The sequence below is a fragment of the Microbispora sp. ATCC PTA-5024 genome (assembly GCF_000511135.2).
Lineage (GTDB): Bacteria > Actinomycetota > Actinomycetes > Streptosporangiales > Streptosporangiaceae > Microbispora > Microbispora corallina.
In genome coordinates, this window is record NZ_KI866527.1 from 491068 (window position 1) to 535947 (window position 44880).

The 44880-nt window shown below is 71.9% G+C and carries 44 protein-coding genes and 1 riboswitch; of the genes, 17 read left to right on the forward strand and 27 right to left on the reverse strand.

Annotated features, from left to right (window positions below):
• A partial coding sequence (locus MPTA5024_RS44110; RefSeq protein WP_232326806.1) for a hypothetical protein occupies positions 1–364 on the reverse strand: 364 nt, incomplete at its 3' end.
• On the opposite strand from MPTA5024_RS44110, the gene MPTA5024_RS43065 reads away from it, so the two are divergent.
• Entirely contained in the window at positions 321–1184 is an 864-nt protein-coding gene (locus MPTA5024_RS43065) for an efflux RND transporter periplasmic adaptor subunit (RefSeq protein WP_051459118.1), read from the forward strand. The two genes, MPTA5024_RS44110 and MPTA5024_RS43065, sit on opposite strands and share 44 nt — an antisense overlap.
• A 98-nt stretch (positions 1185–1282) precedes the next feature.
• Here the strand turns inward: MPTA5024_RS43065 and MPTA5024_RS36745 are convergent, their stop codons facing one another.
• Genes MPTA5024_RS36745 through lhgO form a run of 3 tightly spaced genes read right to left on the reverse strand, consistent with a single transcriptional unit; the run spans position 1283 to position 4594 of the window.
• The gene (locus tag MPTA5024_RS36745) at positions 1283–2677 is read right to left on the reverse strand and encodes a HAMP domain-containing sensor histidine kinase (protein WP_036332719.1); all 1395 of its coding nucleotides are present in this window, start codon (positions 2675–2677) and stop codon (positions 1283–1285) included.
• Between the two features lie 3 nt (positions 2678–2680).
• Positions 2681–3391, reverse strand: coding sequence for a response regulator transcription factor (locus MPTA5024_RS36750; RefSeq protein WP_036332721.1), 711 nt, complete (start codon positions 3389–3391; stop codon positions 2681–2683).
• Between the two features lie 12 nt (positions 3392–3403).
• Entirely contained in the window at positions 3404–4594 is a 1191-nt protein-coding gene (gene lhgO, locus MPTA5024_RS36755; RefSeq protein WP_036332723.1) for an L-2-hydroxyglutarate oxidase, read from the reverse strand.
• A gap of 98 nt (positions 4595–4692) precedes the next feature.
• Here lhgO and MPTA5024_RS36760 point away from each other — a divergent pair, with 98 nt between their 5' ends.
• Both MPTA5024_RS36760 and MPTA5024_RS36765 read left to right on the forward strand, forming a co-directional pair.
• A complete protein-coding gene (locus MPTA5024_RS36760; protein WP_036332724.1) occupies positions 4693–5058 on the forward strand; it encodes a hypothetical protein in 366 nt (121 codons plus the stop codon).
• 52 nt (positions 5059–5110) lie between these two features.
• Positions 5111–5545, forward strand: a complete 435-nt coding sequence (locus MPTA5024_RS36765; RefSeq protein ID WP_036332726.1) for a CBS domain-containing protein — start codon at positions 5111–5113, stop codon at positions 5543–5545.
• A 105-nt stretch (positions 5546–5650) separates the two neighbouring features.
• Here the strand turns inward: MPTA5024_RS36765 and MPTA5024_RS36770 are convergent, their stop codons facing one another.
• Positions 5651–6694, reverse strand: a complete 1044-nt coding sequence (locus MPTA5024_RS36770) for a hypothetical protein (protein ID WP_084370285.1) — start codon at positions 6692–6694, stop codon at positions 5651–5653.
• Between the two features lie 151 nt (positions 6695–6845).
• Between MPTA5024_RS36770 and MPTA5024_RS36775 the strand changes: the two genes are divergently transcribed.
• Positions 6846–7814: an aldo/keto reductase gene (locus MPTA5024_RS36775; protein ID WP_036332728.1), complete on the forward strand. Its 969-nt coding sequence runs from the start codon at positions 6846–6848 to the stop codon at positions 7812–7814.
• Positions 7815–7923: 109 nt separating this feature from the next.
• Here the strand turns inward: MPTA5024_RS36775 and thpR are convergent, their stop codons facing one another.
• The 4 genes from thpR to MPTA5024_RS36795 all read right to left on the reverse strand — a co-directional run bounded on the left by thpR (position 7924) and on the right by MPTA5024_RS36795 (position 11655).
• The gene (gene thpR / locus MPTA5024_RS36780) at positions 7924–8481 is read right to left on the reverse strand and encodes an RNA 2',3'-cyclic phosphodiesterase (RefSeq protein WP_036332730.1); all 558 of its coding nucleotides are present in this window, start codon (positions 8479–8481) and stop codon (positions 7924–7926) included.
• Positions 8444–9697: an MFS transporter gene (locus MPTA5024_RS36785; RefSeq protein ID WP_051459119.1), complete on the reverse strand. Its 1254-nt coding sequence runs from the start codon at positions 9695–9697 to the stop codon at positions 8444–8446. The genes thpR and MPTA5024_RS36785 overlap by 38 nt, the downstream gene beginning before the upstream one ends.
• Positions 9698–9702: 5 nt before the next feature.
• Complete coding sequence (locus MPTA5024_RS36790; RefSeq protein WP_036332732.1) at positions 9703–10146, reverse strand: MarR family winged helix-turn-helix transcriptional regulator; 444 nt, start codon at positions 10144–10146, stop codon at positions 9703–9705.
• Positions 10147–10284: 138 nt separating this feature from the next.
• Complete coding sequence (locus tag MPTA5024_RS36795; RefSeq protein ID WP_198167637.1) at positions 10285–11655, reverse strand: NCS2 family permease; 1371 nt, start codon at positions 11653–11655, stop codon at positions 10285–10287.
• A gap of 220 nt (positions 11656–11875) precedes the next feature.
• Here MPTA5024_RS36795 and MPTA5024_RS36800 point away from each other — a divergent pair, with 220 nt between their 5' ends.
• Positions 11876–12088, forward strand: coding sequence for a DUF2530 domain-containing protein (locus MPTA5024_RS36800; RefSeq protein ID WP_036332736.1), 213 nt, complete (start codon positions 11876–11878; stop codon positions 12086–12088).
• Positions 12089–12128: 40 nt separating this feature from the next.
• Here the strand turns inward: MPTA5024_RS36800 and MPTA5024_RS36805 are convergent, their stop codons facing one another.
• On the reverse strand, positions 12129–15056 hold the full coding sequence (locus MPTA5024_RS36805) for a sacsin N-terminal ATP-binding-like domain-containing protein (RefSeq protein WP_036332738.1): 2928 nt from the start codon (positions 15054–15056) through the stop codon (positions 12129–12131).
• A 14-nt stretch (positions 15057–15070) separates the two neighbouring features.
• Positions 15071–15868, reverse strand: a complete 798-nt coding sequence (locus MPTA5024_RS36810; RefSeq protein ID WP_084370287.1) for a DUF3027 domain-containing protein — start codon at positions 15866–15868, stop codon at positions 15071–15073.
• 106 nt (positions 15869–15974) lie between these two features.
• Between MPTA5024_RS36810 and MPTA5024_RS36815 the strand changes: the two genes are divergently transcribed.
• Positions 15975–17237 (forward strand): MFS transporter, encoded by a 1263-nt coding sequence (locus tag MPTA5024_RS36815; protein WP_051459120.1) that lies wholly within the window; start codon positions 15975–15977, stop codon positions 17235–17237.
• Positions 17238–17264: 27 nt separating this feature from the next.
• Here MPTA5024_RS36815 and MPTA5024_RS36820 read toward each other — a convergent pair whose 3' ends face one another.
• Positions 17265–17663, reverse strand: a complete 399-nt coding sequence (locus MPTA5024_RS36820; RefSeq protein ID WP_036332740.1) for a cold-shock protein — start codon at positions 17661–17663, stop codon at positions 17265–17267.
• A gap of 184 nt (positions 17664–17847) precedes the next feature.
• On the opposite strand from MPTA5024_RS36820, the gene MPTA5024_RS36825 reads away from it, so the two are divergent.
• Positions 17848–20271 carry a helicase-associated domain-containing protein gene (locus tag MPTA5024_RS36825; RefSeq protein ID WP_332310672.1) on the forward strand — a complete coding sequence of 808 codons (2424 nt, stop codon included), beginning with the start codon at positions 17848–17850 and terminating at the stop codon, positions 20269–20271.
• A 76-nt stretch (positions 20272–20347) separates the two neighbouring features.
• On the forward strand, positions 20348–22003 hold the full coding sequence (locus MPTA5024_RS36830; RefSeq protein WP_036332744.1) for a DNA repair helicase XPB: 1656 nt from the start codon (positions 20348–20350) through the stop codon (positions 22001–22003).
• Between the two features lie 221 nt (positions 22004–22224).
• On the opposite strand, the gene MPTA5024_RS36835 is transcribed toward MPTA5024_RS36830, so the two are convergent.
• Entirely contained in the window at positions 22225–22530 is a 306-nt protein-coding gene (locus MPTA5024_RS36835) for a hypothetical protein (RefSeq protein ID WP_157099924.1), read from the reverse strand.
• Between the two features lie 115 nt (positions 22531–22645).
• On the opposite strand from MPTA5024_RS36835, the gene MPTA5024_RS36840 reads away from it, so the two are divergent.
• Together MPTA5024_RS36840 and MPTA5024_RS36845 are read left to right on the forward strand one after the other, a co-directional pair.
• Positions 22646–24631, forward strand: a complete 1986-nt coding sequence (locus MPTA5024_RS36840; RefSeq protein ID WP_036332748.1) for a HelD family protein — start codon at positions 22646–22648, stop codon at positions 24629–24631.
• A gap of 134 nt (positions 24632–24765) precedes the next feature.
• Entirely contained in the window at positions 24766–25719 is a 954-nt protein-coding gene (locus tag MPTA5024_RS36845; RefSeq protein WP_051459122.1) for a DUF4190 domain-containing protein, read from the forward strand.
• Positions 25720–25823: 104 nt separating this feature from the next.
• On the opposite strand, the gene groL is transcribed toward MPTA5024_RS36845, so the two are convergent.
• The 5 genes from groL to MPTA5024_RS36870 all read right to left on the reverse strand — a co-directional run bounded on the left by groL (position 25824) and on the right by MPTA5024_RS36870 (position 30574).
• Entirely contained in the window at positions 25824–27446 is a 1623-nt protein-coding gene (gene groL, locus MPTA5024_RS36850; protein ID WP_036332750.1) for a chaperonin GroEL, read from the reverse strand.
• 276 nt (positions 27447–27722) lie between these two features.
• Positions 27723–27923, reverse strand: a complete 201-nt coding sequence (locus MPTA5024_RS36855; RefSeq protein WP_030509192.1) for a cold-shock protein — start codon at positions 27921–27923, stop codon at positions 27723–27725.
• 257 nt (positions 27924–28180) lie between these two features.
• Positions 28181–28456 carry a MoaD/ThiS family protein gene (locus tag MPTA5024_RS36860; protein ID WP_036332754.1) on the reverse strand — a complete coding sequence of 92 codons (276 nt, stop codon included), beginning with the start codon at positions 28454–28456 and terminating at the stop codon, positions 28181–28183.
• A gap of 44 nt (positions 28457–28500) precedes the next feature.
• Entirely contained in the window at positions 28501–29751 is a 1251-nt protein-coding gene (gene thrC, locus MPTA5024_RS36865; protein ID WP_036332756.1) for a threonine synthase, read from the reverse strand.
• Between the two features lie 14 nt (positions 29752–29765).
• Positions 29766–29907, reverse strand: a riboswitch (SAM riboswitch).
• A gap of 115 nt (positions 29908–30022) precedes the next feature.
• Positions 30023–30574 (reverse strand): RNA polymerase sigma factor, encoded by a 552-nt coding sequence (locus MPTA5024_RS36870; protein ID WP_036332758.1) that lies wholly within the window; start codon positions 30572–30574, stop codon positions 30023–30025.
• A gap of 103 nt (positions 30575–30677) precedes the next feature.
• Between MPTA5024_RS36870 and MPTA5024_RS36875 the strand changes: the two genes are divergently transcribed.
• Both MPTA5024_RS36875 and MPTA5024_RS36880 read left to right on the forward strand, forming a co-directional pair.
• On the forward strand, positions 30678–32099 hold the full coding sequence (locus MPTA5024_RS36875) for an alpha,alpha-trehalose-phosphate synthase (UDP-forming) (protein ID WP_036332760.1): 1422 nt from the start codon (positions 30678–30680) through the stop codon (positions 32097–32099).
• A gap of 61 nt (positions 32100–32160) precedes the next feature.
• The gene (locus MPTA5024_RS36880) at positions 32161–33330 is read left to right on the forward strand and encodes an MFS transporter (protein ID WP_084370289.1); all 1170 of its coding nucleotides are present in this window, start codon (positions 32161–32163) and stop codon (positions 33328–33330) included.
• Here the strand turns inward: MPTA5024_RS36880 and MPTA5024_RS36885 are convergent.
• From MPTA5024_RS36885 to MPTA5024_RS36895, 3 genes are all read right to left on the reverse strand, one after another.
• Positions 33296–33895, reverse strand: a complete 600-nt coding sequence (locus tag MPTA5024_RS36885; protein WP_157099926.1) for a hypothetical protein — start codon at positions 33893–33895, stop codon at positions 33296–33298. The genes MPTA5024_RS36880 and MPTA5024_RS36885 overlap by 35 nt on opposite strands.
• A gap of 103 nt (positions 33896–33998) precedes the next feature.
• Positions 33999–34796 carry a trehalose-phosphatase gene (gene otsB, locus MPTA5024_RS36890; RefSeq protein ID WP_036332765.1) on the reverse strand — a complete coding sequence of 266 codons (798 nt, stop codon included), beginning with the start codon at positions 34794–34796 and terminating at the stop codon, positions 33999–34001.
• A gap of 4 nt (positions 34797–34800) precedes the next feature.
• Complete coding sequence (locus MPTA5024_RS36895) at positions 34801–35082, reverse strand: DUF3263 domain-containing protein (RefSeq protein ID WP_036332767.1); 282 nt, start codon at positions 35080–35082, stop codon at positions 34801–34803.
• A gap of 94 nt (positions 35083–35176) precedes the next feature.
• Between MPTA5024_RS36895 and MPTA5024_RS36900 the strand changes: the two genes are divergently transcribed.
• A complete protein-coding gene (locus MPTA5024_RS36900; protein ID WP_269750667.1) occupies positions 35177–35983 on the forward strand; it encodes an SAM hydrolase/SAM-dependent halogenase family protein in 807 nt (268 codons plus the stop codon).
• 25 nt (positions 35984–36008) lie between these two features.
• On the opposite strand, the gene MPTA5024_RS36905 is transcribed toward MPTA5024_RS36900, so the two are convergent.
• From MPTA5024_RS36905 to MPTA5024_RS36925, 5 genes are all read right to left on the reverse strand, one after another.
• Positions 36009–37025: an ABC transporter ATP-binding protein gene (locus MPTA5024_RS36905; protein WP_036332771.1), complete on the reverse strand. Its 1017-nt coding sequence runs from the start codon at positions 37023–37025 to the stop codon at positions 36009–36011.
• Complete coding sequence (locus tag MPTA5024_RS36910) at positions 37009–38040, reverse strand: ABC transporter ATP-binding protein (RefSeq protein WP_198167616.1); 1032 nt, start codon at positions 38038–38040, stop codon at positions 37009–37011. Before MPTA5024_RS36910 ends, MPTA5024_RS36905 begins: the two co-directional genes overlap by 17 nt.
• Before the next feature lie 13 nt (positions 38041–38053).
• Positions 38054–39001 (reverse strand): ABC transporter permease, encoded by a 948-nt coding sequence (locus MPTA5024_RS36915; RefSeq protein WP_036332773.1) that lies wholly within the window; start codon positions 38999–39001, stop codon positions 38054–38056.
• Positions 38994–39920, reverse strand: coding sequence for an ABC transporter permease (locus tag MPTA5024_RS36920; protein WP_036332775.1), 927 nt, complete (start codon positions 39918–39920; stop codon positions 38994–38996). The genes MPTA5024_RS36915 and MPTA5024_RS36920 overlap by 8 nt, the downstream gene beginning before the upstream one ends.
• A gap of 127 nt (positions 39921–40047) precedes the next feature.
• Positions 40048–41733 (reverse strand): peptide ABC transporter substrate-binding protein, encoded by a 1686-nt coding sequence (locus MPTA5024_RS36925; protein ID WP_036332777.1) that lies wholly within the window; start codon positions 41731–41733, stop codon positions 40048–40050.
• A 393-nt stretch (positions 41734–42126) separates the two neighbouring features.
• On the opposite strand from MPTA5024_RS36925, the gene MPTA5024_RS36930 reads away from it, so the two are divergent.
• The 4 genes from MPTA5024_RS36930 (at position 42127) to MPTA5024_RS43070 (ending at position 44618) form a co-directional block, all read left to right on the forward strand.
• On the forward strand, positions 42127–43032 hold the full coding sequence (locus MPTA5024_RS36930) for an ABC transporter permease (RefSeq protein WP_036332779.1): 906 nt from the start codon (positions 42127–42129) through the stop codon (positions 43030–43032).
• Positions 43025–43822 (forward strand): ABC transporter ATP-binding protein, encoded by a 798-nt coding sequence (locus MPTA5024_RS36935; protein WP_198167617.1) that lies wholly within the window; start codon positions 43025–43027, stop codon positions 43820–43822. Before MPTA5024_RS36930 ends, MPTA5024_RS36935 begins: the two co-directional genes overlap by 8 nt.
• A 23-nt stretch (positions 43823–43845) precedes the next feature.
• Positions 43846–44382, forward strand: coding sequence for a YbhB/YbcL family Raf kinase inhibitor-like protein (locus MPTA5024_RS36940; protein WP_036332781.1), 537 nt, complete (start codon positions 43846–43848; stop codon positions 44380–44382).
• Positions 44383–44444: 62 nt separating this feature from the next.
• On the forward strand, positions 44445–44618 hold the full coding sequence (locus tag MPTA5024_RS43070; protein WP_198167618.1) for a hypothetical protein: 174 nt from the start codon (positions 44445–44447) through the stop codon (positions 44616–44618).
• A gap of 77 nt (positions 44619–44695) precedes the next feature.
• Here the strand turns inward: MPTA5024_RS43070 and MPTA5024_RS36945 are convergent.
• On the reverse strand, positions 44696–44880 hold a 185-nt coding region (locus MPTA5024_RS36945), incomplete at its 5' end, for a hypothetical protein (RefSeq protein ID WP_036332783.1).

Below are 44880 nucleotides of genomic sequence, written 5' to 3' on the forward strand. Positions count from 1 at the left end.
CGCTCCCGGCGGCGACGCCGTCCGGGGCCGGCGCGACGACCGCGGCCCTCGCCGGTCCTCCGCTCACGACCGGAGGGACCTCGGCGAACGTGGCGCTCGTCGCGTACGCGACCACGGTGACCGGGACGACGCCCGCGACACCGCCCACGACGCCCCGGCCGACAGCCGAGCCGACACAGACGGCCACCCCCCGGCCGACCCCCCATCCGACCTCGTCCCCCAGCCCGGAGCCGCCCCCGGCTCCCGGCGGGTCGCACGGCCACGGGCACGGGCACGGCACGCCGCACCACCCGGCGTCCACCCCGACCGTCACGGTCAGCGTGTCGATCCCGCCGGCCGCTCCCACGCCCACCGCCTCCCCCACGCCGACCCCTCGCCCGTCGTCCACCGCCTGCGGCCCCCAGGGCTCACAGAACTCACAGGGTTCACAGGGTTCGCAGGGCCAGGGAGGGCGGGGCGGCGGAGCGGGCCAGGGCTTCGGCGGACGCGGCGGCCAGGGGGGCCAAGGGGGTCAGGGCGGCGGCCGGCAGCTCACGGAGGCGGAGGCCGAGGCGCAGGTCAGCAAGGCCACGACCGACCTGGGCGACGCGAAGGACGCGCTCGCGGGCGTGAAGATCAAGGCGCCCTCGGACGGCACCGTGCTGACCGTCGCGGGCACCGTCGGCACCCACTACACGTCCGGGACGTTCATCACCCTCGGAGACCTCTCCGACCTGGAGGTCCAGGCCATGTTCACCGAGTCGGACGTCGGCGTGCTCAAGCTGGGCCAGAAGGCCACGATCACGTTCGCCACCCAGCCGGGCCAGACGTACGCCGGCGAGGTCGCCCACATCGACCCGACGGCGACCACGAGCAGCCGGCTCGTCCGGTACGGCGTGACGATCAGCCTCGGCAACCGGCCGGCCCGGCTGCTCCTCGGACAGAGCGCGAGCGTCTCCGTGCTGACGGGCGAGGCGTCCGACGCGCTGTACGTGCCGGCGCAGGCGGTGCGGACGGCGGGCGACGGCACGACCACGGTGACCGTGCGCAGCGGCGGCGGTCAGGTCCGGCGGACGGTGAAGGTGGGCGTCCGCGGCGACCGGTACGTGGAGATCCTCAGCGGGCTCTCCGACGGCGACCAGGTCGTCCTCCCCGCGGACGCCGCCGGCGGCGGCTTCCCCCAGGAGGGCTTCCCGGGCGCCTGACGGCCCTCCCGCGGCAGGGCCCGCGCCGGACGGCCCTCCCGGGGACAGGACCCCGCGCTGCCCCTCCGGCGGGACGCGGCCGCCGGGAGGAGAGTGGCTCAGGGCAGGGCTTCGGGGCTGAGGGGGAGGACGACGCGGAAGGCCGCGCCCGCCCCCGGCTCGGACCGCACGCTCACCGTCCCGCCGTGGGCCCTTACGAGCGAGTCGACGATGGCGAGGCCCAGACCGGCGCCGCCCGAGGGGCGGGTCCGCGACGGGTCGGCGCGGTAGAACCGTTCGAACACCCGGGCGGCCTGCTCGGCCGTGAGCCCCGGCCCCTTGTCGGCGACCTCCAGGAAGGCCTTGTCCCCCTCACTGCCCACCCGTACGGTGACCGGGGTGCCCTCGGGGGTGTGGGTGGTGGCGTTGCTCATCAGGTTGCCGACCACCTGGCGCAGCCGCACCTCGTCGCCCGAGACGATCAGGGCGGTATCCCCCTCGATGGTGAGGGAGACGTCCCGGTCGGGGCGGAGCGTCCGGGCGTCGTGGACGGCGTCGGCCGCGAGGGCCAGCAGGTCCACGGGCTGCCGGGCCAGCGGGCGCTGCTGGTCGAGCCGCGCGAGCAGCAGCAGGTCCTCGACGAGCAGGCCCATGCGGGCGGCCTCGCTCTCGATGCGGGACATCAGCCGGGTGGTGTCCGCGTCCGGCACCTGCCGGTGGAACTCGGCGAACCCCCGGATCGACGTGAGCGGGGTCCGCAGCTCGTGCGAGGCGTCGGCGACGAACCGGCGCATCCTGGCCTCGGACTCCCGGGCGGCGGCCTCGGAGGCGGCCCGGGCCGCGAACGCCGCCTCGATCTGGGCGAGCATCCCGTTGAGCGACCGGGCGAGCCGCCCGACCTCCGTACGCGGGTCGCGGTCGGGGATGCGGCTGCCGAGATGCCCCTGGGCGATGGCCTCCGCGGTCGCCTCGATCTCCGCGAGCGGCCGCAGGCTCCGCCGTACGATCACGACGCCGACGACGGCGAGCCCGGCCATGACCAGGCCGCCGCCGAGCAGTTCGATGAGCGCGAGCCGGGTGGTGATCTCCCGGACCGAGGCCATGTCGACGGCGACGACCACCGAGCCGAACCCGTCGATCGGCACGACCCGGGCCCGCCACAGCCCGTCTCCCGACGTGGCGGCGACGGTCCGGGGATCGGTGGAGGTCACCGCCCCCGGCCCGGGGCGGCCCTCGACGGCCATCCCTGCCTGGGCGAGCAGCGTCCTGCCGGAGGTGTCGCGCACCTCCACGCGGCCGTCGGGCGGCACCCGCAGCCTGCCGAGGAACGCCGGTCCGCGCTCGAGCCTCATGGCGGCCTCGCGCGCCACCATGCCGACCTGCATGTCCACCCGGGTGACCAGGTAGTCCCGCAGCACCGACACGCTGCCGACCCCGATGACCGCGAGGGCCACCGCGACCAGCGCGAGCATCGCCGCGCTGAGACGGATCCGCAGCGGCGTGCGTCCGGACACGGCCTACACGCCGGCCGGGGGCACCCGCATGACGTATCCGACGCCGCGCAGCGTGTGGATGAGCCGGGGGTGGGTGTTGTCGAGCTTGCGGCGCAGCACCGACACGTACGACTCGACGATCCCGGCGTCGCCCCGGAAGTCGTAGTCCCACACATGGTCGAGGATCTGGGCCTTGGACAGCACCCGCCCGGCGTTCGCCATGAAGTAGCGCAGCAGCTTGAACTCGGTGGGCGACAGCGGGACCGCGTTGCCCGACCGCCAGACCTCGTGCGACTCCTCGTCCAGCTCGATGTCCGCGAACGTGAGGCGCGGCGGCGCGCCCAGCGGGTCCCCCGCCGTACGGCGCAGGACGGCGCGGATGCGCGCGACGACCTCCTCCAGGCTGAACGGCTTGGTGACGTAGTCGTCGCCGCCGAGGGTGAGCCCGCGGATCTTGTCCTCGGTGGCGTCCCTGGCGGTGAGGAAGACGACGGGCGTGTGCGTGCCACCGCCGCGCAGGCGGCGGACGATATCGAACCCGTCCATGTCGGGCAGCATGACGTCGAGCACGATGAGGTCGGGCCGGTGGCGCTGCGCCGCCGCCACCGCCTCGGTCCCGTTCGACGCGGTGGTGACCTCGAAACCGGCGTAGCGGAGACTGGCCGCGAGGAGCTCGAGGATGTTCGGCTCGTCCTCGACGATCAGCAGCCGGGCTTCGGGAGATTCAACGACCATGGCGGAAGCACTCTAGATGCTTTTCGGTAAGGGAACTGTTAAGGCGATATGACGGGCTATGGCCAGACTTGAGGTGGCCGCCGGGGACGGGGCGTTCCGGACGAGGACGATCCTTCCGTGCACGTCGATCGCGAAGTCGTCGAGCAGCCGTCCGTCGCGCGCCACGGCCTGGGCCCGCACGCCGCCTCCGGTCCTCTCCAGGTCCGCCGCGGTCAGGGCCGGGACGTAGCGCCGCGCGGCCGACAGGAACGCGCTCCCCGCCAGCGAGCCGTACACCTCCCGCACGCCGGTCCGCCAGTGGGCGGCCGCCATCCGCCGCGTCCCCGGCCAGCCGAGGATCCGGCCCAGGTCGCGGGGCGAGACGTCACGCCACGTGTACCCCTCGAACGCCAGGGCGAGCACCGCGTTGGGGCCGACGAGGACCTCGCCGTCGATCCGGCGCGTGAGGTGGACGCCCAGGAACGGGTAACGGGGGTCGGGAACGGGATAGATGAGCCCGCGGACCAGGCTCTTGGCCGAGCCGGCGAGCCGGTGGTACTCCCCGCGGAAGGGCACGATCCGCACCTCGCCGGGGCTCCCGGCCAGCGCCGCCACCCGGTCGGTGCCCAGCCCGGCACAGGAGATCAGGGTGTCGAAGCGGAACACCGTGCCGCCCGCCGCCACCTCGACGGCCCCGGCTCGCTCCCTGATCCCGCGCACCGGATGCGAGAGCCGTACGGACCCGCCGGAGGCGGCCACGTCGGCGGCGAGACGGCGCGCGACGGCGGGGAAGTCGGTGATCGCGGTGCGCGGCGAGTGGACGGCGCCGACGCCGACCGCGTCCGGCTCGATCTCGCGCAGGCCGAGCCCGTCGAGCTCGGCGATGCCGGGCACGCCGTTCTCCCTGGCCCGCCCGGCGATCCGGCGCAGCCCGGGCAGCTCGGCGCGCGACGAGGCCACGACGAGCTTGCCGACCTCGTCGTACGGCAGGCCGTGCTCGGCGCAGTACTCGCGCAGCATCGCGACGCCGTCCCGGCACAGCGTGGCCTTCAGCGACCCGGGGGCGTAGTAGATCCCGGCGTGGACGACGCCGCTGTTGTGCCCGGTCTGGTGGGCCGCGACGCGGTCCTCCTTGTCGAGCACGGTGACCTCGGCGCCCGCACGCGCCATCTCCCGGGCGACGGCCAGGCCGAGGATCCCCGCGCCGACGATCCCGATCCTCATGCGGGTACCGCCCGCGGCCGGTGGTGTCCCATGCCCGACATTGTGACGCAGCCGCCCCGATCCTCGGTGATCGAACTTCTGTTCGGTATAGTCGCGGCGTGTACGTGCCACCGGGCTGGCCGCCCGAGGTCCGGCCGCCCGACACGCCGGACTGGGAGGTCTCGGCCGTGTCGTGGCTGCTCGACGCCGTCCCGCCGGACTACCGCGGGTACGGCGTGCTGCGCCGCCATCCCCTGGCGCTCGCCCGGATGGCCCGCCAGCACGTCCGGGCGTCGATCGAGGCCGCCAGGGAGGGCTACCGCGGCGCCGCCGTCGACCTGAAGGACCACCTGCCGCCGCACGCGGTCGAGGCCGTGCTCGACGCCTACCGTCAGGAGGGTCCCCGGCTCGTACGGCTGGCCGAGTCGATCGCGCTGGTGGAGCGGGTGCTCCGGGGGGAGCATTTCGTCCCGCGACTCCAGTGACTTCTCGACAAATCGGGCATAAACCCCAAAAGCGCAACGATTGGGGGCGACCATGACCACCCAAGGAGCCGGGAAGAGGGCCCGTGACGTCATGCACGCGGGCGCCCAGTGCGTCGGCGAGCACGACAGCCTACGGGCCGCAGCGCAGATGATGCGCGACATGGACGTCGGCGCGCTGCCCATCTGCGGCGACGACGACCGCCTCAAGGGGATCATCACGGACCGCGACATCGTGATCAAGTGCATCGCCGAAGGCGGCGACGTCGACCAGATGACCGCGCGCGAACTCGCCCACGGGCTCGTGTGGTGCGACGCCGAGTGCAGCGTGGAGGACGCGCTGGTCACGATGGAGGAGCACAAGATCAAGCGGATGCCGGTGATCGAGAACCACCGCATCGTCGGCATGATCAGCGAGGCCGACCTGGCGAAGGAGCTGCCGGACAGCAAGCTCGCCGAGTTCGTCCACCGCGTCTACTCGGGAGCCTGACGGATCTCCGGCCCCGGGGCGTGAAGGCTTCGCGTACCCGGTGAGCCGGAGGAATCCGGAGGATCCCGGCGACGGGCCGCCGGCCCGTGTCCGGTGCGACGCGGGTCAGCGGCCCGTGCGATAGGCCACGGCGGCGATGACGCCGATGGCGCCCACGGCGACGCCGAGCCATAACAGGGTCATCGAGAGCGGCACGCCGCCCGGCGCGCCCTCCGCCCGGGAGGCGTGCGGCGACGGGCGGCCGGACGGTTTGGCCGCCTGGGGGCGGGCCGAGGGAGACGCGGGCCGTCCGCGCGCCTCCGGCGGGAGCGGCACGCGGTAGACCGGGCTGTCCGCTCCCTCGGAGCCGGTCAGCAGGGCCGTGCCGTCACGGGTGTAGGAGATCGACTCGGCCTGCTGCAGCGGCGGCATGGTGACGTGCGCGATCAGCTTCCCCGGGGCGCTGTACACGGACGCCGAGAAGTACGTGCGGATGACGAAGCCCGACCCGTCCGGCGCGTACGCGGCGTCCGTCGCCATGATCGGGGCCGGTCCGACCTTGCGCAGCACGTTGACCCGGTTGGTGCTGAGCCGGGCCGGGGCCTCGTAGACCGAGCCGCTCATCTCCTTGCTGACGACGTAGAGCCGGCCCGTGCGCGGGTTCACCATCACGCCCTCGGCGTTGCGGCCGCCGCCCTCGTAGCGCAGGCGGTACGCCGTGGCCGGAAGCGTCGCGTCCCGCATCGCGCGCGGCTCGGTCACCTTGTAGACCGTGACGTACGGCCACGCGCCGTCGAGGTTGTCGCCGATGTCGGCGATCCACAGCACGCCCCGGCCGGTCGCCGGGTCCACCGAGGCCGCCATGCCCTCCCAGTCGCGGGCCGTGGCGCCGCCGATCGTGAACGTGGCCCTGGTGCGCCCGTCCTCGCCCACCGCGAAGATCCTCGGCCCGTCGCCGCTGTCGTTGTGCGTGTAGACGATGCCGTCGTGCGTCGGCGAGACCGCCAGCCCGCTCGACTCGGTGATCCGGGCGTCCTTGAACCGGAACAGCGGCCGGTCGTCGCCCGCCCCGGCCGCCGGAGCCGCGGGCAGGAGCGCCGCCCCGGCCAGGACGAGGACGCCGATCGCCCGCCGGCTGATCCGTACGGCCCCCGCCGGCGTGCTCCCCATGCGGTCATCATTCCCGATCCGCCGCCTCCCCGCGTCGCGCCCGGATCCCGAACACCACAAACCCCGGACCGACTCCCGTCAAGGACGTCCGAAGGCGATGACGGCCGTGTCCCTCGACTGGAGTCCACTCCAGGTTCATAGGGTGGAGCACATGGATTACCGACAACTCGGCCGGACCGGCCTCAAGGTCAGCCCGCTCTGCCTGGGCACGATGAACTTCGGCCCGGTGACCGCCGAAGAGGACTCCTACGCGATCATGGATCGCGCCCACGAGGTGGGGATCAACTTCTTCGACACCGCCAACGTGTACGGCTGGAAGCAGGGAGAGGGGGTCACCGAGCAGATCATCGGACGGTGGTTCGCCCAGGGCGGCGGACGCCGGGAGAAGACGGTCATCGCCACCAAGCTGTACGGCGCGATGGGCGACTGGCCGAACGAGAACCTGCTGTCCGCCCTGAACATCCGCCGCGCCTGCGAGGCGTCGCTCAGGCGGCTGCAGACCGACTACATCGACGTCTACCAGGCCCACCACGTCGACCGGAACACGCCCTTCGAGGAGTTCTGGGAGGCCATGGACATCCTGAAGCAGCAGGGCAAGATCCTGTACGTCGGGTCGTCCAACTTCGCGGGCTGGCACATCGCGAAGGCCCAGGAGTCGGCGGCCCGCCGCGGCACCCTCGGCCTGGTGAGCGAGCAGACCCACTACAACCTGCTCGTACGGGCGCCCGAGCTCGAGGTCATCCCGGCCTGCCTCGACTACGGCGTGGGCCTGATCCCGTGGAGCCCGCTGGCCGGCGGGCTGCTCGGCGGCATCCTGCGGAAGATCGACAAGGGCCGTTCCGCCGCGGATCGCGTGGTCAACGAGCTGGCCAAGCACCGGGACAAGATCGAGCGGTACGAGGCGTTCTGCGACGAGATCGGCGAGGAGCCGGCCAACGTGGCGCTCGCCTGGCTGCTCGCGCAGCCCGCGGTTACCGCCCCGATCATCGGCCCCCGGACGATCGAGCAGCTCGACGGGGCGCTGGCGGTGCCGGACCTCACGCTGTCGGACAAGGCGCTGGCGCGGCTCGACGAGATCTTCCCGGGCTACAGGACGGCCCCGGAGGAGTACGCCTGGTAGCCGTGCGACGGCTCAGGAGTTGAGCAGGGCCCCGACGACGACGATGAGCACGAGCAGCGTGAGCACCGTGGGCAGCAGCCAGCGACGAGGACGATCCACGCCTTGGAGCCTAGTCCGGGGAGCCCAATGGGTAGGCCTCGACCGGCTCATAGCGCACCCGCGGACCCAGGTGGCTGCGGACGAGGTGGACTGCGTCCGCCGTCCAGCGCCGGCCGCTGAACGCGTCCAGCGAGCCCACGAGCGGCCGCAGGTCGTCGCCGTCGCGTGAGCGGGCCAGGGTCAGGTGGGGGTGGAACCGCTTGCGGTCCGCCTCCCCGGCCCCGGCCCGCTCGGCGCCCGCCGCGAGCGACTGCGCCAGCCGCGTCAGGGGCGGTTCGGCCTCCAGGCCGAGCCAGAAGATCCGTCCCCGCCCGGCGGAGGGGAAGGCGCCCGCCCCGGCGAACGCCAGCGTGACGGCCGCGTGCCGGGCGGCGGCCCGGGTGAGCCTCGTGCTCAGGCCGGGCAGCACGCGGTCGGGCACCTCGCCCAGGAAGGCGAGCGTCACGTGCCACAGCGCCGGATCGATCCAGCGCAGGCCCGGCCACCGGGGCCGTACGGGGTCGAGCGAGGCGGCGACCTCCTCCAGGACCTCAGGCGGCGGCAGCAGTGCCACGAAGAGTCTGCTCACGCGGCGATTGTGCCCCGGCGGCGATCCTCGCAGCGACGGCCCGCGTCACCAGGACGGCGAGGCCGACACCAGCCATGCTCAGCGTGCCTGCGGCGACGACCGCGACGCGCGGCCCGGCGAGCTCGCTCAGCCATCCGACCAGGGGCGCCCCGATGGGCGCGCCGCCGGTGAAGACGAGCACGTAGATCCCCATGACGCGGCCGCGCATGGCCGGGGACGCGCCCAGTTGCACGATCGTGTTGGCCGTCGTGTTGACCGTGATCATGGCCATGCCCGCGGGCACGAGCAGCAGGAGGAACGCCGGGTAGACCGGCGCGAGCCCGGCGGCCACCTGGAACAGGCCGAAGCACAGCGCCCCGGCGAGCAGGAACCGGCGGCTCGGCTTGACGCGGCGCGCGGCCAGCAGGGCGCCGCCGAAGGCCCCCACGGCGAACGCGCTGGAGGCGATGCCGAACGACGACGCCCCCGCGCCGTACACCTGACGGGCCATCAGCGCGATGCTCGTCGAGAAGCTCTGCGCGAAGATCGCCATGAACGCCACGATCAGCAGCGGCAGCATCAGGTCGGGACGGCCCCCGACGTAGCGCAGGCCCTCGCGGAGCTGGCCCTTGGCCCGGGGGACGGGCTCGGGGCTGCGCAGCTCGGACGCCCGCATGAGGACGAGCCCAGCGATGACGGCCGCGAACGACGCCGCGTTCAGCAGGAAGATCGGGCCGGTGCCCATCCAGTAGATGAGCACGCCGGCGAGGGCCGGGCCGACGACCCTGGCCAGGTTGAACGTCGAGCTGTTCAGCGCGATGGCGTTCGGCAGGTCCCGGCGGCCGACCATCTCGACGACGAACGACTGCCGCGTGGGCACCTCGACGCAGGAGATCAGGCCCAGCGTGAACGCCATGGCGTACACGTGCCAGACCTGGGCGTTCCCGGTGGTGACCAGCACGCCCATGGTCAGCGCGAGCAGGCCCATGAGCGACTGGGCCACGACGAGGACCCGGCGCTTCGGGTAGCGGTCGGCGAGCATGCCGCCGAACAGGCCGAACAGCATCACCGGCAGGAACTGCAGGGCGACCGTCACGCCGAGGGCCGAGCCGCTGCCGTGGGTGAGGTCGAGCACCAGCCAGTCCTGGGCGGTGCGCTGCATCCAGGTCCCGATGTTGGAGACGACGCCGCCGCCCGCGAACAGCCGGTAGTTGTGGTTCCGCAGCGAGCGGAACATGCCGCCTACATCTTCGAGAGCTTCTCCAGGATCGGCGCCGCGGCCCGGAGCGTCGCCCGCTCCTCGGCCGTCAGATCCTTGAGCCGCTGGGCCAGCCACGCCTCCTTGGTGCGGCGTTCCTCCTTGAGCAGCGCCGCCCCCGTCGCCGTCACGCTGACCGTCACCTGCCGCCGGTCGCTCGGGTGCGGGCTGCGGGCCAGCAGCCCCCGCTCCTCCAGCTTGGCGATCACACGGGTCATCGAGGGCGGCTGCACCTTCTCGTGCTCCGCGAGCTCGCTTGGGGTCATGGCGGGCTGACGCTCGACGGCGGCCAGCGTCGCGAGCTGGGTGGGCGTCAGCGAGTGGTGGGCGGCCTGCTTGCGCATTCGCCGCGTCAAGCGCGCGAGCGAGACGCGCAACGCGGAGGCGAGGCCGGCGTCGCTGCGAAGGTTCTGGGCGTTCGTTAGCATAAGTCATTACCTTCGCTAACTATATAGGTGTGGGTCCTATTCCGGCAAACCGTACATTGTGGTCCGTTCACCCCGTGAGACGGCGGAAGGCCGGGCGGAACGGGGTCGCGGCCCCGTCCGCACCGGCCTCCCCGCCGTTCAGCCCAGGCCGAGCAGGCTCTTGATGGGCTCGAGCGCGAAGTAGACGACGAACAGCACGGCCACCAGCCACAGCAGCGGGTGGACCTGCGACGCCTTGCCCCGGAACGCCTTGATCGCGACGTAGCTCACGAAGCCCGCGCCGATGCCGGCGGTGATCGAGTAGGTGAACGGCATGAGCACGATGGTCAGGAACGCCGGGATCGCGGTCTCGAAGTCGCTGAAGTCGATCTCCTTGACCTGCGTCATCATGAGGAAGCCGACGATCACCAGCGCCGGGGTCGCCGCCTCGAACGGCACGATCTCGGTCAGCGGCGCGAAGAACATGGCCACCAGGAACAGCAGGCCGGTGACCACGCTCGCGAGGCCCGTCCTGGCGCCCTCGCCGACGCCGGCCGCCGACTCGATGTACGTCGTGTTGGACGAGACGCTCGCGGCGCCGCCGGCCGCCGCGGCGAGCGAGTCGACCAGCAGGATCTCCCGGGTGCGCTCGACCGTGCCGTCCTCCCGGACCAGCCCGGCCTGCCGGCCGACGCCGACGATCGTGCCCATCGTGTCGAAGAAGTCGGCCAGCATGAGCGTGAAGACGAACATCACGGCCGCCAGGCCGCCGATCTTGCCGAAGCTCCCGAAGAGGCTGAACTGCCCGAGCAGCGACAGGTCGGGCGTCCCGAACACCGTGGACGGCCAGGCCGGGACCGTGAGGCTCCAGGCGTCCGGGTTGACCGCCTTGCCGTTCACGACCTGCGGGCCGAGCTTCGCGATCGCCTCCACGACGATCGCGAGGACGGTGGTGCCGACGATGCCGAGCAGGATCGCGCCCTTGACCTTGCGGGCCACGAGGAACGCGGTGACCAGCAGGCCGACGACGAAGACGAGGGTCGGCCAGCCCGTCAGCGAGCCGTTGCCGAGGACGCCCAGCTTCACGGGAACGGTGGTGCCGCTCGCGTCGGGCATCCGCCGCACGAACCCGGCGTCCACGAACCCGATCAGCGCGATGAACAGGCCGATGCCGACGCTGATGGCGGTCTTCAACTCGGCCGGGATGGCGTGGAAGACCGCGACCCGGAAGCCGGTCGCCACCAGGATCGCGATGACGATGCCCTCCAGGACCACCAGGCCCATGGCGTCCTCCCACGACACCTGGCTCGCGATGCCGAAGGCGACGAACGCGTTCAGGCCCAGCCCTGTCGCCAGCGCGAACGGCACCCGGCCGAACACGCCCATCGCGATCGTGAGCACGCCCGCGACGAATGCCGTGGCCGCCGCGACGAGCGGGAGGTTGGGGGCGGCCCCGTCGCCGAGGAACTGGCCCGTCTTGTCGGCCACGGTGCCGATGATGATCGGGTTGAGCACGACGATGTAGGCCATGGTGAAGAACGTGGCGAAGCCGCCGCGGACCTCCTGGCCCACGCTGGATCCGCGCGCCGATATGAAGAAGTAGCGATCGAGGAAACTGGGGGTTTCAGGTCGGTTCTCAGTCACGCGCGCAGAGTGGCAGGGCCTTACCACCAGCGGAAAGAGTCCTGCGACCAGCGTTGTCCATTTGTGACCGATTTGTCATAAAGGGGCGGGCATTAAGCTTGATTCCGTGACTGAGCAGCGGCGCCCGGATCCCGAGCCCCTCAAGACGAAGGACACGCTCACGATCCTGACCGGCACGGCCTTATGGGCCGTCGCCCTCGTCGTGGTCGCGCTGGTCGTCCGCCCCGCCGACACCCGGCCCGTCTGGACGTGCGTCGCCGGCATCGGACTCGGCCTGTTCGGCCTCCTCTACGTCCGCCGCCGCGACTCCCGCCGCTGACCTCCCGCCACTCGTCTCCCGCCGGACCGGGGGCGGACGGCTACAGGGACGCCACCGGGTCCAGGTCGGCCTCGGCGAGCAGGAGCGGCACCCGCGCGGGATCGCGCAGCAGCGCGGCCACCGCGAGCCGGTCGCCCCACTGCCCGGCGGCCCAGGCGAGGCCGCGCGCCAGCCCCTCGACGCCCGACGCGTGCACCCGGCCCTCGAAGAAGCGCCAGGGCACCGGCCGCCCGTCGACCAGGAGCTCGTCGTGCTCGACGTACGTCGCGGGGGCGGCCGGCAGCAGCGAGCGGACCTCGGGCGCGACGGGCCGCTCCGTCCCGGAGGAGGTCACCGCGCCGGTCACGGCCTCGCCCGCGAGCGGCAGGTCGAGCACCTCCGACAACGCCTCGGCCAGGTCGAACGGCGCCAGCACGAGCGGCCGGTCCTCCACCAGGGCCAGCAGGTCGGGCGCCTCCACCACGACCGGGCCGTCCTCGACGTCCGCCACGGTGACCTGGCCCTTCAGCACGGCGCGGACCGCCTCGGGCGGGCTCACCCGGCCCGGGTCGACGGCCGCGAGCGCGATCCACAGCGCGCGGAGCTGGGCCCGGTCGACCTCGATCGCGGGGTCGGCCAGCAGGTCGAGCAGCTCCTCCGGCCCGCCGTGCGCGGCGAGCAGCGCGTCGAGGGACGACCGCACGCCGATCATCGTCAGCGCCTCGTCGTCCACCACGGCGGGGGCGTCGCCGTACAGGCCGAACAGCAGCGGGTCGCCGGTGGGGAGCCGCAGCGCGGCGGGGCGGCTGCCGCCGAGCACCGGGTGCCGCGACAGCCACCAGGCGGTGTACGAGGGGACCTCGACCGTCTCGCCCGCGACCAGCAGCCGGAGCGGGCGCAGGGCGGCCCGCAGGGGCGGCCGGGCCAGCAGCGGGAGCGCGGACGCCCAGTCGGCGACGTACTCCAGGTCGCGGACGGCCGTGAACTCCCGCGCCACCGGGGGCACGTCGAGCTCCGGCAGCAGGTCGAGCACGGCCTCCAGCCACTCGTCCTCGAGGTCGAGCTCGTGGTCGCACTCCGCCGGGTCGAGCAGCACGTCCTCGTCGTTGACGACCGCGAACCCGTCGAGCACGCCGGTGGCGGCCAGCACGTTCGCGCCGTACTTCTCCACGAGGTCGGGCGCGGCGACGCCGAACGGCACCTCAGGGTCGATGAGCCCGGCCAGCGAGCCGCCGGACAGCAGGAGCTCGCCCGCGGGGTAGAGCTCGCCGTCGGCGCCCCGCAGGGCCAGCTCGGCGAGCCAGGGGGCCTCGCCCGCCGTCAGCCCGGCCGCCTGCACCAGGGCCAGCACGGCCTGGGCCACCGGCTCGGGGTCGGCGCTGTCGAGCGACTCGGCCACGGCGGCGTGGGTGAGCGGGTCCTCGAGGACGGCCCTGGGGGTCGCCTCGGCCGCGCCCAGCCGCAGCAGCAGCGGGTGCACGGCGTCCGGATGGACGATGCGCAGCCCGAGCGGCGCCAGCAGGGAGGGGTCCAGGGAGCCGGACTCCTGCGACAGCACGAGCGTGCCGCGCGGTCCGCGCACCAGGCGGCCGTCCGCGAGCGGCACCGGCAGGGCCCCCAGAGCCTCCAGGTCGTCGGCGGGCAGCGCCTCGTAGAGCGACCGCCACCACGACGGGCCCTTGTCCTCCACGGCCTCGCCGGACAGCATGTCGACGACGTCGGCGAGCTCCACGCGCCGGACGCCCAGCGTGGCGAGGCCCGGGTGGCGGGACGCCCAGCCGGCCGGCAGCAGCCCGGGCACCATGTCGGCGACGAGCGCCAGGAACTCGGCCGGCCCGGCCACGGCGCGCGCCTCGGCCCCCGGCACCACGTCGCCGGAGACCGTGGGCAGCAGCGGGGTCCGCGGCAGCATCCGGATGATCTCGCCCCTGATCGCGGCGTCGAGCGGGCCCTTGCCCATCAGGCCGGGCACGAGGTCGAGCAGGGCCGGGGTGGCCGGCAGCTCCCCCAGCAGCCGGACGTACGCCTCGGCGGCGCGCGCGACGAGGAAGCCGGTGAGCGGGCCCGGCGCCACGTGCCGCCGGTCGGTGGTCATGGGGAACGTGGCGATCAGCACCGCGGGCAGGTCGAGCGGCTCGTCGCTCGGGGTGGGGGCGTGCACGACCCGGGGCACGGCTCCGGCCCCGCCGGCGGCCCAGCGGACCTCCCAGTACGGCCGGGCCCGCTCCTCGGTCGGCCGGTCGGCGAACAGCTCGGCCACCTGGTCCGGGCCGAACGTGCCCGACTCGGCGACGACGTGCCAGCCCTCGGCCGAGATCGCGCGGATTTCTCCGCCGACCTCGATCTCGACGACCTCCAGGGCGGGCATCGCCAGCGGCAGCGCCGGGCCCGCCTCCTCCAGCATCCGCCGTACGGCCCGCTCGGCCGCGTCGTCGCGCAGTGGGAGCCGGACGAGCGTGTCGAAGCCGTCGGGCACGTGGAGCGCGTCGTCGTCGAACGGCAGGCGCAGGAGCGGGACGTGGCCCTCGCGGCCCGCCAGCTCGGCGGCCAGCTCCGGACGGGCGGCCACCAGGGCGGCGGTCTCCTCACGGGACCAGCGCACGCCGCCGGTCTCCCGGGACGCGATCGCCGGCGCGTCGGAGACCGACACCACGGCGGCGAACCCGACGCCGAACCGGCCCGCCGCGCCCGTCTCGCCCTTCTTGCCCGAGACGCGCAGCGTGCTCAGCCCTTCGACGCCGGCCGCGTCGAGAGGGGCGCCGGTGTTGGCCGCGAGCAGCACGCCGCCGGCGAGCGTCAGGCGCAGCCGCCCGGGCACGCCGGCGCGCAGGGCGGCGTCCGCCGCGTTCTGGGCGAGCTCCACGACCAGCCGGTCGCGGTAGCCGCCGAGCGCGAAGTCCTCCTCCGCGTTCGCGTCCTCGCGGAAACGGGCGGGCGAAGCCGTCCACGCCGTGAGGACCGTCTCGCGCAGGCGATCGGTGTCGAACATCGACCTCGTCTCCGTCAGGACTGGCCGAGAGGCTCGGACCCGGCCTCGTCGGCCGAGCCGGCCTCGAACAGGTCGTAGCCCAGGTCGTCGAGGATCGGCGGAGGGGCGTCCACGACCATCGAGGGGACCGTGGTCGCCTCGGAGTGCGCGCCGCAGCCGTGGTCGGCGGCGACGACCCTGCCGTCGTCGGGGGCGTACTCGTTGGTGCAGACCCCGAAGCCGAGCCCGAGCGCCCCCGCGAGCGGCCAGTAGAAGCCGCAGGTGGAGCACTGCGCCGGCGCGGCGTTCGCGATCGGGGTGTGCGGGCCGGAGTCGCCGGAGTGCCAGCGGCGCACGGCGAGGTCGCGGCCGAAGGCCGACAGCACGCGGGCCCGGCCGAGCCCGAGCTCGACGACCATCTGGCGGTCGACCTCCTCGTCCGTCGCGGCGTATCCGGGCACGAGCCGGTCGTCGTCGGCCTCCGCGGGCAGCAGGTCGCCCACTCCGAGGTCGCCGGGGCGCAGGCGCTCGTTCCAGGGCACCCAGCGGGGGGCGAGCAGCGCGCCGGAGCCCGGCAGCAGCACCGTCTCGCTCACCGTGACGTTGCGGGCGCGGGAGGCGCGGGTGACGGTGACGGCCCAGCGCCAGCCCCGGTAGGCCCGGTCCAGGCACTCGAAGTAGTGGGTCACGACCCGGTCGCCCTCGTTGTCGAAGCCGAGGTGCTCCCCCACCTCGCCGGGGCGAGCGATCTCCTCGGCGGCCTGCCGGGCAAGGTCGACCGCCGCCGCACAGGCCGGGTCGACTGGAGTGCTACGGATTCGGGTACGACTCACACTCCATTTTCACCCACGCCGCGAGCGGACCGCACCGGCTCGATGGGGAATGCTGGAAGGACTGTCGGCTCCTATGGCGAATATTTGGACGAGCGTTATCCATGCCGTGGCGGCGCCCGGGCGGGCGACCCGCCGTCTGACGCACGCGCATGGAGCGGGTCGCACCGGGCTCGGCCGGCTGATCGAGCTGACGGCCGCACACTCGGCCGGTGACGCGCTCATCACGGTCGCGCTCGCCGGGGCGCTGCTGTTCCGCCTTCCGGTGGGGCAGGCGCGCGGCCAGGTGGCCCTCTACCTGTTGATCACCATGGTGCCGTTCGCCGTGGTGGCGCCGTTCGTGGGGCCGGTGCTCGACCACCTGCGCTCGGGCCGCCGCTACATCATGGCCGGAACGCTGCTGGCCCGGGGGCTGCTGTGCTGGGGGATGGCCGGGGCCGTGCACTCCTCGGACGCCGTCACGCTGTTCCCGTCCGCCCTGGCCGTGCTCGTGCTGTCGAAGGCCTACAACGTCTCCCGCGCGGCGATCATGCCGAGCGTGCTGCCGGCCGACATCCCGCTGGTCACGGCCAACTCCCGGGTCGCGCTGTTCGCCCTGGTCGCCGCCGGGGCCGGGGCGGGCGCCTCCTCCGGGCTCACCGCTCTGATCGGCCCTGACTGGGTGCTGCGCCTCACCATGCCGCTGTTCCTCCTCGCCGGGGTCTTCGCCGTACGGCTGCCGCGGCACGTGGACGCGCCCGATCTGGAGGCCGCGGACGAGGACGAGGAGCCGGCGTCCCGGTGGCGCACCATGGTCACGATGGGCCGGGTGGTGACCGAGGCGATGACCGCCAACGCCGCCGTACGCGTCCAGAGCGGCTTCCTCGTGTTCTTCCTGCTGTTCCTCGTCCAGGACGGCCACCTGCGGGGCATGGACCAGAAGCTGTCGCTGGGGCTGCTGGCGGCCGCGGCCGGCGTGGGCGGCCTCGGGGGCGCCGCCGTCGGCTCCTGGACCCGCTCGCGCTCGCCCCACCTGACGGTCCTGGCGACGCTCGCCGTGGCGACGGTGACCACGATCGCCGCCGCGTTCCTGTTCGACATCTGGACGGCCGCGGTCGTGTCCCTCGTCGGCGCGTTCGCCCAGGGGCTCGGCAAGCTCGCGCTCGACGCGATCGTGCAGCGCGAGATCGGCGAGGAGGTCCGCTCGTCCACGTTCGGGGTCGTGGAGACCCTCCTGCAGATCGCCTGGGTGCTCGGCGGCCTGCTCGGCCTCGTCATGTCCCTGTACGTCGGCGGCCCGGCCGCGTTCGCCGTGGTGTCGGCCGGGCTCGCGGTCTCCTTCGGCTGGCTGCTCGCCCTGCGCCGCCGCCGGCTGGAGGCGGCGCCCTCCTGAGGGCGTCCCGCCGGGGCCCGGGCGGCGTCAGCCGTCGAGGTCGTCGGCGACGGCCCGGAGCACGGTGGCGATCTTCTTGGCGTGCGCCACGTCCGGGTGCTTGCCCTTCTGGTACGAGGTGGAGATGTCGTCCAGCAGCTTGATCAGATCCTCGACGATGACGACCATCTCGTCCGGCTTCTTCCGCTTGGCCTTGGGCCTGGCCGCCTTGGCCAGCGTGGGCGGCTGCTCGAGGATCCGGACCGACAGGGCCTGCTGACCGCGGCGTCCCTCGGCCACACCGAACTCGACCTTCTGCCCGGGCTTGAGCGCCTCCGCGCCCTTCGGCAGCGCCGAGGAATGCACGAACACCTCACCGCCGTCGTCGCGGGTGAGGAAGCCGAAACCCTTGTCGGCGTCGTACCACTTGACCTTGCCACTCGGCACAGGGGTGACCTCGTTCAGACTGTCGTGAAGGTGATGGATGTAGGTTATGCCCACAGAGGGGCCCCGTGGACCCATCCGTAGGGAGTAAGCCCCTTCGCATACGGCGATCCATTCGCCCGCCCGCCGTCGACATCTCCGCCGCGCTCCGGGTGGCCGGGGCGAACCGGGCCATACGATGGAAACGATGATGGGCACGGAGTTCAGCGAGTGGCTGCGCGGCCGCTCTGACGAGCGACTGCGGGCGCTCGTGGCGGCGCGGCCCGAGCTCGTCACGCCCGTCCCCGCCCACATCGAGGGGCTCGCGGCCCGCGCGGGCAGCCCGTCGGCCGTCGGCCGCGCCCTCGACCGGCTTGACCGGTTCACCCTTGCCGTGCTGGAGACGCTGGCGCTGCAGCCGGGCCCGGCCACCCGCGAGGCGCTGCGGTCGCCGCTGGCCCGGGCCTGCGCGGACGCGCCCGGCGCGGAGGCGCTCGACGCCGCCCTCGACGAGGCCCTCGACCGGCTCCGCACCCGCGGCCTCGTGTACGACCACCCGGACGAGCGCGGCGACGACGCCCTGCTGCCCGCGCCCGGGGTCGCCGAGGCCCTCGAACCTCCAGCCGCGCTCGGGCCCCCGGCGGCCGAGGTGTTCCGCCACCACCCGCCCGAGCACCTGGAAGCGATCCTCGCCGACGTCCACGCCGACGGCTCCGGCCCGGCCGGCGACCGCGCCCCCCGCGAGCGGCTGGCCGCGCTGCTGGCCGACCACGACGCCGTGGGCCGCCTGGTGGGCGAGGTGTCGCCGCAGGCGCGGGCGGCGCTGGAGGAGCTGGCCTGGGGGCCGCCGAGCGGCCGCCTGCCGAACGCCCGCAGGGAGGTCCCCGCCGCGGCCGCCCAGTCGCCGGTCGAGCAGCTCCTCGCCCGGGCGCTGCTGGGCGCCACCGGCGAGGAGACGGTCGCCCTCCCCCGCGAGGTCGGCCTGTTCCTGCGCGGCGGCCGTGTCCACCGCGACCTGTCCCCCCGCCCGCCCGATCTCGAGGGCCCCGTCCGCGACCAGGACCGGGCCGACCGCACCGCGGCCGGGCAGGCGTTCGCGTTCGTCCGCACCGTCGAGGAGCTGTGCGAGCTGTGGAGCGTCGACCCGCCGGGCGTGCTGCGCGCCGGCGGCCTCGCCGTACGGGACCTCAAGCGGACGGCGCAGCTGCTCGACCTGCCCGAGTGGGCGGCGGGGCTGGTCGCCGAGGTGTGCCTGGCGGCCGGGCTGGTCGCGGCGGGCGACGGGGAGTGGCTGCCGACCGGCGGGTACGACGGCTGGCGGGTCAAGGCCGCCGAGGACCGCTGGGCCCTGCTCGCCTCCGCCTGGGCCGGGATGGACCGCGTGCCCGGCCTGATCGGGGGGCGCGACGAGCGCGACCGCCCGCTGAACGCCCTCCACCCCGACCTTCGCAGGCCGGGCGCCGCCCAGGTCAGGACCAGGACGATGGCCGTGCTCGCCGCGGCGGGCCCCGGGGTGGCGCCGACGCCGGAGTCCGTGCTTGCCCGGCTCGCCTGGGAGCAGCCCCGGCGGCGGGCCGCGATGCGCGACCGGCTCGCCGAGTTCGCGCTGCGGGAGGCCGAGCACATCGGCGTCACCGGTCTCGGCGTGCTCGCCGGCCATGGCAGGGCCGTGATCGGCGCCGGGACCGCCGCCGCTGACGCCTCCGGACACGCCGCCGGTGTCGCCGCCGCGCTGCTGGCGCCGCTGCTGCCCGAGCCCGTCGACCACGTGCTGCTCCAGGCCGACCTCACGGCCGTCGCGCCGGGCCCGCTCACCGGCGACCTCGGCCGCTGGCTGGCCCTCGCCGCCGACGTCGAGTCGAAGGGCGGGGCGACCGTCTACCGGTTCGGCGAGCAGTCGATCCGGCGCGCGCTCGACGCCGGGCAGTCGGCCGACGAGGTGCTCGCCATGCTGGAGAAGCACTCGGCCACCCCGGTCCCCCAGCCGCTGAGCTACCTGGTGACCGACGTGGCCCGCCGGCACGGCCGCATCCGCGTCGGCACGGCCTCGGCGTACGTGCGCTGCGACGACCCGGCGCTGCTCGACGAGGTGCTCGCGGACAAGCGGGCCGGGCTGCTGCGGCTGCGGCGGCTCGCGCCCACCGTCCTGGCGTCGAAGACGTCCCGCGCGGCCCTCGTCGACTCGCTGCGCGCGATGGGCTACGCCCCGGTCGCCGAGTCGCTGGAGGGGGACGTCGTCGTCGCGCGGGCCGACGCCCGGCGAACCGAGGGCCAGATCCTCCCTCGGGCGCACAATGTGAGCGGTCCCGACCCGGAGGTCGTGGCCGCCGCCGTACGGGCGATCAGGGCGGGCGACGAGGCCCACCGGACCCGCCGCCGGCCGTCGGACGCCCCGGACGGGCAGGTCCCCCGCTCCCCGGCGACCGCCACCATCCAGGCCCTGCAGGAGGCGATCCGCGAGGGGGCGCGGGTCTGGATCGGCTATCTCGACTCCCAGGGCCACGCCACCAGCCGCATCCTCGAACCGGCCCGGATGGAGGGCGGCTACCTTACGGCGTACGACGAGACCCGGGCCACCGTCCACCGCTTCGCGCTGCACCGCATCACCGGCGTCGCGCAGTACACCGGCTGACCCGGCTCGGTGAAACGGGGACTGATTCGGCTCGATCTCTTGTTTGATTAGCGATAGCCGTACGAGGGAGTGGGCATTGAATGACGGGCCGCTGATCGTTCAGTCGGACAAGACGCTGCTGCTGGAGGTCGACCACGAGAAGGCCGGCGCGTGCCGCAAGGCCATCGCGCCCTTCGCCGAGCTCGAGCGCGCCCCGGAGCACGTCCACACCTACCGGGTCACCCCGCTCGCGCTGTGGAACGCCCGCGCGGCCGGGCACGACGCCGAGCAGGTCATCGACGCGCTGATCGGCTTCAGCCGCTATCCGGTGCCGCACGCGCTGCTGGTGGACATCGCCGAGACGATGTCCCGCTACGGGCGGCTGCGGCTGGAGAAGCACCCCATCCAGGGGCTGATCCTCACCACCACCGACCGCGCGGTGCTGGAGGAGGTGCTGCGCTCCAAGAAGGTGCAGCCGCTGCTCGGCGAGCGCTTCTCCGCCGACGCCGTCGCCGTCCACCCCTCCGAGCGCGGCAACATCAAGCAGACGCTGCTCAAGCTGGGCTGGCCCGCCGAGGACCTCGCGGGCTACGTCGACGGCGAGCACCACCCGATCGAGCTGCGCGAGGACGGCTGGGCCCTGCGGCCGTACCAGAAGGACGCGGCCGACGCGTTCTGGCACGGCGGGTCGGGCGTGGTCGTGCTGCCCTGCGGGGCGGGCAAGACGATCGTCGGGGCGGCGGCCATGGCGCACGCCCAGGCCACCACGCTCATCCTGGTGACCAACACGGTCTCGGCCCATCAGTGGAAGCAGGAGCTGCTCCGCCGCACGTCCCTGACCGAGGACGAGATCGGCGAGTACACGGGCACCAAGAAGGAGATCCGGCCGGTCACCATCGCCACCTACCAGGTGATGACGACCCGGCGGCAGGGCGTCTACCGCCACCTGGAGCTGTTCGACGCCCGCGACTGGGGGCTCGTCGTCTACGACGAGGTCCACCTGCTGCCCGCGCCGATCTTCCGCATGACGGCCGACCTGCAGGCGCGCCGCCGCGTCGGCCTCACCGCGACGCTGGTCCGCGAGGACGGCCGCGAGGGCGACGTGTTCTCCCTCATCGGCCCCAAGCGGTACGACGCGCCGTGGAAGGAGATGGAGAACCAGGGCTGGATCGCCCCCGCCGACTGTGTTGAGGTCCGGGTCACGCTCAGCGAGGACGAGCGGCTCGCCTACGCCATGGCCGAGCCCGACGAGCGCTACCGGTTCTGCTCCACCACGCCGTCGAAGGTCCGCGTCGCCGAGGCCCTCGTACGGCGGCACGCCGGCGAGCAGGTGCTGGTCATCGGCCAGTACATCGACCAGCTCGACGAGATCGGCGAGCATCTGAACGCGCCGGTGATCAAGGGCGAGACCCGGGTGCGCGAGCGGGAACGGCTGTTCCAGGCGTTCCGCGACCGGGAGATCCAGGTCCTCGTGGTGTCGAAGGTGGCCAACTTCTCCATCGACCTCCCCGAGGCCGCCGTGGCCATCCAGGTGTCGGGCACCTTCGGGTCACGGCAGGAGGAGGCGCAGCGGCTCGGCCGCGTGCTGCGGCCGAAGGCCGACGGCGGCGGCGCGCGGTTCTACTCCCTGGTCAGCCGCGACACGGTCGACCAGGAGTTCGCCGCGCACCGGCAGCGGTTCCTGGCGGAGCAGGGGTACGCCTACCACATCATCGACGCCGACGACGTCGGCGAGGAGAACCCGGCGAGATGAGCCTCGCCGGGCGGTCCTGTACAGGTCCTGGCCATGGACGTGTCCTGTGGACACTCCCCTAGACCCAGGAGATGCCGTTGGGCCGGTTCACCCGCACCACCCCCTCGGAGCATTACCCCCGCATCACAGAGCCGTGATGGCGGCTATACCCCAATGTCCCGAAATTTCACCAAATTTGCCCATCTTATTGGGCATGGATCATCCACGTGGAGCCGTACGACCTACTGGGCGACGACGCCGCCGACGAACAGGACGCCCACCGCGGCCAGCCATAACAGCACGGCCGTGCCGAACAGGGACTCCCTCCGGGCCAGCCAGGCGGTCGCCGTCACGGCCACGGCGGCCAGCGCGACCAGCCCCGACACCATGATCACCATGGTCAGGCGGTCGGCGCACTCCCACGAGGAGGGCGCACCCGGGCAGAACGCCTCCTGGCCCCACCCGTCGAACACCGACATGCCCCACAGGGCGGCCAGCAGAAGACAGGCCACGGCCGGGATCACGGGCGGAACCCAGGTGCGCGTCACCCGGGTACAGATACCCGCGCCGCCGGACGGCGACACGCACGGAAAATCCGTTTCGGCATCCGGTGGCCGTCGCTAAGCTCTTGTCTTTCCCGCTGCCCTCCGGAGGAGTTTCCGCATGCCTGGACATGTGCTCGACGCCGAGCGCGCCCACCTCGCGGCCTCCCGCGCCGCGCTGAAAGCCATGCGCGAGCACGCCCGCTCGCTGTCCGCGGACGCCGCCGGCGACTGGGTCTCCCAGCAGATCCTCCAGTCCCTGCTCGACCAGCGGGTCGCCGCCCTGGCCGACCACCCCGACACCCCGCTGTTCTTCGGCCGGCTCGACCGCTCGGCCGCCGACGACCTGCCCGACACGATCTACGTCGGCCGCCGCCACGTGCACGACGAGAGCAGCCGGCCGCTCGTCATCGACTGGCGGGCGCCCGTCTCCCGCGCGTTCTACCAGGCCGGCCCGGCCGACCCCATGGGCGTGGCGCTGCGCCGCCGGTTCGGCTACAAGGGCGGCGAGCTCACGGCGTACGAGGACGAGCCGCTCGACGGGCGGCGGCTCGGGCCGAGCCGGCTGCTCACCGAGGAGATCGAACGGCCGCGCACCGGGCCGATGCGCGACATCGTCGCGACCATCCAGCCCGACCAGGACGAGATCGTCCGGGCCGACCTCGGCGTCACGGTCTGCGTGCAGGGCGCCCCCGGCACCGGGAAGACGGCCGTCGGCCTCCACCGCGCCGCCTACCTGCTGTTCACCCACCGGGAGAGGCTCTCCCGGGCCGGTGTGATGATCGTCGGGCCCAACCGGGCCTTCCTCGCCTACATCTCCTCGGTTCTGCCCGCGCTCGGCGAGGTCAGGGTCGACCAGACGACGGTCACCGGCATCCTCGGCGAGCACGCCCACCCCGAGGACCCGGCGGTGGCGGCGGTCAAGGGCGACGCCCGGATGGCCGAGGTGGTCAGGCGCGCCCTGTGGCTCCACGTGACCAAGCCCGAGGAGGGCGTGCTGTTCACCAAGGGCATCAACCGCTACCGGGTGGCCGACCACGAGGTCCGCGAGATCGTCGCCGGGCTGCGGGGCACGACCAGGTACGGCCCGGGGCGCGCCACCCTGGCCCAGCGCCTCGCCCACGCCGTGCTCGTCCAGATGGAGCGGCGCGGCGAGTCGCCCGACGACCGCGTGCAGGACGCGGTGGCCCGGTCGAAGCCGGTGAAGGCCCTCCTCGACGCGGTCTGGCCGAGGCTCACGCCCGAGCAGGTCCTGTTCCGCCTGCTGTCGGACGCCGGCTTCCTCGCCCGGGCCGCCCGCTCGGACCTGTCGGCCGAGGAGCAGGAGCTGATCCTGTGGCGCAAGCCGTACAAATCGCACCGCACGGCGAAGTGGACGGCCGCGGACGCCGCCCTGCTCGACGAGATCGCCGACCTCATCGAGCGCACGCCCTCCCACGGGCACCTGGTCGTCGACGAGGCCCAGGACCTGTCGGCCATGCAGTTGCGGGCGCTCGGCCGCCGCTGCCGCAACGGCTCGGCCACCGTGCTGGGGGACCTGGCCCAGGGCACCACGCCTTGGTCGGCCCGCTCGTGGAAGACCGTGCTCGACCACCTCGGCCAGCCGTCCGGCGAGGTGACCGAGCTGACGCTGGGCTTCCGCGTGCCACGGGAGGTCCTCGACTTCGCGGCGCGACTGCTCCCCTCGGTCGCGCCCGACCTCGCCGCCCCGCGGTCGCTGCGTCCCGGCGCCGGGTCCCTGTCCGTACGGCCGGTCCCGGACGCCGTCGCCGCCGTCCCCGAGGCCGTACGGCAGGCTATCGGGCGCGAGGGGTCGATCGGCGTCATCGTGGCGGACGCGGCGGTGCCGGCCGTCTCGGCGGCGCTGGAGGGCGTCCCGCACACGGTCCTCGGCCCCGACTCGACCGGTGAGGACCGGGTGCTCGTCGTGCCCGCCACGCTCGCCAAGGGCCTGGAGTACGACCACGTGATCGTCGCCGAGCCCGCCGACATCGTCGCCGCCGAGGACCGCGGGCCGGCCCGCCTCTACGTGGTCCTCACCCGGGCCGTCACCTCGCTCACCGTCCTCCACGCCCGCGACCTGCCCGCGGAGCTGGCCGTTCCCTGACGGACGCCACCGGACGCGTCGCGCCGTCCCTGCTCGCCCGCATCGCCGTGCGCGGCGGCAGCCTGTGAGGCGGGTACCCGAGCGGGAATAGTCGCGTTGCGGACGAAACACCACAAGGGCCACTATGTGGTCACGTGACCCCCGACGCCTCTCCTCCCCCACCGGGGCCGTACGGCGCTCCCCACCCGGGAGCCGGCCCCTACGGCGATCCGTCCGCGCCGCCCAACCCCTACGCCGCGCCGCCGGCAGGGCCGTACGCCGGACCGCCCGCCGATCCCTACGGCGCGCCGACCGCGGGGCCGTACGCCGGCGCCTATCCCGGACCTCCGGCAGGCCCCTACGGCACCCCGCCCGCCGGGCCGTACGCGGCGCCGCCCGCCGGGCCGTACGGCACGCCGCCCGCGGGACCCTACGCCGGGCCGCCCGCCGATCCCTACGGCGCGCCGTACGGCATGCCCTATCCGCCGTACGGACAGGTCCCGCCGCGACCCCGGATGAACGGGTTCGCCGTCACGTCGCTCGTGTTCGGGATCATCGGCGGCGTCCTGCTGTCGGTCGTCTTCGGCGTGATCGCGCTCAGGCAGATCCGCAGGCGCGGGGAGCGCGGTCGAGGCCTCGCCGTCGCGGGCCTGGTCCTGTCGGGCGTCTGGGTGGCGCTGATCGTCGCGGTCGCCCTGGTCGCGGTGCTCACGTCGGCCCAGCTGGACGCGAACGGCACGATCACCGGCGGAGGCTCCGTCGCCAGCACCGCCCTGCGCCCCGGCGACTGCGTGAACGGCGTGGCCGACGGCGTCGTGGTCACCAGCGTGACCGGGGTGCCGTGCACCCAGGCCCACGACGCCGAGGTGATCACCCAGTTCGACCTCCCGGTGAAGGCGTGGCCCGGCAGGGAGGCCGCGGGCAACCAGGCGTCCGAGCAGTGCGAGAAGCGCCTCAACCGCATGCTCGCCGACAGCCCGATGCTCGACCGGCTGAGGAGCTTCGTGCTCTACCCGCCGAGCCAGTCGGCCTGGGCCCGCAGCCGTTCGGTCACCTGCATGGTGGTCGAGGGCCACGGCGGCAAGCTCAACGGCCCCGTCCCCCGGTAGCGCTCACCCAGGAACGGAGAAGGGGCCGCCCCGGACGACCGGAGCGACCCCTTCCACCTGTTCGCCTGTGCGCCTCGCGGCGCGGAGGGCCTACGGCGCGCGGACTAGAAGTCCATGTCGCCGCCGCCGGGCATGGCGGGGGCCTTCTCCTTCTCGGGCTTCTCGGCGATGACGGCCTCGGTGGTGAGGAACAGCGCCGCGATGGACGCCGCGTTCTGCAGCGCCGAGCGGGTCACCTTGGCCGGGTCGATGATGCCCGACTCGAACATGTTGACGTACTCGCCGGTGGCGGCGTTGAGGCCTTCGCCCGCGGGCAGGTTGCGGACCTTCTCCACCACGACGCCGCCCTCGAGGCCGGCGTTGACGGCGATCTGCTTCAGCGGCTCCTCGAGCGCCTTGCGGACGATCGCCGCACCGGTCGCCTCGTCGCCGTTCACCTCGAGCTTGTCGAACGCGTTGGCGCCCGCCTGCAGCAGGGCCACGCCACCGCCGGGGACGATGCCCTCCTCGACCGCGGCCTTCGCGTTGCGGACGGCGTCCTCGATGCGGTGCTTGCGCTCCTTCAGCTCGACCTCGGTCGCCGCGCCGGCCTTGATGACGGCGACGCCGCCGGCCAGCTTGGCGAGGCGCTCCTGGAGCTTCTCGCGGTCGTAGTCGGAGTCGGTGCGCTCGATCTCGGCGCGGATCTCGTTCACGCGACCGGCGATCTGCTCGGCGTCACCGGCGCCGTCGACGATCGTGGTCTCGTCCTTGGTGATGACGACCTTGCGGGCGCGGCCGAGCAGGTCGAGGGTGGCGTTCTCGAGCTTGAGACCGACCTCCTCGGAGATGACCTGGCCACCGGTCAGGGTGGCGATGTCGCCCAGCATGGCCTTGCGGCGGTCGCCGAAGCCGGGGGCCTTGACGGCCACGGACTTGAACAGGCCGCGGATCTTGTTGACGACCAGGGTGGCCAGGGCCTCGCCCTCGACGTCCTCCGCGATGATGACCAGCGGCTTGCCGGACTGCACGACCTTGTCGAGCAGCGGCAGCAGGTCCTTGTTCGCGGAGACCTTCGAGTTGACGATGAGGATGTAGGGGTCCTCGAAGACCGCCTCCATGCGCTCGGGGTCGGTGACGAAGTAGCCCGAGACGTAGCCCTTGTCGAAGCGCATGCCCTCGGTGAGCTCAAGCTCCAGGCCGAAGGTGTTGCTCTCCTCGACGGTGATGACGCCTTCCTTGCCGACCTTGTCCATCGCCTCGGCGATGAGCGAGCCGATCTCGGTGTCGGCGGCGGAGATGGAGGCGGTGGAGGCGATCTGCTCCTTGGTCTCCACGTCCTTGGCGAGCTTGGAGAGCTCCTCGCTGACGCGCTCGACGGCGGCCTCGATGCCCTTCTTCAGGGCCATCGGGTTGGCGCCGGCGGCCACGTTGCGCAGACCCTCCCGCACCAGCGCCTGGGCGAGCACGGTGGCCGTGGTGGTGCCGTCACCGGCGACGTCGTCGGTCTTCTTCGCGACCTCCTTGACCAGCTCGGCCCCGATCTTCTCCCACGGGTCCTCGAGCTCGATCTCCTTCGCGATGGAGACACCGTCGTTGGTGATCGTGGGGGCGCCCCACTTCTTCTCCAGCACGACGTTGCGGCCCTTGGGGCCGAGGGTCACCTTGACGGCGTCGGCGAGCTGGTTCATACCGCGCTCGAGACCGCGCCGGGCGTCCTCGTCAAACGCGATCATCTTGGCTGCCATAAGGCTAGACCTCCCAGTAGCAGGGTGGCTTGCAGCGGACCGAGCCGACGCCCGCGACGGCATGGGCCCGCTCCTGCGCGGACCCCATCGCCCCGATCCCGGTTGTTGTCACTCTCGACCTCAGAGTGCCAAACATGTATTTAGCACTCTACCCCTGCGAGTGCAAGCGGAAGCCCTGCTGACCAGCTTGGACGGGTACGTCCGCCACCTCGGGAAACACGCCGAAGGCCCGGCCCGCACGGGCGGGCCAGGCCTTCTGTGTAGTCCTCGACGGGATCAGACGGCCCGGACCGCCTCCGCCTGCGGGCCCTTCTGACCCTGCGTGATGTCGAACTCAACCCGCTGGCCCTGCTCGAGGGCCTTGTAGCCGTCCATCATGATTGCCGAGTAATGGACGAACACATCCTTCCCACCGTCTACCGCGATGAAGCCGTAGCCCTTGTCCGCGTTAAACCATTTGACGGTGCCCTGCGCCACTTTCCGACTCCTCTTGCTGGGCTGGGGACCACACACAAGAAGCCCCCGGTTTCGTCGATCGTCTTCGACCATACCCGTGTCAAGGCGTAGGACAACAGAGTCAATCCGCAAACTACTACGCGGCGTTCGCTCATAGCAGGATCGGAGAATATTAACTTTACTGCTCGATAGTTGAGAATTGCACCATTTCGCTTAGGGCCGTTTGACTTCTACAACGATAGAAGCGCATGTCAGGTGCTCACCGGGCACCTCCAGGCTCACCCGCCGGCGACAGCGGGGATGATGGAGATGTGCACTCCGTCAGGTGTGGGGGTGTCCAGGCCCTCGGCGAATCGGACATCCTCTTCACCGACATAGACGTTGACAAAACGCCGGATCTTGCCCGTCTCGTCGAGGATGCGCCCGCCGATGCCCGGATAGTCCGCGTCGAGCTTCTGCAGGACCTCCCGGAGCGTTCCACCGTCCCCGGATACCTCCGCGGCTCCGTTGGTGTACGTACGCAGAATCGTCGGAATCCGTACGGAAACGCTCATTTTTGGCTCGCTTTCTAGCTTCGGGTGGGTCTGAGGAAACGTATTCAGTTGGCGAAAGCCGCACGGAATGCCGCGAGCGAGGGCCGGATGACGGCCGACGGGCGGGCGTGCTCGGCGACCGCGTCGAGCGTCTTGAGCCCGTCGCCGGTGTTGAGGACCACGGTCTCGGCCTCGGGGTCGAGGCGGCCCTCGCGGACGAGCTTCGCCAGCACGCCGACGGTCACGCCGCCCGCGGTCTCGGCGAAGATCCCCTCGGTCCTGGCCAGCAGGCGGATCGCGTCGACCACCTCGCGGTCGGTCACGTCCTCGACGGCGCCGCCCGTCCGCCGGGCGATGTCCAGCACGTACGGCCCGTCGGCCGGGTTGCCGATGGCGAGGGACTTGGCGATGGTGTCCGGCTTGACCGGCTGGACGACGTCCTGCCCGGCCTTGTACGCCTGGGAGACCGGCGAGCACCCCTCGGCCTGCGCGCCGAAGATCTTGTACGGCCGGTCCTCGACCAGCCCGAGCCTGATCAGCTCGCGGAAGCCCTTGTCGACCTTGGTGAGCTGGGAGCCGGACGCCACCGGGATGACGATCTGCTCGGGCAGCCGCCAGCCGAGCTGTTCGGCGATCTCGTACGCCAGCGTCTTGGAGCCCTCGGCGTAGTAGGGCCGGAGGTTGACGTTGACGAAGCCCCACTTCTCGCCCAGCTCGTCGCCGATCAGCTCGGAGCAGAAGCGGTTCACCTCGTCGTAGGTGCCCTCGATGCCGACGAGCCGGCCGCCGTACACCGAGGCCATGGTGATCTTGGCCTCTTCGAGGTCGGAGGGGATGAACACGCAGGAGTCGAGCCCGGCGCGGGCGGCGGCGGCCCCCACGGCGCCCGCGAGGTTGCCGGTGGACGAGCACGACAGCGTGTGGAAGCCGAACGTGCGGGCTGCCTCCAGCGCGATCGCGACCACCCGGTCCTTGAAGGAGTGGGTGGGGTTGCCGGAGTCGTCCTTGACGTGCAGCGACCGCAGGCCGAGCTCGGCGGCCAGGCGGTCGGCCCTGACGAGCTTGGTCCAGCCGGGCTGCAGGTTGGGCTTGGCCGCGACGTCCGGCGGGACGGGGAGCAGCGAACGGTAGCGCCAGATGTTCGTGGGGCCGGACTCGATGTCCTCCCGGCGGACCTCGCCGAAGTCGTAGGCCACTTCGAGAGGGCCGAAACACTCGGCACAGGCGAAGATCGGGCCGAGGTCGTAGATCGCGCCGCACTCGCGGCAGGACAGACCGGTGGCGGGGCCGAAGTCGGAAGCGTTCGTGTGCGCCATGAAGCGAGGCCTTTCCCTCATCTTCGCTCGGTGACCACCCTGGTCACGAGCCGGAATTGGCACCTGTCCCGGCCGGCCTCGTGAGGCACGAGTTCGGTCACCGGGAGGGTTGCCGGGGCTTCGCAGGGCCGGTCCCTCCACCCCTCTGGATGAGCAATATTCAGTTGTCGACCCGCGAAGGGTCCCTAGCACTGTACCCCGCCGTCCCCGGTGTCCGTTCCAACGTCTCAAATGGCGAGACGTTCCGTATCACCCAGAGACACCGCGGAAGTCAGCCGTACGCTTCGCCGAGCGCGGTCTGGACGTACTTGCGCGCCTGGTGGATACGGGACTTGACCGTCCCGAGGGGGATGCCGAGCTGGTCGGCGACCTCGTTGTAGTCGAGCTGGCAGATGTCCCGCAGCACGAGCGCCTGGGCCAGGTCGGGTCGCGCGGCCTCCAGCGCCTCCATGGCGTCCAGCAGGTCGAGCCGCGAGCCGGCGATGACGCTGACCCTGCGCGGGTCGGGACGCTGGTCGGGCAGCTCCTCCGCCTGCTCCGACGCCCGCCGCTTGAGGCTGCGATAGGTGGTCCGCGCGCAGTTCACGGTCACGATGTGCAGCCACGTGCTGAACTTGGCCCGGCCCTCGAACCTGCCGATGTTGCGCGCCACGGCCAGCAGCGTGTCCTGTGACGCCTCCTCGGCGTCCTGCCGGTACGGTAGAAGACGCTCGCAGTGCCGCAACACGTCGGGCTCGATGCGGCGCAGCAGCTCGCCCAGCGCCCGGTGGTCACCCTGGGCGGCCGATCGGGCGAGGTCCTCGGTCGTCTCGTCCAGTGCCATGCCGAATCCAGCCCTTCCTCGATCGCTTGACATCCTATTGACGAAGGTCGGCTTTTATTAATCTTCCGGCATGCCCGACCGTTCAGTCCCGGGGGAGCCGAACATGAGCACTACCCTGATCGCCTCCAACAGAGGGCCGGTGTCGTTCACGCTCTCCGACGACGGCGCGCTCACCATGCGGCGAGGCGGGGGCGGACTGGTCTCCGGGCTCTCCGAGGTGGTCAGGGACGGCGACGTCCTGTGGGTCTGCGCGGCCCTGTCCGACGGCGACCGCGGCGCGGTGCGGCTCGCGCCGGGCGGCCGGCTCGACCAGGCCTTCGACACCGGGCCGGTGCGGATGCTCGACATCCCGCCGGCCGTCTTCCACCGGGCCTACAACGCGGTGGCCAACTCGACGCTCTGGTTCGTCAACCACCTGCTGTACAACACGCCCCTGACGCCGGAGTTCGGCACGCGCTTCCGCCGCGAGTGGGAGTCGTACCGCGACTACAACGGCGCGTTCGCCTTCGCGCTGGCCGAGGAGGCCGGCCACGGGGCCCGCGTCATGGTGCAGGACTACCACCTGACCCTCACCCCGGCCATGCTCCGCGTCGAGCGGCCCGACCTGCGGATCGCCCACTTCAGCCACACGCCGTGGGCGCCCCCGGAGTACTTCTCGCTGCTGCCGGACGACGTCGTGGCGGAGGTCCTCACCGGCATCCTCGGGGCCGACCACGCCGGGTTCCTCACCGCGCGATGGGCCCGCGCGTTCATGGACTGCTGCGAGACCTTCCTCGGCGCCCACGTCGACCACGCCGCCGGGGTCGTCTCGTACGACGACCGCACGACCCAGATCGGCGTGCACCCGCTGGGCGTGAACGGCGAGGCGCTGCGGCGGCGCGCGGCCGAGCCCGACGTGGAGTCGCACATGGCGGCCATCCGCGATCTGGTCGGCGACCGCAAGCTGATCGTCCGGATCGACCGGACCGAGCTGTCCAAGAACATCGTGCGCGGGCTCACCGCCTACCGGGAGTTCCTGGCCCGGCATCCCGAGTGGCACGGCAGGGTGGTCCACCTGGCCTTCGCCTACCCGTCCCGGCACGACCTGCCCGAGTACCGCGAGTACACCGCCGCCGTGCAGCGGTGCGCGAAGGAGATCGAGGACGAGTACGCCACCGAGGACTGGGACCCCCTGATCCTCAACGTGCACGACGACTATCCGCGGTCGCTGGCCGCCTACCGGATGGCCGACGTGCTGCTGGTCAACCCCATCCGCGACGGCATGAACCTCGTCGCCAAGGAGGGCCCGATCCTGTCGCCGCGGTGCGCGCTGGTGCTGTCCCGCGAGGCGGGCGCGGCGGCCGAGCTGGGGGCGGACGCGCTGCTGGTCAACCCGTTCGACGTCACGGGGACGGCGGGCGCCCTGCACGAGGCGCTGACGATGCCCGAGGAGGAGCGGCTCAAGCGCGGGGCCCGGCTGCGGGAGGCGGCCACGGCCCTGCCGCCGCTGCGCTGGTTCGAGGACCAGCTCGCCGCCCTGGGCTGACGAGGGTCCCCCGCCGGGAGTCGTGGGCCCGCGATGCGGCGTGCGTTAGCCTTGCCTGGCTTTGGACCGCAACACGAGGCTCATCAGGGATCGCCCCACCTGGTTGATCTACCTCCAGCTCGCCACGTTCGCCACGTACCTGTACGGCCTGTCGGCCGCGACGCCCCTCCTGCGCGCCGAGCTCGGCGTCTCCCAGGCCGTCGCCGGGCTGCACGGCACCGGGATGGCGCTGAGCGGCGTCGCCGGCGGGCTGGCCCTGCCCACGCTGACCAGGCGCTTCGGGCGCCGGGCCGTCGCCTGGGCCGGGATGGCGGGGATGAACGCCGGCGTGCTCCTCATCGCGTTCGGTCATGCTCTGCCCTTCACGCTCTCCGGCTTCACCCTCGCCGGAGGCAGCGGCTCGGTCGCGCTGTACGCGATCACGGCGGCCCTCAGCGACCACCACGGCCCGGCCGGGGCGGCCGCCATCAGCGAGGCCAACGCCGTCGCCGTGACCGCCGGCATCGCCATCACCTTCGCGTTCAGCGTGCTGGCGCAGTCTCCCGCCGGCTGGCGGTCCGCGCTGTTCGTGCCGGTGGCGGCCACCGCCCTGCTGGCCCTGCTCATGGGCCGGGTCTGGGTGCCGCCGGCGCCTGTCCCGCCGCCGCCCGCCGTCGCCGGCCCCAGGGTCCCGTACGGCTGGCGCTTCCACGTCGTCGGCTTCGTGCTGCTGTGCTGCGTCGCCCTGGAGTTCGCCTTCAACCTGTGGGCAGCTGAGCTTTTCGCCCAGCGGACGGGACTGTCGGCGGGCGCGGCGGCGACCGGGCTGACCGCGATGCTCGCGGGCATGGCCGCGGGCCGGTTCGGCGGCGCGTGGCTGGTCCTGCGGCTCCCGCCGACGTCGATCCTGCTGGGCGCTCTCGGCGTGGCCCTGGCGGGCTGGACGCTTTTCTGGGCCGGGGCCTCCGTCCTAGTCTGCTACGCCGGACTCGCCCTGAGCGGGCTCGGCATCTCGGTCCAGTACCCGATGGGGCTGGCCCGCCTGATCGAGGTGTCGGGCGGCCGCCCCGACCAGGCGTCGGGCGCGGCCTCCATCTGGGCGGGCGCGGGCTCGGGCGGCGGCCCGTTCGTCCTGGGGGCGCTGGGCGACGGCTTCGGCACGCATACGGCGTTCCTGCTCGCCCCCGGCCTGATCGGGCTGGCGGCCGTGGGGATCGTCAGCTCCAGGTCGCGTTCTTCAGGATCCCGCTGAGCCGCGGGTCGTCCCACTGGTCGATGACCAGGATCTTCGACGTCGGCAGGTACCACTCGCGCTGGTTGTAGTGCCCCTTGACCTTGAAGGTCGTCGTGGTCACGCAGGTGCCGGCCCACTTGCGGTAGTACGCCTTGTGCCCCGGGCCGATCTGCCGCAGGCTCTTCGCGGCGAGCGTCATGTGGCCGATGTAGAGCTTCTTGTCGTACGGGCACGGCCCGACGTCGGTGGCGGGGTAGAACGCGCCGTCCGGGGTGTAGGGGTTGAAGAGCTCGTGGCCCACCTTGATGGCCTTCGGGCCCATGACCCAGAAGCTGTGGCATCCGGAGTCGCGGAAGCCGAACATGTCGGTGCCGACCGTGGGGCAGGGGCCGGTGACGACCCGCAGCCAGTCCTTGTCCTGCTCGTACACCTTCCAGGACTTCGGGATCGTGAGCGTGAGGCCCTTGCGCAGGTGCAGCTGCTTGGTGCCGCTCGTGGCGGCGGTGTCGCTCGCGAACGCGGCCGCGGGCGCGGCCAGGACGGCGAGGCCGGCCACGGCGGCCGTGATCGTCTTCTTCATCATGGCTCGAAGGCTAGAAGCCGCCGCTTGCAGAACGCTTGACGGCCGCTGCACCCCTCCGCGCGCCTCTCCGACCCCGGCCCAGGGCCGCTCGGCTTCCCGGGCGTCAGTCCAGGGCGGCGCGGACCTCGCGGAGGAAGGCCACCACCCCGTCCGGGCCGTCCACGACGACGTCCGCCCGCTCCGCGAGCGCCGTCACCTCGGCCGAGCCGCTGCACACCCGGACGCCCGGGATCCCGGCCCGGTCCACCGCGTCGAAGGCCGCGAGGTCGCCCAGGTCGTCGCCGACGAACATCACCGACCGCGCCTCACGCTCGGCGAGGAACGACGACAGCGCCTTGCCCTTGTCCATCCCCGGCGGCCTGAGCTCCAGGACCATCCGGCCCGGCTCGACGGCCAGCCCCGCCTCGGCCGCCAGCGCGGCCACGGGCTCGCGCAGCGCCTCCAGGGCCGCCGCGGGATCGGGGGCGCGCCGGGTGTGGACGGCCACCGCGCGGCCCTTGTCCTCGACGACGACGCCGTCCAGGGAGCGGGCGATCTCCTGCAGCCGGGCGCGGACGAGGTCGAGCCCGGGCGGCGGGGGCGGCGCGCTGATTCGGCCGTCCTCCCAGCGTTCGAGGCCGTAGTGGCCGAGGATCACCAGCCCGGGGACGTCCTCCAGGGACGGGCCTCCCGCGGTGGCGCCCAGCGCGAGGGCCGTGAGCGGCGGGCGCCCGGTGACGATCGCGACGGCGCCCAGGCGGCCGGCCAGGTCGGCGAGCACGCCGGGGGCCTCGGGGTGCACGTGGGCCGCGGCGGGGTCGGGGACGATCGGGGACAGGGTGCCGTCGAAGTCGAGCCCGATCACCGCGCCGGCGGGGTCGGCCAGGATGGCGTCGAGCCCCTCGTGGCGGGGGAGGGTCATGGCCTCAGGGCCTCATCCCGAACCGGCGCGCGGCCCGGTCGCGCTGACGGGTGGCGCGCATCCGGCGCAGCCGCTTGACCAGCATGGGGTCGTGCTCCAGGGCCTCCGGTCGGTCGATGAGCTCCCCGAGTAACTGGTAGTACCGGGTGGCGGAGATCCCGAACGCCTCCCGGATCGCCTGCTCCTTGGCCCCCGCGTAGCGCCACCACTGCCGCTCGAACGCGAGGATCTCGCGATCGCGGTCGGAGAGGACGAGCCCTTCGTCGCCGGCCGGTTCGGTGTCCATTCCGTTCCTCCTCGAGGGCTCGCAAACCCGCCCTCATCGTAGTAGGCGAACCCGGGGTGTTCAGGCCGGATCGGCAGACGTAATGTCACCAGGTGTGACCTGTGTAATCACGCTTCTGACCGACTACGGGCTGGAAGACGGCTTCGTCGCCGCCTGCCACGGTGTGATCGTCGGCATAGCCCCGCAGGCCCGGATCATCGACGTGGGCCACCTGGTCCCCGCCGGGGACGTGCGGCGGGGGGCCGCGATCCTCGCGCAGACCCTGCCGTACCTCCCGGCCGGCGTGCACCTCGCCGTCGTCGACCCGGCGGTGGGCGGCACGCGGCGCGGGGTCGCCGTGGAGGCGGGCGGCCGGATCTTCGTGGGGCCCGACAACGGCGTGCTGTCGTGGGCCGTCCACGCGGCGGGCGGGCCGCAAGCCGCGTACGAGATCACCAACCAGGACCTGTTCCTGGACAACGTCTCGCCCACGTTCCACGGACGGGACGTCTTCGCGCCGGTGGCCGCCCACCTGTCGACCGGGCGGCCGGTCGCCGACGTCGGGCCGCCGCTGCCGCTCGACCGGCTGGTGGCGCTGCCCGCGCCGACCTGCCGGCTCAGGGACGGCACCGCCGAGGGGGAGGTGCTCTCGGTCGACCGCCACGGCAACGTCCAACTGTCGATCACCTGTGGGGACCTCGGCAAGCTGGGCGCCCACGTCGGGGAGAACCTCGCCGTGTGGCTCGGGCGGCGTCAGCTCCTGGTCCCGTACCGGGAGACGTTCAGCGCGGTGCCGCCCGGCGACCTGGTGGCCTTCACCGACTCGGCGGGGCTGGTCGCCCTGGCGATCAACGCCGGGGACGCCGCGGAGCGCCTGGGGCTGCCCCCCGGCGCCCACGTGCGGCTGTCACCCGGACGCTGACCGCGCTCACGGCGAGCGCCGGCGGTCACTGGGCGTTGACGACGTCCTTGGCCTCGGCGAAGTGGCACGCGCTCGGGTGGTCGCTCCCCTGGCGGAGCTGCAGCAGGGGCTCCTGCTGGGCGCAGATGTCCTGCGCCTTCCAGCACCGGGTGCGGAAGTGGCAGCCGGACGGCGGGTTCGCCGGCGACGGCGGGTCGCCCTGCAGGATGATCCGCTGCCGCTGCTCGCGTCCCTCCGGGTTGGGCACCGGCACCGCCGACAGCAGCGCCTGCGTGTACGGGTGGGTCGGGCGCTCGTAGATCTCCCTGTCCCGGCCGAGCTCGACGATCTTGCCGAGGTACATCACGGCCACCCGGTCGGAGATGTGGCGGACCACCGACAGGTCGTGGGCGATGAAGATGTACGCCAGGTTGAACTCGTTCTGCAGGCGCTCCAGCAGGTTCATGACCTGGGCCTGGATCGACACGTCGAGGGCCGAGACCGGCTCGTCGCAGATGATGATCTCGGGCTGCAGCGCGAGCCCGCGGGCGATGCCGATGCGCTGCCGCTGGCCGCCGGAGAACTGGTGGGGGTAGCGGTTGATGTGGTCGGGGTTGAGGCCCACGACCTCCAGCAGCTCCTGGACCTTGCGGCGCCGCCCGCCCTTGGGCACGACGTCCGAGTGGATCTCGAACGGCTCGCCCACGATGTCGCCGACCGTCATCCGCGGGTTCAGCGAGGTGTACGGGTCCTGCATGACCATCTGGATGTTGCGGCGCATGCGCTTGAGCTCGCCGCCCTTGGCCTGGGTGATGTCCCTGCCGTTGACCCGCACCGACCCCGAGGTGGGCCGCTCCAGCGCCATCAGCAGCTTGGCCAGGGTCGACTTGCCGCAGCCCGACTCGCCCACGAGGCCCAGCGTCTCACCCCGGTGCAGGTCGAAGGAGACCCCGTCGACGGCCTTGATGGCGCCGATCTGCCGCTTGAAGACGATGCCCTGGGTCAGCGGGAAGTGCTTGACCAGGTCCCGTACTTCGAGGATCGACTCAGCGGGAGCCGTCATCGATGACCTCCCTCCAGTAGTGGCAGGCGCTGCCGCGGGTGCCACTGATCGTGTACAGCGGGGGCACGTCGGTCACGCAGTTGTCCTGGCGGTACGGGCAGCGCGGGTGGAAGGCGCAGCCCGTCGGCATCTCGAGCAGGTTGGGCGGCATGCCCTTGATGGCGTACAGCTCCTGGCCCTTGAGGTCGACCCGCGGGATCGACTCCAGCAGCCCCTTCGAGTAGGGGTGGGCGGGGTTCCGGTACAGGTCGTGCACCGGCGCCTTCTCCACGATACGGCCGCCGTACATCACGGCGATCTCGTCGGCCACGTCGGCGACCACGCCGAGGTCGTGGGTGATCAGGATCAGGCCCATGTTGCTGTCGCGCTGGAGTTCCGCGAGCAGCCCCATGATCTGCGCCTGGACGGTCACGTCGAGCGCGGTCGTGGGCTCGTCGGCGATCAGGACCTCGGGGTCGAGCGCGATCGCCATGGCGATCATGATGCGCTGGCGCATGCCGCCGGAGAACTGGTGGGGGAAGTCGTTGACCCGCTCCTTGGCGGCCGGGATGCGCACCCGGTCCATGAGCTCGACGGCCTTCTTCCTGGCGTCCGACCGGGACGTGCCGCGGTGCATGCGGAACATCTCGGCGATCTGCCAGCCCACCGGGAACACCGGGTTCAGCGCCGACAGCGCGTCCTGGAAGACCATCGAGATGCCCTCGCCGCGGATCTTCCTGCGCTGGTCTTCGGGAAGCTTGAGCAGGTCGACGCCGCGGAAACGGATCTGGCCGCCGGTGATGCGTCCCGGCGGCATGTCGAGGATGCCCATGATGGTCTGGGCGGTCACGCTCTTGCCGGAGCCCGACTCGCCCAGCACGGCCAGCGTCCGCCCCGCGTCCACGCTGTAGGTGACGCCGTTGACGGCCTTGGCGACGCCCGCCCGCGTCCGGAACTCGACGTGGAGGTCCTCCACCTCGAGCAGGGCGCCGCCGGCGGATCCGCTGCCCACGTGTTCGGAAAGCACTTCTGTCACTCGCTGTGCCTCCTCAGCGAAGCTTGGGGTCGAGGGCGTCGCGCACGGCCTCGCCGAGCATGACGAAGGTCAGCACGCACAGGGACAGGAACGCCGCCGGGAAGAACAGGGCGTGCGCGCCGGTCCTGATGTACGACGTGTGGTCGGCGATCGCGATGCCCCACGAGATGACCGGCGCCCGCAGGCCGATGCCGAGCAGCGAGAGCGTCGCCTCGGCGCCGATGTAGCTGCCGATCGTGATCGTGGAGTACACGAGGATCGGCGCGAGCGAGTTCGGCAGGATGTGCCGGAAGATGATCCGGGCGGGACCCGCCCCCAGCGCGCGGGCGGCTTGCACGTAGTCCTGGTGCTTGGCCTGGATCACGGCCGAGCGCGCGATGCGCATCAGGATCGGCCAGCCGAGCACGGCCAGGACGACGATGACCACCGCCATGATCGTGACCTTGTCCGGGCTGGACTGCGCCGGGGCGATGGTGCCCAGGATGATGATGGCGCCCAGCACGTACGGCACTCCGAGGAACATCTCGCCCACGCGGGACAGCACGGAGTCGAGCCAGCGGGAGTAGTAGGCGGCCAGGACGCCGGCGACGCCGCCGAGCAGGACCGTCAGGAGCGTGGCCAGAACGCCGACGATGATCGAGGTGCGGGCCCCGTAGATCGTCCGGGCGAAGACGTCGCGGCCCTGCAGGTCGTACCCGAACCAGGCCTCGGCGCTCGGTCCCTCCATGCTCTTCGCGAGCGTGGCGTACTCGGGGTTCTTGTGCGTGAACAGCGTCGGGAACGCCGCCATGAGGAGGAACGCGACCAGCATCACCAGCGAGACCCAGAAGATCTTGCGGTGGCGCAGGATGTCCCACGTGTCGCGCCAGAGGCTCCGCGCCCGGTCGGGACGGCCGAGGCCGGGAACCGCCGCGGGGCCTTCCGCGTTCAGGAGGTCTTGCATCGCGGTCGGTTCACTCATAGCGGATCCTCGGGTCGAGCACGCCGTAGAGGAGGTCGACGAGCAGGTTGGAGATCAGGTACACCAGCACGAGCAGGGTCGCCACCGGGACCACGATCGTGTAGTCCTGCCCGGTGATGGCCCGGTAGAGCATGCCGCCGATGCCGTGGATGTTGAAGATGCCCTCGGTGATGATCGCGCCCGACATGAGCGAGCCGATCTCGGTGCCGAGGAACGTCAGCACGGGGACCAGCGAGTTGCGCAGCAGGTGGATCCCCACCACCCGGCGGTTCGTCAGGCCCTTGGCCACCGCGGTGCGCACGTAGTCGGACCGCAGGTTCTCCACGATGCTGGTCCGGGTCAGCCGGGCGGTGAACGCCATGTTGATGCTGGCCAGCACGAACGCCGGGACGATGAGCTCGCTCACCGTCGCCTCGTCCGACACCGTGGGGTTGATGATGTGCAGCTGCACGCCGAGCAGCCACTGCAGCAGGTAGCCGGTGACGAAGACCGGCAGCGACAGCAGGAACAGCGTGGAGATCGTCACCAGGTTGTCGAGGAAGCCGCCGCGCTTGAGGCCCGACAGGACGCCGGCGCCGATGCCGATGACGGCCTCGATGGCGACCGCGAGCAGGGCCAGCCGGATCGTGATGGGCCAGGCCGCCCCGAGCTGGTCGAGGACGGGGACCTGGTTGAAGTCGACGCCGAGGTCGCCCGTCAGCATGTTCTTCAGGAAGTGCCCGTACTGCACCAGCATCGGCTGGTCGAGGCCGAACTGGGCCCTCATGGCACTGACGTAGCTGTCGGGACATGGACGCTGGCCGCAACGCCCGGCGAACGGGTCGCCCGGCAGCTGCCAGACCATGTAGTTGATCAAGAACGTCGTGCCGAGCACCACGGGTATGAGTTGCAGCAGGCGCCGGATCGCATATCGGCCCATGCGCACCTCCAGTCGTTCGCGAGGTCTACGTGCGTCCCCGAGGATCGGCACGGGGAAGGCGTGATCGGACAGCCGCCGAGGCCGGTCCCGGTCCGGAACCGGCCTCGGAGGACGTGCGAGCCGGAGGCTAGGCTTCCTTGATCGCGATGGACAGCGGGTCGAGCTCGCCGAACGGCGTCACCTTCACACCCGTCACCCACTTCGAGGTGCCGGCCTGCAGACCGTACGACCACAGCGGAATCGCGGGCAGGTCCTGCGCAAGCATAGCCTCCGCCTCCTGGTAGTGGGCGGTGGCCTGGGCCGGGTCGGTCGAGGTGTCAGCCTCGTGCAGCTTCTCGTCGAGCGCCTTGTTGCTGTAGAGGCCGTCGTTGCTGGAGGCGCCGGTCTTGTACAGCGGGTTCAGGAAGTCCTCGATGTGCGGGTAGTCCATCTGCCACCCGGTACGGAACATGCCCTTGATCTTGTGCTGCGTGATGGTGTCGCGGAACTCGGCGAAGGTCGGCATCGCCTTGCCCACCACGGTGAACCCGGCGTCGCTGCCGAGCGCCTGGTTGATGCTGTTGGCGGTGGCGTCCACCCACTCCTTGTGCGCGGAGTCGCCGTTGTACCAGATCGGGAACTCCTTGGGCGGGGTGTAGCCCGCGGCCTTGGCCTTCGCCAGGTACTCCTTGGCCTTGGCCGGGTCGTAGGTGCACAGCTCGCCGCAGGAGCCGGCCTTGTAGCCCTCGACGATCGGGGAGACCCAGCTGTCGATCGGCACACGACCCTTGTTGAAGATCTTGTCGGTGATCGTCTTCCGGTCGATCGCCATGGAGATCGCCTTGCGGAAGTCGGCGTTGCCGCCGAACTCCTTGTCGTACAGCGGGAAGGTCACCGTCTGGATCGTGCCCTGCTGGCCCTCGATCGCGCGGTCGCCCAGGTCGCTCTTCCACTTGTCGCCGGCGAGCGCCGACGGCGGGATCAGCTCGGTGAAGTCGAGGTTGTTGGAGACCAGGTCCGCGTAGGCCGCGTCGTCGTCCTTGTACATCTTGTAGACGATCTGCTTGACCTTCGGCTTCTCCGCGCCCGCGTAGTCGGGGTTGGCGGCGACCACGATCTGCGAGTTGTGGTCCCACTTCACGAACTTGAAGGGGCCGTTCGTGATCGGGTTGGAGGCGAAGCCCTTGGGGTCCTTGAAGAAGGCGTCCGGGAGCGGCGCGAACGTGGAGTAGCCCAGCTTGGTGCGGAAGACGGCCACGGGCGAGGTCAGGGTCACCTTGAACGTGAGGTCGTCGACCACCTCGAGGCCCGACATCTTGTCGGTCTCCGGCTTCGGCGCCTGCTTCGGGCCGTCGGGGCCGTCGGGGTCCTGGGTGTTGACCTTGTCGAAGCCCTTGATGTCGCCGAACCAGAAGCTGCCGAGCTGCGCGTTCGGGGAGTACGCCGTGTAGTTCCACGCGTCGACGTAGTTCTTCGCCGTCACGGGAGTGCCGTCGGTCCACTTGAGGCCCGGCTTGAGCTTGATCGTCCAGACCGTGTTGTCGGTCGTGTCGATGGACGCGGCCTCGTCGAGCTCGGGGGCGGCCGTGTCGGTGTTGTACTTCACGAGCTTGCTGTACACGAAGTCGTTGATCGTGCCGCCGCAGGTCTCGTTGATGTTGCCGGGGACGAAACCGGTCTGGGGCTCACAACCGCGGATGTACACGGTGCCGTTGGCCGCGCGGGGGTTGTCGCCGCCGCCACCCGAGCCGCCGCTGCCTCCGCCGCACGCGGCGACGCCGAGCGCAAGCAGCGCGGTGCCGGTGGCGATCTTCGCGCCCTTAGTCACGCGCATAGTGGATAGGTCCTCCCTCTAAGGTTGGGCGTTCGGGCTGGTGAGACCCCCGGTTTGCCGGGCGCGGTCAAGCCAGCTGACGTCCTGCCAGTCGTCCGCGAGCATCCCTCACCCGACACACCAGAGCAGTATCTGGCGCGTTGCAGTTCGGTCACACGTGCGTCAGTGGGGCGTCACACCATATCTAGTGCGCGGACACCAAATGCCTAGCAGGGCCGCAAAGCCCCCATATCGTACATATATCACCCTTTCCCGTCACCTTGAGTGTCCGGTCACTACGAGTCCCGTGCCGTTGTCCCCTTATCACGATGTCGTGGGCTACCTTTGACCAAGTCGGAAGCCGCTCCCGGTGCGACAGCCGTCCACCGACCTCCATCCAATAGAGTCCATGCCATGAGCCAGCCGGAATCCGCGCTCGCGGACGCCCAGGCGGGCGGCCGAGCCCCGGAGTCACTGGCCGCGCTCGCCGCGCGTCACGGGTTGCGACGCGCCATCGCACGCCCCAGCATGCCCGCCTACCTGCGCCAACTGTGGGACCGGCGGCACTTCATCCTGACCTACGCCACGTCGAGGAACGTCTCCAAATACTCGGAGTCGGCGCTCGGCCAGCTGTGGCAGGTGCTGACGCCCCTGCTCAACGCCGCCGTCTACTGGCTGATGTTCGGCGTCATCCTGGCCCAGGCCAAGCACATCGCGCACTACCCGGCGTTCCTCGTCACCGGTGTGATGGTCTTCACCTTCACGCAGCGCACGGTGACCGGCGGGGCCAAGTCGATCTCCTCGAACCTGTCGCTCATCCGGGCGCTGCACTTCCCCCGGGCGGCGCTGCCCCTGGCGTACACCATCCAGGAGCTTCAGCTCCTCGGCTGGTCGATGGCCGTCCTCGTCGTCCTCATCCTGGTCATGGGGCTGCCGGTCACCATGCTGTGGCTGCTGGTGCCGGTCGCGCTGCTCATGCAGTTCTTGTTCAACATGGGCATGGCGCTGTTCATGGCCCGCGTCGGGGCCTTCGCCCGGGACATCAACCAACTGCTGCCGTTCATCCTGCGCACCTGGCTCTACGCCTCCGGCGTCTTCTACGCCATCAGCGACAGGACCAAGGACCTGCACAGCGTCCTGCGGTGGGCGCTGGAGTTCAACCCGGCCGCCGCCTACATCGAGTTCATGCGCGACCTGCTCATCTACGAGAGGTTCCCCGAGCGATGGGCGTGGACGACGTGCATATTCTGGGCAGTGTTCGCACTGATCGTCGGCTTCTGGTACTTCTGGCGGGCCGAGGAGAGGTACGGCCGTGGCTGAGCTGACCAAGGAGCTGTCCCAGGTGGCCCTCGAAGACCAGACGGTCGGTACGCCGACCGTGATCGTCGACGACCTCCACATCGTCTACAAGGTGTACGGCTCGACCAGCGAGTCCCAGAAGGGCAGCGCGGCCAACGCCCTCATGCGCCTCGTACGGCGGCAGGGACGCCCCGAGATGAAGGAGGTCCACGCCGTCAAGGGCGTGACCTTCGTCGCACACCACGGCGAGGCCATCGGCATCATCGGGCGCAACGGCTCCGGCAAGTCGACGCTGCTTCGGGCCATCGCCGGGCTGCTGCCGCCGCACAAGGGCGCCGTGTACACCAACGGCCAGCCCTCCCTCCTCGGCGTCAACGCGGCCCTCATGAAGGAGCTCACCGGCGAGCGCAACATCGTGCTCGGCTGCTACGCGATGGGCATGTCGCCGGCCGAGGTGCGCGAGCGGTACGACGAGATCGTCGACTTCTCCGGCATCGGGGAGTTCGTCCAGTTCCCCATGTCGACCTACTCGTCCGGCATGGGAGCGCGGCTGCGCTTCGCGATCTCCTCGGCGAAGACCCACGACGTGCTGCTGATCGACGAGGCGCTGGCCACCGGCGACCGCGACTTCAAGCGCAAGAGCCAGGAGCGCATCATGCAGATGCGCGAAGCCGCCGGGACCGTCTTCCTGGTCGCCCACAACCTCGACGTCATCGAGGAGACGTGCAACCGGGTCATCTGGCTGCACAAGGGAAAGATCAAGATGGAGGGCGACCCTCAGGAGGTCCTGGACGCCTACAACAAGGCCTGACAGATCGACAGGAGGGGTGAACCGTGCCGACGCCGCCACCGATTCCCTATGACCACCTTCCCGAGGTGCCCGCGCTCACCGTCGAGAGCGACGACGTGCGCGACGGCGAGCCCAAGCCCGAGGCGCACGTGTACAACGGCTGGGGCGTGAGCGGGCAGAACCTCTCCCCGCACCTGCGCTGGTCCGGCGCCCCCGAGGGCACGAAGAGCTACGCGGTGACCTGCTTCGACCCCGACGCCCCGACGGGCAGCGGGTTCTGGCACTGGGTGCTGTTCGACATCCCGGCGAGCGTGACCGAGCTGCCCACCGGGGCGGGCACCGCGCCCGACTTCAAGGGCCTGCCCGAGGGCGCCCAGCACGCCCGCAACGACTACAACGAGAAGTCGTACGGCGGCGCCGCCCCGCCGCCCGGGCACCCGCACCGCTATCTGTTCGCCGTCCACGCGCTGAGCGTGGAGAAGCTCGGCGTCGACGGCGACACGCCGCCCGCGGTGGTCGGGTTCAACGTCACCGCCAACACGCTCGCCCGCGGATTCATCGCACCTGTGTACGAAACCTGATACCTCAGGGCCGCCCGTTCCACTATGATTCGAACAGAGATTCGACGTAGGGGAGGGGCGGGATGAGCGACCTGGCGACGGCGATCGACAACCTGGCCGCCGAAGATCCCTCGGAGCTACCGGTCGGGACGATCACCGAGCAGCTCCTCGACCTTCACTGGCAGATGGCCCGCCTGCAGGCCCAGATCGCCCGGCGCACCCATCTGCGCGCCTCGGCGACCAGCCAGGCCAACTGAGAACGGCCGGCGCCCCTCGCGGGCGCCGGCCGTTCCTCATGTCGCGTACGGCGGGGTGGGTCGCCGTTCTGGCGCTGCTACTGCCCGATGCGCGGCGCGCGCGAGAGCGTCGCCGGCAGGGTGGAGGCGGTGGCGGCGGCCGTGGCGCTCGCCGAGGAGGCCGCGCTCGCGGCCTGGTCCGCGGCCTGCGCGGTCGTGTCGCCCGCGCCGGAGGCGTCGTTCCCGGCCGTGGTCACGGCGGCGTCCGCGTCGGCGTTCAGGT

Bases quoted from the DNA above. Each gene is read 5' to 3' on its own strand.
- MPTA5024_RS36870 (WP_036332758.1), bottom strand. From the start codon at position 30,574: ATGGCACTGGACGAGACGACCGAGGACCTCGCCCGATCGGCCGCCCAG.
- MPTA5024_RS36920 (WP_036332775.1), bottom strand. From the start codon at position 39,920: ATGGGCCGATATGCGATCCGGCGCCTGCTGCAACTCATACCCGTGGTG.
- MPTA5024_RS36840 (WP_036332748.1), top strand. From the start codon at position 22,646: ATGCCTGGACATGTGCTCGACGCCGAGCGCGCCCACCTCGCGGCCTCC.
- MPTA5024_RS36905 (WP_036332771.1), bottom strand. From the start codon at position 37,025: ATGACGGCTCCCGCTGAGTCGATCCTCGAAGTACGGGACCTGGTCAAG.
- MPTA5024_RS36930 (WP_036332779.1), top strand. From the start codon at position 42,127: ATGAGCCAGCCGGAATCCGCGCTCGCGGACGCCCAGGCGGGCGGCCGA.
- MPTA5024_RS36795 (WP_198167637.1), bottom strand. From the start codon at position 11,655: ATGGCCTACATCGTCGTGCTCAACCCGATCATCATCGGCACCGTGGCC.
- MPTA5024_RS36770 (WP_084370285.1), bottom strand. From the start codon at position 6,694: ATGGGGAGCACGCCGGCGGGGGCCGTACGGATCAGCCGGCGGGCGATC.
- MPTA5024_RS36765 (WP_036332726.1), top strand. From the start codon at position 5,111: ATGACCACCCAAGGAGCCGGGAAGAGGGCCCGTGACGTCATGCACGCG.
- MPTA5024_RS36925 (WP_036332777.1), bottom strand. From the start codon at position 41,733: ATGCGCGTGACTAAGGGCGCGAAGATCGCCACCGGCACCGCGCTGCTT.
- MPTA5024_RS36775 (WP_036332728.1), top strand. From the start codon at position 6,846: ATGGATTACCGACAACTCGGCCGGACCGGCCTCAAGGTCAGCCCGCTC.
- lhgO (WP_036332723.1), bottom strand. From the start codon at position 4,594: ATGAGGATCGGGATCGTCGGCGCGGGGATCCTCGGCCTGGCCGTCGCC.
- MPTA5024_RS36860 (WP_036332754.1), bottom strand. From the start codon at position 28,456: ATGAGCGTTTCCGTACGGATTCCGACGATTCTGCGTACGTACACCAAC.
- MPTA5024_RS36805 (WP_036332738.1), bottom strand. From the start codon at position 15,056: ATGTTCGACACCGATCGCCTGCGCGAGACGGTCCTCACGGCGTGGACG.
- MPTA5024_RS36915 (WP_036332773.1), bottom strand. From the start codon at position 39,001: ATGAGTGAACCGACCGCGATGCAAGACCTCCTGAACGCGGAAGGCCCC.
- MPTA5024_RS36785 (WP_051459119.1), bottom strand. From the start codon at position 9,697: ATGTTCCGCTCGCTGCGGAACCACAACTACCGGCTGTTCGCGGGCGGC.
- MPTA5024_RS36750 (WP_036332721.1), bottom strand. From the start codon at position 3,391: ATGGTCGTTGAATCTCCCGAAGCCCGGCTGCTGATCGTCGAGGACGAG.
- otsB (WP_036332765.1), bottom strand. From the start codon at position 34,796: ATGACCCTCCCCCGCCACGAGGGGCTCGACGCCATCCTGGCCGACCCC.
- MPTA5024_RS36790 (WP_036332732.1), bottom strand. From the start codon at position 10,146: ATGCTAACGAACGCCCAGAACCTTCGCAGCGACGCCGGCCTCGCCTCC.
- MPTA5024_RS36875 (WP_036332760.1), top strand. From the start codon at position 30,678: ATGAGCACTACCCTGATCGCCTCCAACAGAGGGCCGGTGTCGTTCACG.
- thrC (WP_036332756.1), bottom strand. From the start codon at position 29,751: ATGGCGCACACGAACGCTTCCGACTTCGGCCCCGCCACCGGTCTGTCC.
- MPTA5024_RS36895 (WP_036332767.1), bottom strand. From the start codon at position 35,082: ATGGACACCGAACCGGCCGGCGACGAAGGGCTCGTCCTCTCCGACCGC.
- MPTA5024_RS36885 (WP_157099926.1), bottom strand. From the start codon at position 33,895: ATGATGAAGAAGACGATCACGGCCGCCGTGGCCGGCCTCGCCGTCCTG.
- MPTA5024_RS43070 (WP_198167618.1), top strand. From the start codon at position 44,445: ATGAGCGACCTGGCGACGGCGATCGACAACCTGGCCGCCGAAGATCCC.
- MPTA5024_RS36825 (WP_332310672.1), top strand. From the start codon at position 17,848: ATGATGGGCACGGAGTTCAGCGAGTGGCTGCGCGGCCGCTCTGACGAG.
- groL (WP_036332750.1), bottom strand. From the start codon at position 27,446: ATGGCAGCCAAGATGATCGCGTTTGACGAGGACGCCCGGCGCGGTCTC.